Source organism: Nocardioides sp. CCNWLW239, from assembly GCF_037137035.1.
Taxonomy (GTDB): Bacteria; Actinomycetota; Actinomycetes; order Propionibacteriales; family Nocardioidaceae; genus Nocardioides.
On sequence record NZ_JBBBNW010000003.1, the window covers coordinates 223761 to 280331 of the forward strand.

Genomic DNA, 56571 nt, shown 5'->3' on the forward strand with positions numbered 1-56571 from the left:
CTGGTGACCCGACCGGCGTTCGCGCGTCACCTGGGGCGGCGCACCGCCCTGGACGCCGCCGCGGCGGGCCTGGATCACGTCGACATCGAGATGACCCTTCCCCGCGAGATGGCCTCCGTGGTCCGTGAGCTGCTGGCCGCCGACAACCTCGCCGACGAGCTCAGCGAAACCCACCAGCTGCTCACCCTGTGCTCCACCCCGGAGATGGTGTCGCTGCGCACCTGGTTCACGGAGAGCATCGCCGCTCAGGCGGAGAACGACGCCGATCCGGTGCCGTACGACGCCTGGGTGCGGGCGCGTCTCGACGCCGAGTGACATGTGACGCATTCCCGCGTCGGTCATCTCCGAGATCCAGTAGTGTCCTGGTGCCGCCGAGGAACGGAGCCACCATGTCGGCCCACACCGACCAAGTCGATGCCCTCTCACGTGCCGTGCTTCAGAAGGTCTCCCCGGACGAGGTCGCCCATCTCGAGCTGGTCACCAGCTCGTTCCACGCCTCGCGCAGGCGACAGCGGCACAACGACACGGTGGATCCGCTGGCCTTCGGCGTCGAGGCCGCGGTCACGGCGCTGGCGCCGATCGTCGTCATGATCTGCGCCAAGGTGCTCGAAGGTCTGGCCGAGGAATACACCGACCGGACGGCCCGGCGCGCGCTGTCCTGGATCAAACGCCGTCGTCGGCCCGATGACGCAGTCGTCGGGCCGTTCTCGGCCGAGGTGCTCGAGGACGTCGAGGAGGAGGCCCGCCGCAGCGCTCTCGCCTCCGGAGTGGACGAGGAGACCGCTGCCGTCATCGCCAAGAGCCTGGTGGCCGAGCTGCGAGGTGCGAACCAGACAGGCGATGAGCGATAGGACCGCGGCCCTCTCCGTAGGGTCGCGCCCGGAGCGCGACCCGTTCCGTTACCCGTCCGGCACCACGGTCCGGTTCGGCGTCCTGGTGCTGAGCGCCGTCTCGCTCGGCGTACCAGCGATCTCCGAGCGAGTGGCTAGTCTCCCAGGGTTCCTGCGCGGCGAGTTCGCTGGGACTGCGACCCGCAACCATCAGGTCCACGACTGCTACGCGCGGCTGTACCAGAACGGCGAGGAGGATCCGAGCGCCTTCGCCGCGTGCGGCGTGGTGTCGCCTGTGCCGCTGTGGGTCTTCGCCGTCGCGCTGGCCGGGTTCGTGGTCGTCGTGCTGGCGGTCTACTGGCTCATCCCCGTGCTCCGGGTCCGGCGACGAGGCTACGTCGCGATTCCGTACGCCGACCTGCGAGCCGAGCTCGACGGCCTGCGCGAGATGGCCGGTGTCGGGCACGAGATCCGTTGGTTGATCGACCCGGCGAACCCCCGCCCCGAGGCGTTGGCCTTCGGCAGGATCGGCCGTCGCTACATCATGCTCAGCGCGGGCGTCGTCGCCCTGCGCTCCCGGCAGCCGGCAGCCTTTCGCACCATCGTGCTGCACGAGCTGGCGCATCTGCGGAACCGCGACGTCGATCTCGCCTACCTCGCCATCGCCGTCTGGCGGGTGACCATGCCGATCGCTGCTCTCGAGGTCTTCGGATCCGTGTTCGCGCCATTGGTCTACAGCAGCAACCCCGGCCAGCTCATCGCCGGGTCGGTGGGTGCGGTCCAGACGATCCTGCTCATCGTCATGGTCCCCATCCTCCGCAACGGACTCCTGCGCACCCGCGAGCTGTACGCCGACGCGAGAGTGCGCCTCTGGACCAGCAGCGACGAGGTCGACGACTTCTTCTCGACCCACGCCGCGGCAGCCCCGCGCGGTCGCAGGCGCCGTAGGGCACTGTCGACGCATCCGGACCTCGGGGTCCGGCGCGCTGCCCTCCGAGACGACTCCCGGCTGTTTCAGGTGCGGATCGCGGAGGCCTTCGCCACCGGACTCGTCTTCGGGATCTTCTACACGCAGATCATCAGGATCAGCGACTTTCGGCCGAACTCCGAGGAGACCACCTGGTCCTTCGTGGCGGTCCGGGTCGTCGCCGTCCTCCTCGTCGGAGTCTGGAGCATCGCAGCGTTGCGTGCCCTTCAAACTTCCCCTGCCGATCGGCGCGGGAGCGCCATGATTCCCTCAGCGGTCGGCCTGGGGCTCGGCTGGTCCCTGGGTGCCGGCGTACTCAATCTGGACGTCGCCTGGAACCTCTACAACGTCAGGTTCGGCGTCCTCGGTCTGTGCTGCTGGGTCCTGGCGAGCGTGGGGCTCGCCATCGTCGGGTCCCGTTACGTGCACTCCGTGATCCGGACCTGGTTCCATCCGGGCGACGATTCCCGCCCGCGCGGTGCCTGGCTGGGACCGGCTGCGATCGCCCTGGGTCTGGTGCTGGTCGTGAGCGGCGTCCTCGCGCCCCACTCGATCTCGGAGCTGGCCACGATCAGCTTCGCGTACGCCTTCCCCGGGCACGCGGTGATCTACCTCCTGGAAGGGCCGATCTTCGTGCTGTGCAACCTGCTCGTCGTCTGGATCACCTGGCGCTCCGTCGCGCTGGGCGCCGCCGCGTGGGTCGTGCTGCTGATCGTGAATTCCCGCCGCGCCCGCCGGGCGCGGGCGCTACGTTGAGCGCATGCGTGTCCGTATCCCCCTCGGTATCACCCTCGTCTCCCTGCTCGTCGGCCCCGTGCTGACGGCCACCTCGGCCGCCGCCGAGACTGCTCCGAACCCGTGGTTGGAGCAGCGGGTCCTGAACATGGCGCACTCAGGTGGTGAGGACGAGGCGCCGACGAACACGATGTACGCCTTCAAGCGGGCCGCCTCGATCGGCGCCGACATGCTCGAGCTCGACGTCCACTCCACCGCCGACGGCCACCTGGTCGTGATCCATGACGCCGACGTCCAGCGCACCACCGACGGCGCCGGGCTGGTCGAGGACATGACCCTCGAGCAGGTGCAGGCCCTGGATGCGGCCTACTGGTTCGTGCCCGGACGCAACACCGTGCGCGGTCTGCCCGATTCCGCCTACCCGCTGCGCGGCGCCCGCCACGGCGAGAAGGTCCCCGGCTACAAGAACAAGGACTTCCGGGTCCCGACCCTGGCCGAGGTGTTCCGGGAGTTCCCCGACACCCCGATCAACATCGAGATCAAGGGCACCGCCGACACCGACCTGCCGTCCTTCCTGCGTACGGGACGCCTGCTGGCCGACTTCCTGAACAGGTCCGGGCGCACCGATGTCATCGTCGCCTCGTTCAACGACGCCGCTCTCGTCGACTTCCACGCGCGGGCGCCGCAGATCGGCCTCGCGCCCGGCATGGCCGGCATGATGGCGTACTTCATGGCCGGGGTGAAGCCGATCGAGGGGACCGTGGCTTTCCAGGTGCCGGTGCAGTTCCAAGGGATCCCCGTCGCCACCCGCGCGTTCGTGCAGCGGGCCCATGCCGACGGCTACGCCGTGCACGTGTGGTTCAGCGGCTCCGCGCCCGACGACGCCGCGACGTACTCACGGATGGTCGACGCCTGTGTCGACGGCATCATGCCCGCGAAACCGTCCGTCCTCGAGGAGGTCCTCGACGGCCGCGGCATCGAGCGGCCCGGTCGCCCCGGCCTGGACCCCTGCGCCTGACGCCCTATCCGCGGTCGCGGCTCAGCGGCTGCGGTGGTAGGAGCGGGTGCGACTGGAGATCCACGCGGCGTACGCCGCAGGCGGCACAGCGTACGTAGTGGACTCTGCCTTCCGAGGTCTGGTGGCTGGACTCGGTGAGCCAGCCGTGCTCGTGGAAGCCGCCGGTCGCGTGCCGGGTCTGCTCTGCAGCGATGTCGGTCATGTTCACCACCCTGCTGTAATGGTCTTATGCATCTCAACCCTTACGGCGAGTATGCGGTGCTTCTGGCGGCCTCGCTCGCCGATGACTGGCCCGCGGATCGAGCCGGCATCGAGGCTCGGACCCGGATGTTAGGCATGACGATGGACTTCGCGGAGTCGCCCGACGACCATCCGCGCACTCGCGCGGTGATCGACGAATGGCTACGCGTCGTCGACGCCGGGAACCCGGGGGAGCGGGCGGCGCTGCTCAACGACCTGATGGCGCAGGCAGCTGCTTATCCGCGGTTGACCGACCACGGCGGGGAGGGATGGCACATCCATTACCGGGACGAGGCCAACGACTCGCTTCCCGACGTGCTGCGCGCGGTGATCAGCGTCGGCACCGCCTTGCACCTGACGACCCGAGGCATCCATCGTCTGAGCCGCTGCGCCGCGGGACAGATGGCCGGCGACCCCTGCACCGCGGTGGTCGTGGACGTCACCCGCAACGGACGCCAGCGCTACTGCTCGGTCCGCTGCGCCAACCGCGCCGCGGTCCGCCGTCACCGCGCCCGACGCCCGTTGGCCGCCCCGGGAGGATGACGACTCCCCGGTCATCTGCTCGGCCCGTCACTGCGACTGGCGTTGCAGAGCCATCAACAGCGCGCCGCGTCCGGCGTGCTCGAGGTCGAGGCGCAACGCCTCGACGGCCGACTCGTCGTCGATCATCAGCTTGTCCATGAGGTCACGGTGCAGGCCGGCCAGCTTCGCGACGGTGAAGTCGGGGCGCAGGTTGGCGAGCAGGAGGCGAAGCTCGTCCTCGCATGACTGGTGAGCCGCGACGAGCCGCCGGTTGCCGGATGCCTCCACGATCGCGCGGTGGATCTGGCCGTGAACCTCGATGAGCGTCCCCCACGGCGTGTCCTCTGCCAGTGACTCGAGCCGCTGCACCGCGTACTCGACGGGGGAGAGGTCCGCGCGCCGGCTCAAGGCGAGCCGGAGACTGCCGAGCTCGACCACGCTGCGGAACTCGAAGACGGTGTCGATCCGCTCCCGGGTCAGTTCCGGAACGCGTGCCCCTTTGTGGCGCTCGTGGATGACGAGCCCGGTCGCGGCGAGCTGGTTGATCGCCGCGCGAACGGTGTGGCGGCCGACATCGAAACGCGCGGTGAGCTGCTCCTCGCGAAGGTGCTCCCCGGGCGCGAGGTTCCCGTCGAGGAGATCCGCCCGCAGCGCCTCCACGACGCGATCTGGAGCGCTGATCTTCGGCGGCCTCGCTCCGGGACCGTCAGCGGACGTCATGCGTCGATCCTCTCATTGGCGGTGCCAGGTGCAGGCGGCGACCGGTGCGTGGGGATCCCTTGTCGCAGCGTGGCTATTGTGTCACAATCCAACGAATTTGTGACACAACTGTTGCCTCGGTTCGGCTGCTCGGTGTGAGCGGCTTCCCGGCACCGAACGAGAAGGACGGCCACTCATGAGCAGCACCACGTCCCGGCACCGTACGCAGCGCAGGCTGCCGCGCTGGAAGGACCTCGCCCCGTTGGTCCGCGTCCGGCGCTGGGAGCCCGACGGTCGGAAACGCCGGCTGCAGCGAGCCCTCACGGTGGCCGACCTCGCCGACATCGGACGTCGCAGGACGCCACGGTCGGTCTTCGAGTACGTCGACGGTGCGGCCGAGGCCGGGCTCAGCCTCGAGCGTGCTCGCCGCGCCTTTGCCAGAGTGGAGTTCGACGCACGGGTGTTGCGCGACGTGGCATCGGTGGACACCAGCACCACGATCCTGGGTCGCCGGGCCGAGTTCCCGCTCGTCCTGGCTCCGACGGGGTTCACCCGGATGATGCATCACGAGGGCGAGCCCGCGGTGGCCCGCGCGGCAGCGACCGCAGGGATCCCCTACACGCTGTCGACCATGGGCACGACGTCGCCCGCGGACCTCATGGCTGCAGCGCCCACCGGCCAGAACTGGTTCCAGCTCTACCTGTGGCGAGACCGGGCCGCGACGCTCGAGGTGATCGAGTCCGCCCGCGTCGCCGGCTACGACACCCTGGTGCTGACCGTCGACACCCCGGTGGCGGGCAACAGGCTGAGGGACGCGCGCAACGGACTGACCATCCCGCCAACGCTCAATCTCCGGACCCTGCTCGACATGTCCAGGCATCCTGCGTGGTGGGCGAACCTGGTGACGACAGCACCCCTGGAGTTCGCTGCCCTGCGGTCGTTCGACGGCACGGTGGCCGAGCTGGTGGACACCATGTTCGACCCCTCCCTGAGCTTCGCGGATCTCGCCTGGCTCCGTGACCAGTGGCGCGGAAAGCTCGTCGTGAAGGGCCTCCAGTCGGTCGAGGACGTCCGGCTCGTGGTCGAGACCGGTGTCGACGGCATCGTCGTCTCGAACCACGGTGGCCGGCAGCTCGACCGAGCCGCCACACCCCTGGAGCTGCTGCCTGCCGTCGCGGAGGCCGTGGACGGTCGTTGTCAGATCTTCCTGGACACCGGGATCCTCTCGGGCGCAGACATCGCGGCAGCGCTGGGGATGGGCGCCGACGCCTGCATGGTGGGCCGTGCGTACCTCTACGGCTTGATGGCAGGTGGCGAACGCGGCGTGGACCGTGCGCTCGACCTCCTTCGCGCCGAGATGACCCGGACGATGCAGCTCATGGGCGCGGCATCTGTCGCCGATCTGCGGGGGAGGGCCCGGCTCCGACCGTGAGCCGGCCGAGGGACCCTCTCTCGTCCCGCCCGGTCCTGGTCAGTCGTGAGCCGGCGAGGACCCGGCGGTCTCGTCGTCGACCGAGTGGGTGCGGTCCCACGCCGACATGACCATGAGCGTCTTCGTGCCGGCGACGATGCCGGTGCGGCGAATCGCGTTGACGACCTGTTGCAGGTGCTCGACGTTGCGGACCCGGAAGCGCACGAGCGCGTCGGGGTCGCCGGCGATCGTGTAGTACTGCTGCACCTCGGGCACCCGCCGGGCGATCTCCTCGATCTTCTCGGTGGCCGTGTCCCCGGCCAGTCGGATCTCGGTGAAGGCGTCGATCTCGCCGACGGCGGCGTCGTCGATGACGGCGACGTATCCGCGGATGACGCCGGTGCTCTCCAGCTTCTCGATCCGCCGCGCGACCGGAGCGCTCGACAGCCCCACCCGGCGTCCGATCTCGCTGACCGGCATCCGTGCGTTCCGGCGCAGGAGGTCGAGGATCTGTCGGTCGATGGCGTCCATGTCCGGTCTCCTGTCGACATCAGCGATCGTGCGTCGTACGCGTAATTCTAAGTGTCTACGACGGGGCTGGCGCAAAAATAGTTTCACATGCGCACGGATCGAGCGCAATGGTTGCGCCTGGATGTAACCCCCATCACGCTTCTGCCGAACCGCCGAGACAACAGGAGCGTCATGACCGTGGAAACCCACCCGAACGAGCCGTGGTCCGTCCTCGATACGGCCGGGCGCCTGCGGCCGGACGAGCGCGTCCCGAGCGACGAGGCCGCCCTCGACCTGCGCCGTGCCTACCGGGACATGGTGCTCGCTCGACGTGTGGATGCCGAGGCGATCGCCCTGCAGCGGCAGGGCGAGCTCGGCCTGTGGCCGTCCATGCTGGGGCAGGAGGGCGCCCAGGTCGGTGCCGGCTCGGCGCTGCGACCGCAGGACGTCGTGTTCCCCACCTACCGGGAGCACGCGGTCGCCTGGTGCTTCGGTGTCGATCCGGTCCAGCTGCTGGGTCTGTTCCGTGGCACGACCATGGGCGGCTGGGACCCCCGCGAGCGCAACTTCAACCTCTACACCCTGGTCATCGGGGCGCAGACGCTCCACGGCGTCGGATACGCGATGGGCATCATCCGCGACGGCGACGTCGGCACCGGTGACCCCGAGCGTGACCGTGCCGTCCTGATCTTCCTGGGCGACGGCGCGCTGAGCGAGGGCGAGACCAACGAGGCGTTCGTGTGGGCGGCGGCCCAGCAGCTCCCGGTGGTCTTCTTCTGCCAGAACAACCAGTGGGCGATCTCGGCGCCCTTCTCGGTGCAGAGCAGGATCCCCGCTGCCGAGCGGGCCCGCGGCTTCGGGTTCCCGGGCGTGCGCGTCGACGGCAACGACGTCATCGCCTGCCACGCCGCGACCCAGGAGGCACTCGCCACGGCTCGCGCGGGCGGCGGGCCGACCCTCATCGAGGCGGTCACCTACCGGCGCAATCCGCACACGACCTCCGACGACGACCTGCGCTACCGCAGCAACTCCGAGAACGACGAGTGGGAAGGCCGCGACCCCATCGAGCGCCTGCGGCTGCTGCTCACCGGCGAGGACGCCCCCGAGCGCCTCGACGACGACTTCCTGGCCGAGCTGGCGCAGGAGGAGCAGGCACTGGCCGAGCGGTTGCGGACCGGGTGCCGAGCCCTGCCGGTGCCGTCACCTGAGGATCCGTTCGTCCACACCCTCGAGCAGATGCCCGCCGACCTGGTCCGCCAGCGCGACGAGCACCTGGCGTTCGTCGCCGCCGGAGAGGGAGACCACGCATGAGCACCGCACTGGCCCACGCCTTGAACACCGGGCTTCGCGACTCGATGGAGTCCGATGAGAAGGTCCTGCTGATCGGGGAGGACATCGGCGAGCTGGGCGGCGTCTTCCGTGTCACCGACGGTCTCGCGAAGGACTTCGGTGAGGACCGCGTCGTCACCTCGCCGCTCGGCGAGGCCGGCATCGTCGGCAGCGCCATCGGGCTGGCCATGGCCGGCTACCGGCCGGTGTGCGAGATCCAGTTCGACGGCTTCGTCTTCCCTGCCATGAACCAGATCACCACGCAGCTCGCCAAGTATCGGCACCGTTCCGAGGGGGCCGTCACCCTTCCTGTGGTCATCCGCGTCCCGGTCGGCGGCGGCATCGGCGCGATCGAGCACCACAGCGAGTCGCCGGAGGCCTACTTCGCCCACACGCCGGGCCTCCGCGTCCTGTGCCCCTCGAGCGCGCAGGATGCCTACGATCTGCTCGGCCAGGCCATCGCCTGCAACGACCCGGTGATCTTCCTCGAGCCCAAACGCTCCTACTGGGCCAAGGGGGAGCTCGACACGACCGCGACGCCGTTGCCGATGGACCAGGCACGCATCGTGCGTCCGGGCGACGACCTGACCCTGGTGACCTACGGGGCGCTCGTGCCGACCGCGGTCGAGGTGGCCGCCGCGGCCGCCGAGGAGGGACGCTCCATCGAGGTCATCGACCTCCGGTCGCTCTCGCCGATCGACGACGCGACGATCGTCGCCTCGGTCGAGAGGACCGGTCGGCTGGTCGTCGCCCACGAGGCGTCGCAGACCGCGGGGCTCGGCTCGGAGGTCGCCGCGCGCGTCCAGGACCAGGCGTTCTACGCACTGGAGGCGCCGATCATCCGGGTGACCGGATACGACACGCCGTACCCGGCGAGCCGGCTCGAGCACGACTGGCTCCCGAGCCTCGACCGCATCCTCGACGCCGTCGACCGCAGCTTCACCTACTGAGGACTCCCGAAACATGACGAACATCCAGCAGTTCAACCTCCCCGACGTCGGCGAGGGCCTGACCGAGGCCGAGATCGTGACCTGGCTGGTCGCGCCGGGTGACGTCGTCGAGGTCAACCAGACCCTCGTCGAGATCGAGACGGCGAAGTCCCTCGTCGAGCTCCCGTCGCCCTTCGCCGGCGAAGTGATCGAGCTGCACGCCGCTGAGGGCACGACCGTCGACGTCGGCACGCCCATCATCAGCATCGCGACCGCCGCACCCGCGCCCGAGAAGGCGCCGACGAGCCCGTCCGGGCAGGCGGCGGAGCAGGGTGACGCTCACGTCGGCGAGCCGAAGCTGCTCGTCGGGTACGGGGCGAAGGAGACCAGCAGCCGGCGCCGCCGTTCCGCCTCCCGCCAGCTGCCCGTCGAGCGGCCCGTGCCGCCGGCCGCGCCCGCAGCGTCACCGTCTGGACCCGTCCGGACCAAGCCGCCGGTGCGGAAGCTGGCGAAGGTCCTCGGGATCGACCTCGCCGCCCTCACCCCGACCGGGCCCGGCGGCATCGTGACCCGAGCCGACGTGCTCGATGCCGCCTCGACCGACGGTGCGGCTCCGACGGCCCCTGACGTCGACAGGACCATCGCCACCGATGCGGTGCCCGCGGAGATCAGGATCCCGATCAAGGGGGTGCGCAAGCACACCGCGGCGGCCATGGTCAGCTCCGCCTTCACTGCTCCCCACGTCACCGAGTTCGTCACGCTCGACATCACCGCGACGATGGAGCTGCGGGACCGGGTCGCCGCCCGGCGCGACTTCGAGGGGGTGAAGCTGAGTCCGCTGTGCTTCATCGCCAAGGCGTTCCTGCGCGCCATCGAACGCACCCCGTCGGCGAACTCCCGGTGGGACGAGGCGGCACAGGAGATCGTGCAGCTGCGCGAGATCAACCTCGGCATCGCGGCTGCGACGCCCCGGGGCCTCGTGGTGCCGAACATTCGCAGCGCCCAGCGCCTGAGTCTGGCCGAGCTCGCCACGGCCATCGCCGACCTCGCCGCCACCGCCCGGTCGGGCAAGACGCCGCCCGAGGCGATGGCCGACGGCACGGTGACGATCAGCAACTTCGGAGTTTTCGGTGTCGACACCGGCACCCCGATCCTGAATCCCGGCGAGACCGCGATCCTCGGCGTGGGCACGATCTCCCGCCAGCCGTGGGTCGTGGGGGAGGGCGCCGACGAGCGTCTGGAGCCCCGCTGGGTCACGACCCTGGCGCTGTCGTTCGACCACCGGGTCATGGACGGCCAGCAGGGCTCGGAGCTGTTGGCCGACACGGCGGCCTTCCTGCGCGACCCCGCCCTCGCGACGCTCTGACCCGCACAACACGAGAGGTTCACCATGTCTCAGAAGTTCGACGTCGTCGTCCTGGGAGCCGGACCCGGCGGTTACGTCGCCGCGATCCGCGCGGCCCAGCTGGGCAAGAGCGTCGCGGTGGTCGAGGAGAAGTACTGGGGAGGCGTCTGCCTGAACGTCGGGTGCATCCCGTCGAAGGCGCTCCTGAGGAACGCCGAGATCGCGAGCACCTACCGCGATCATGCGGCCGATCTCGGCATCGTGGGTGATGTCTCGTTCGACTTCGGCGTGGCTCATGATCGCAGCCGTCAGGTCGCCGAGGGCCGGGTCAAGGGTGTCCACTTCCTGATGAAGAAGAACGGGATCACCGAGATGGGCGGTCGCGGGAAGCTGACCGGCCCGCGGTCCATGGACGTCTCTCGCCCCGACGGGACGGTCGACCGGATCGAGTTCGAGCACGCCATCATCGCCACAGGCTCCCGCACCAGGATGCTGCCCGGGGTGGAGCGGTCCGACCGCGTCGTGACGTACGAGGAACAGATCCTCGACCGCGAGCTGCCGGGGTCGATGCTGGTGGTGGGCGCCGGCGCGATCGGCATGGAGTTGGGCTACGTGGCCCAGGCCTACGGCGTCGACGTGACGGTCGTGGAGTACCTCGACCGAGCGCTGCCGAACGAGGACCCCGAGATCTCGAAGGAGATCACCCGGGCCTACCAGAAGCTCGGCATCGACATCCTGACCTCGACGAAGGTCGAGTCCGTCACCGACCACGGCGACCGGGTCTCGGTCGTGTACTCCCGTGGTGACGTGCAGGAGAGCGTCGACGTCGACCGTGTGCTGGTCTCGGTCGGGTTCGCGCCCAACGTCGAGGACATCGGCCTGGAAGCGGCGGGCATCGAGCTCGACGACCGGGGCGCGATCGCGATCGACGAGCGGATGAGGACGAACGTCCCCCACATCCACGCGATCGGGGACGTGACGATGAAGCTCCAGCTGGCGCACGTCGCCGAGGCCCAGGGCATCGTGGCAGCCGAGACGATCGCCGGAGCCCAGACCATGGAGCTGGGGGACTACCGCATGATGCCGCGGGCGACCTTCAGCCGACCGCAGGTCGCCAGCTTCGGGCTGACCGAGGCAGAGGCCGTCGCCGAGGGCCACGAGGTGACGGTCGTGAAGTTCCCGTTCTCTGCCAACGGCAAGGCCCACGGCCTCGGTGAGCCGACGGGATTCGTCAAGCTGATCGCCGCCGCGAAGCACGGCGAGCTCCTCGGCGGCCACCTGGTCGGGCCGGAGGTCTCGGAGCTCCTTCCCGAGCTGACCCTCGCCCAGAGATGGGACCTCGGCGCGTTCGAGCTGGCGCGGAACGTGCATACGCACCCCACTCTGAGCGAGGCTCTGCAGGAGACCTTCCACGGTCTCGCCGGCCACATGATCAATCTCTGATCCGCGCCCCTTCCCCAGCACACCCGCCCCTCGAGAACAAGGAATCTCATGCCCGCCCAGCGCCTCATGCCCACCGACGAGTCCGCCGACCTCATCGAGCTGACCCGGACCATCGTCGACAAGGAGCTGCGCCCCGTCATCGCCGGCCTCGACGCGTCCGCGACGTTCCCCCGAGACGTCTTCCGGACCCTTGGCCGGGCCGGCCTGCTGTCGCTGCCCTATCCCGAGGAGCTCGGAGGCGGAGGCCAGCCGTACGAGGTCTACCTCCAGGCGTTGGAGGAGATCGCGTCCGCCTCCGCGTCGGTGGGCGTCGGCGTCAGCGTGCACGCGCTCTCGTGCTTCGGGCTGTTCACCGCCGGGACCGACGACCAGAAGCAGGCGTGGCTGCCCGAGATGCTGTCGGGGGAGCTGCTGGGGGCCTACTGCCTCTCGGAGGCGCACGCCGGCTCGGACCCCGCGGCCATGCGGACACGCGCCGTCCGTGAGGGTGACGACTACGTCATCACCGGCGCCAAGGCGTGGACGACCCACGGTGGCCGAGCAGACTTCTACAAGGTGATGGCCCGCACCTCGGACGAGGGTGGGCGCGGCATCTCCTGCTTCCTGGTGCCGGCCGACACGCCCGGTCTGACCGCCGACAACCCCGAGCAGAAGATGGGCCTGATGAGCTCGACCACCGCGACGATGCTGTTCGACGGCGTCCGCGTCCCGGTCGAGCGGCGCCTCGGCGCGGAGGGTCAGGGCCTGCCCATCGCGCTGGCCGGGCTCGACGCCGGGCGCCTGGGCATCGCCGCCGTCGCCACCGGCCTGGCCCAGGAGGCGCTCGACGTCGCCCTGGCGTACGCCAAGGAGCGCGAGGCCTTCGGCAAGCCGATCATCGACCACCAGGGCCTCGCGTTCGTGCTGGCCGACATGGCCGCCGCGGTCGAGTCGGCCCGAGCCACCTACCTGGCCGCGGCCCGTCTCAAGGACGCGGGCCGCCCGTACTCACGACAGGCGTCGATCGCCAAGATGGTCTGCACCGACAATGCCATGAAGGTCACGACCGACGCGGTGCAGGTCCTGGGCGGCGCGGGCTACACCAAGGACTTCCCCGTCGAGCGGTTCATGCGTGAGGCCAAGGTGATGCAGATCTTCGAGGGCACCAACCAGATCCAGCGGCTCGTCATCAGCCGCAGCCTCGCGCGCTGATCGGCGGTCCGGTCCGGCCGTGGCACGATACGCCGATGAACGCGTCACATGAACCCGAGCACTCCGGGGTTCCTGATTGGCTCCGGATGCTGGGCGACGACGTGTCGGCCGAGGAGATCGAGAAGCATCGCGCCCGGCTGCTGGCCGAGGCTCCGGCTGAGCGCCGCGCCGCGCTGCAGACGGAGGTCGAACTCGTCCGGGTCATCCGGGACCGTCTCGACGAGCGCCGCCGGGTGGCGCGTGAGCTGGCCGCACTGAACGACCTCGCGCGCCGGCTCGCCACCCTGCACGATCCCGCCGACGTGCTGCAGCAGGTCGCCGTGCAGGCGCGCCAGCTGCTCGCCGTCGACGTCGCGTACATCATGCTGCGCCAGCCCGACGGGATCCTGCGCATCGAGTACGCCGACGGGTCGATGGGGTCGGCGCTCACCGGCATCGAGCTGCACGAGGGCGAAGGCCTGGGTGGCGAGGTCGTGCGCACCGGACGGCCGATGTGGACCCGGTCCTATCTGACCGACGAGTCGATCACCCGGGTCCCGGCGGTCGACGCCGCGGCCGTCAGCGAGCAGCTCGGCGGCATCGTCGGTGTGCCGTTGCGCACCGGGGTGGAGACGACCGACACCCTCGGGGTGCTGCTGGCGGCCGACCGCCGGGCCCGCCGGTTCCACGAGCACGAGATCGAGCTGCTGGCCGCACTGGCGGCGCACGCGGCGGTCGCCCTCCGCAACGCCACGCTCTTCGAGTCCTACCAGGCGGCCCTCGACGAGGTGAGCAAGACCAACACGACCCTGAAGCAGACGAGTGAGCTGCGCGAGACTCTCGCCGACCTCGTGGTGCGCGGCGGCGACGTGTCCGACGTCGCCGATGTCATCGCACGCGCCGTGGGTGCGGCGGTCGCCGTCGTCGATCGCACCGGCGAGGTGCTGAACCCCGGACCGTCGGTCGCCGAGGTGCCGGTCCCGGAGGATCTCGCGCTGTTCGACGACGCCCGGACCCACACGTGGCAGACCGCGGCGGGCCGTCACGTCGCGGCCACGGCCATCGCGCTGCGTGACGGCATCGGGGGAGCCCTGGTCGTGGCGACCGGCGCGCCGCTGAGCTCCGACGGTCTCCGCCTGCTCGAGACCGGCGCCGTCGCCGTGGCCCTGGCCGTGGTCTCGGAGCAGGCAGTGGCCGAGGCCGAGCTGCGCTCGCGCGGCGAGCTGCTGGCGGCTGCGCTCACCACCGGCACCGACGAGGCCGGTCTCCGCCGGCGGGCGCGGGCCGCCGGCGTCGACCTGGACGCGGGTGGCACCGTGCTGGTGCTCGGTCACGGCTCCGACGCCGAGCGCGCCCAGCGACGCCTCGGTGATCGGGTCGCGGCGGCCCTCGGGGGCTGGGCGGCGGATCATGCCGGCCACACCGTCGTGCTGCTGTCGGGTGTGGAGCCGGTCGTGGCCCGCGATCGGGTGGTTCGCGTCGAAGGCCCCGAGCTGCCGGGCGCCGTCGGCATCGCCCCGTGGCCGGGTGGTGTGGCGGCGCTGCGCGCGGCGCACGAGTCGGCGCGGCAGACCGCCGCGCTCCTGGTGGCCCTCGACCGCGGCCGCTCGTGCGCACTCGTCGCCGAGACCAGCCCCTACGCCTCGCTGTTCGGGCGGGCCGGTCGCGGAGACGCCACGGCCTTCATCGACGACCAGATCGGCCCGCTGGTCCGCCACGACGCCGAGAAGAACCGACACCTGGTCGAGACGCTCGAGACCTACCTGGGCCACGCACAGCACCACGCGCGCACCTGCGCGGCCCTGCACGTGCACGCGAACACCCTCTACCAGCGGCTGGACCGCATCACCGAGCTGCTCGGTGAGGGGTGGCGCGGGACCGACCGCGCTCTCGAGCTCCAGCTCGCGCTGCGGCTGCGCCGGCTCGCGGAGCGCCTCGATGCCCGTGGCGTGGAACCTCCACCCTGAGCGCATAACGACGGAGACTTTCTCCATGTGACGGTGGCCACAGGGATGGTCTTCTGGTCCTCGTGACCAGTGACTCCATCCCCAGGTGCCGCGCATGACCGCCTCTGTCGCCCGAGACGTCGCAGCCCCCACCATCGCCGAGGAGCTCGTCGGCCTGCTGCCCGCCGGGACCGTGCTGACCGACCCCGACGTGGTCGAGGGCATGAGCCGCGACCAGGCCGCGTGGGCGCCGTACGGACAGCCTGCCGCCGTGGTCCGTGCCACCTCCACCGACGACGTCGTGCAGGTGGTCCGTGCCTGCCTCCGGCACGGCGTCCCTGTCGTCGCCCGCGGCGCCGGCACCGGGCTGTCCGGAGGAGCCAACGCTCTCGACGGCTGCGTCGTCGTCTCGCTCGAGCGCATGAACCGAGTGCTGGAGATCAACCCGCTCGAGCGGCTCGCCGTCGTGCAGCCCGGCGTGGTCAACGACGTGCTTCGCGAGACGGTGGCCGAGCACGGGCTCTGGTACCCGCCGGATCCCGCCAGCTCACCCTGGTCGACGATCGGAGGCAATGTCGCGACCAACGCCGGCGGGCTGTGCTGCGTCAAGTACGGCGTGACCCGGGACTACGTCCTGCAGCTGGAGGTCGTCACCGGACGCGGTGAGGTCGTGCGGCTCGGTCGACGGACGGCCAAGGGCGTCGCGGGCTACGACCTGATGGGGCTCGTCGTCGGTTCGGAAGGGACGCTGGGCATCGTCACCGAGGTCACCGTCCGCCTCCGCCCGCTGCCTGCCCCGGGCGTGACGGTCGCCGGGTTCTTCTCCTCCGTCGTGGACGCCGGTGCTGCGGTGCGAGCTGTCGGTGAGGCCGGTCTGGTGCCGTCCGCGCTGGAGCTGGTCGACCGGCACTGCCTGCGAGCCGTCGACGCCTGGAAGAACATGGGGCTGTCCACCGAGGCCGAGGTCGTCCTGCTGGGTCGCTTCGACGAGCCGGGCGAGACCGGCGAGGCCCTCGCCGAGCAGATGGTCGCGTGCTTCCGCGCCGCCGGCGCCACCTGGGCCGAGCGCTCCACCGACGAGGACGAGGCCGAGGCGCTGTTCGCCGCCCGGCGCCTCGCTTATCCGGCGCTGGAACGTCTCGGGCCGGTCCTGACCGAGGACGTCTGCGTCCCCAAGGAGCAGGTGCCGGAGATGCTCGGGCGCATCGAGCGGATCGCGGTCCGCCACGACATCGTGATCGCGAACATCGCCCACGCCGGCGACGGGAACCTGCACCCGCTGCTGGTGACGCCCCCGGGCGACGAGGCGGCCCGCGTGCGCGCCGAGGCCGCCTTCGACGACATCATCGCCGACGCCATCGCGCTCGGCGGCACGGTCACGGGCGAGCACGGCGTCGGTCTGCTCAAGCGCGACGGCCTCACCGCGGAGCTGTCGGCCGAGGTCGTCGAGATGCACCGCGCCGTGAAGGCCGCCCTCGACCCCTCGCACCTGCTCAACCCCGGCAAGGTCTTCACCTCACCGCCGACCACGACGACCACACCCCCGACAGGAGACATGTCATGACCCGTCCGTCCCTCGCCCGAACGGTCTCCGGTGCCCTCGGCGCCGGGGCGCTCGCCCTCGCTCTGGCCGCCTGTGGTGGCGGCGAGGACAGCGACGCCGCTGCCACCGAAGGGCAGCTGACCTGGAGCTATGCCCTGCCCGACTCCGCACCGGTCCTGCTGGGCATCGAGGAGGGCATCTTCGAGAAGCACGGCATCGACCTGGTGGCCGAGGAGGCCGCCGCCACCGACCTCGTCGGCGCCTTGATCTCCGGAAAGGTCGATCTGAGTGTCAACACCGGCCCAGGCATGGCCGTGGCCGCCGGACAGAAGGTTCCCGTCGTCGCGGTCAGCGGCGTCACCACCTTCGAGGAGGGCGCCACGGGCAGCACGGGCTCGGCGCTCGTCGTGCCTGCGGGCAGCGACATCAAGACGCCGAAGGACCTCGAGGGCCGCAAGGTCGGCGTGAACCTGCTGAAGTCGGCCTCGGAGTTCGGGGTACGCCAGGTGGTCGCCGACGACGGCGGTGACGACGCGTCGGTCGAGATCGTCGAGGTGCCGTTCCCGGCCGTCGCCGACGCCCTCGCGTCGGGTGACATCGACGCGGCCCTCGTCGCCGACCCGTTCATGACACAGCTGATCGAGGGCGGTGCCGAGGTGCCGTTCGGCGACCCGATCGAGACGGTCTTCGCCGACTCTCCGCGTCTGGTGATGACCTCGACCCGCACGTGGGCCGACGCCAACCCTGACACGGTCGACGCCCTGCAGGACGCCGTCGCCGAGTCGCTCGAGCTGGCCGACGAGGACCCGAGCAAGCTCATCCCCATCTACGAGAAGTACTTCAAGATGAAGCCGGAGGTCGCCGAGGCCACGCAGATCAACAAGCTCCAGGCCGGCATCTCGCCCTCGAGCTTCGCCACCATCAACGACGTCCTGGTGCGCTACGACGGCATCGCCGAGCCGATCGACGTCGAGCAGGTCGTGGCGAAGTGACGGTGTCCGAGCGCGTCGTGGAGGGTCAGGACGCGGTGTCCGACGCAGCGCCATCGGCACCGGTCCCGCCCTCCGCGGCAGGGCGGCCACGCCGCGCGGTGCCGGCGCTCGCCAGCCAGGTCCTGGCGGTGGCGGCGGTTCTGGCGGTGTGGTCCTGGCTCGCCGGCACCGACCAGGTCAGCGACTCTGCACTGGCCGGCAGCGTCGAGTCCTTCGCCCGCCTGGCCGAGGTGCTCGGCACCACCGAGTCCTGGGCCGCCATCGGACACACCCTCACCGCGTGGTCGATCAGCCTGGTCGTGGCGCTGGCCGTGGCCGTCCCGCTCGGACTGCTGCTCGGCCGGAGCAAGCTCGCCTACCGCAGCTCGAGGTTCACGGTCGACTTCCTGCGTACGATCCCCGCGCTCGGGCTGATCCCCCTGGCGGCGCTCGTCTATGGCGCGAGCCTGGAAGCGCTGCTGGTCATCGTCATCCCCGCCTGCATCTGGCCGCTGCTGCTGCAGACCGTCTACGGCGTGCGTGACACCGACCCCGTCGCGGTCGAGACGGCGCGCAGCTACGGGCTCGGTCGCTGGTCGATCCTCGGGCGGGTCGTGCTGCCCAGTGCACTGCCCTACATCGCCACGGGCGTCCGGCTCTCGGCCATCATCGCGATGCTGCTGGCGATCTCGGTCGAGCTGCTGGTGCTGGTCCCCGGCGTCGGCTCCTTGATCGCCGTCGCCCAGCGCAACGGCGAGACCGTCGACGTCTATGCCTACACGCTGCTGGCCGGGTTCCTCGGCCTGGCGGTGGTGGTGCTGTTCAGCCGCCTGGAGCGCAGAGTCGTCGCCTGGCACCCGTCAGTTCGGGGACACCGATGAGGCGCCGGGCGACGAGCCTGGCCGTCGAGGCCTGGCTGCCGGTCGTGCTGGTGACGACGTGGTGGTTCGCCTCGGCCACCAGCACATCGATCTACTTCCCGCCGCTACGGACGATCCTCGAGCGGTTCCAGGACCTGTGGCTCTTCGAGCGGGTCCCGACCGACGTGGCGTTCAGCCTCACCAACCTCGGGCTGGGACTCGGTAGCGGGCTGGTCGCGGCACTGGCTGCGGGCGTGATGTTCGGGCTGATGCCGCGGGTCCACACGGCGATGGCCCCGCTCTTCGAGTTCATGCGCGCCACGCCGATCGTCGCGCTGCTCCCGCTCATCGTCGCCATGCTGGGTCTCGGCGTGACGTCGAAGGTCGTCATCATCGCGCTCGGTGCGTTCTGGCCGACCTTCCTCAACACCGTCGACGGGATCCGCGCCGTCGACCCGTTGGTGCGCGATGTCGCCCGGACGTACCGGCTGACCCCGGTCACGTTGGCCACCCGGGTGATGCTGCCCAACGCCGCACCGCAGATCATGGTCGGGGTGCGGACGAGCGTCTCCGTGGCCGTCGTCATCATGGTCGGCAGCGAGCTGTTCGGATCGAGCGAGGGCATCGGCTACTTCATCCTGCAGTCCCAGCGCAGCTACGCGATCGCCGACATGTGGGCCGGACTGATCCTTCTCGGCCTGCTCGGCTATGCCCTCAACCTGCTCAGTGCCGGAGTCGAACGGCTGGTGCTGTCGTGGCACGAGGGTCGTCGCACCGGCTCGACCACCGTCGCCGCCACCGGCGCCTGATCCCATGGAGTCCTCATGAACCAGTCACCACCGGTCTCTGCGGTCCGCATCGCCGGGCTGCAGCAGACCTTCGTCGTCGACGGCGCCTCCCGGCACGTGCTCGACGGAGTCGACCTCGAGATCCGGACGGGCGAGACCGTCTGCGTCGTCGGCCACTCCGGCACCGGCAAGTCGACCCTGCTGCGCTGCGTCGCCGGGCTCCAGCGGCCGAGCGGGGGAGAGGTCGCGGTCGCGGGACAGGCCGTCGCCGGCCCGCCGGAGGGCCTGGCGGTCGTGTTCCAGGACTACGGCCGCTCGCTGATGCCCTGGCTGCGCATCCGCGAGAACGTCACCTTGCCGTTGCGCCGCTCGCTCTCGCGGCGGGATCGCAACGCCCGCGCCACCGAGGCGCTGGCTGCGGTCGGTCTGGACGGGGTCGAGCGGCTCTACCCCTGGCAGGTGTCCGGCGGCATGCAGCAGCGTGTGGCCATCGCGCGAGCCTTGGCCTACCGGCCGCAGGTGCTGCTGATGGACGAGCCATTCGCGTCGGTGGACGCCCAGACCCGCTCCGACCTGGAGGATCTGGTCGTACGCATCGCCGCCGAGTCCGGGCTGACCCTGATGGTCGTCACCCACGACATCGACGAGGCGGTCTATCTCGGGGACCGGGTCGTCGTGCTGGCAGGCAGGCCGGCGCGCATCGCCGCCGACCTCGAGGTCGACCTGCCGACCGGGCGCGACCAGCTGACGACGAAGGCAGATCCTGAGTTCCTCCGTCTGCGCGGCGAGGTCATGAGCCTCATCCGCCGCGAGACGGCCAGCATCGCGGAGAGGATGTCGGCATGAGCACGACGATCGAGATGGTCGAGACCGCGGCCGGGCCGTTCGAGGTGCTGATCAGGCCCGGCACGACCGAGCCGGTGCTGGCGGTGCACGGGGTGTCCAGCAACAACCGGCTGTGGTCGTGGGTTCTCGACGCGGCACCGGAGGTCAGCGTCGTCGCTCCCGACCTCGCCGGGCGTGGCGGGACGCCGCCGCGTCCGGGTCCGTCCTCGGTGGCCGAGCACGCCGAGCAGCTCGTCGCTCTCCTGGACGCGATGGGGCTCGATCGCGTCCATCTCCTCGGCATGTCCTTGGGCGGCTTCGTCGTGACCGAGCTCGCCGCCCGGCATCCTGACCGTGTCCGCACCGTGACCCTGGTCGACGGCGGGCTGCCGATCGACTTCGGCGAGCAGGGACCGCCGCCGACCGCTGTAGCGGCCCCGAAGTTCCGCGCCCAATACGCCACCGACCGGGTCTGGCCCGACGCGGCGGCGTACCTCGACGACTACCGCAGCAGCGTCGCGCCGCTGACCGGCGCCGACGACCCGCGCATGCAGACCCTGGTGGCGCACGACCTCGCCGTCGTCGACGGCGGGCTGTCTGTGCACCGCGACCTCGAGACGGTCGTCGACGACGCGGTCTCGGTCCTAGCCTCCGACGCCCCGGCGGCGACCCTGGCAGCCGTCCGCGCACCGGTGCGCCTGGTCTACGCGCCCTGGAGCATCGGCGCCGACTCGGCGCCGATGTACGCCGCCGCACATGTGGAACGTCTCGTCGCCACGACGCCCGCCCTCGTCTCGGCCGCGCTGGTGGACGGTGTCGATCATGCGGCGATCATCATGACCGACCACGGCGCGTCCGCGTGCGTCACGGCGCTGCGCGCCAACCTCGGGATGTGAGTCGCATGCGCCGGCGACGGACCGCGGCGGCCGGGCTCGTGGTGCTGCTGGGTGCGGGCCTGTGGTCGGTGCCGGCCGCAGCCGTTGCCGGCACGGAGCAACCGGCCGTCGAGCAACCGGCCGGAGAGGTGCGGTACGGGCAGGTCGCGAACGACCAGGGGACCATGACCTACCGCCTCTTCGTGCCACCCCAGGTCGCGCAGTCCGATGACGCGGTGGCCCTCGTGGTCCAGCTGCACGGGTCCAACGAGCTCGTCGACGACGTCGCCGTGCGCTCGCGCCTCGACGAGCTCGCCCTCGAGCGCGGGTTCGTCGCGCTCTACCCGCAGGAGGATCGCGCAGCGACGGTCACCGGCATCTGGAACTGGACCGAGGCCGCCCAGCAGGGCCGGGGCGGACGGGCGCCTTCGCTGATCGCGGCGAGCGTCGAGGACGTACGCGACTCTCTGCCGATCGATCCCGATCGGATCACGGTGGGCGGCTTCTCCGCGGGCGCCGGTATGGCCACCGTCGTGGCTGCGACGCACCCAGACGTCTTCCGCGGTGTGCTGTCGGAGGCGGGTTGCATGTTCAACGGGGCACTCTGCGCCATCGGGTCTCCCGACCGTCTCCTCGGAACCACACTGGACCCGGTCGAGTCCGCTCGCCAGACGGTCGCGGCGATGGGGGAGCACGCCCGCCGGCAACCCTTCGTCATCTCGTACGGCACGCTCGACCCGCTGGCGCTCGTCGTCGGTCAGCAGGCCCTCGTCGAGCAGTGGCTCGCCACCAACGACCTGGTCGACGACGGCCTGCTGAACGGATCCGTGCCCACGACCCCGGCAGCGCTCACCTACGAGACGATCAACGGCCGGGTCCACGAGATCGCCGCCTACGTGGACGCCCGAGGGTGTCTGCTCGGCCAGCGTCATGTCGTCCATGGTCTGGCGCACGCCTACTCCGGCGGCGAGCCGCTCCATCTGCTCGACACCGGGGCCGATCCCGCGGGCCCACAGATGCGCCAGGTCGCCCATGACTTCTTCGAGGCACAGGCGGACGGCGCGTGCCAGACGCCTCCGTCCGGGACGTGAGCGCCAGGACGTCGTGGGGTATGGACGTCATCCCTATGCCCTGTGGCAGATGAGGGAGACGATCTCCATTACCTGGTCGTTCTCGGATCTTTAGCCTCCTAGATCGAGCGGCGACGGTGCCGCCCCCGAGCCAGGAGCACCCGATGGCGCTGACCCAGAACCCCTTCCCCGCACAGCCGCCCACCGCCGACGACGGCGCGGCCCCGCCGCCGCGGCGCGGCATGTCGTTCGGCCTGCTGATGATCTATGTCGCGATCCTCGCGGTGAACTCCGGCGGCAACGGCATCCTGCTGCCGAACATCGTGGCGGGACTCGACGAGGCCGGCAAGGTCGGCAACCTCGCGTTCGTCACGACGGTCGCCTTCATCGCGAACATCTTCGCCCAGCCCATCGCCGGTGCCCTGTCGGACGCCACCCGCTCCCGCTTCGGGCGGCGTACGCCGTGGATGGTCGGCGGTGCGCTCGTGACCAGCGGCTTCCTTCTCGGCCTGCCGATGGCGCAGTCCGTGCTGATGGTGGCTCTGGTGTGGCTCGTCGTCCAGTGCGGCGTCAACGTCGTCCAGGCCGCCGCGACGGCCATCGTCCCTGATCGCTACCCCGTGAGCCGCCGCGGCAACGTCTCGGCGATGATCGGCGTCGGCATCACCATCGGCAACGCCGTCGGCGCGATCGTCGCGGGCAGCACGGCTGAGCAGGGCTTCCTGCCGTACGTCATCCTCTCGCTCCTCGTCCTGGCGATCGTCGGGGTCTTCGTCGTCGCCTACCGCGACGAGTCCGCCACGCGACTGCCTCGGGAGCGCACCACCGCCAAGGACTTCCTGCGCGGCTTCTGGATCAGCCCCCGCCAGCACCCCGACTTCGCGTGGGCGTTCGGCTCGCGATTCTTGATGGTCATCGGCTTCTACGGCGCTCAGACCTACGGTCTCTACATCCTGCGCGACTACATCGGCATGAGCGACGCCGCGTCGAACTCCTTCGCCGCCACCATGGGTGTCGTCCTGCTGGCCGGCGTCCTGCTGTCCGCCCTGGGCAGCGGTTGGCTCTCCGACCGCGTCGGGCGGCGCAAGCCCTTCATCGTGTGGTCCTCGGTCGTCATGTCGATCGCGCTCGCCATCCCGCTCTTCGTGCCGACGACGACCGGCGTGCTGGCCTACGCCTTCCTGCTCGGTCTCGGCTTCGGGGTCTACATCTCCATCGACCTCGCCCTGATGACCGAGGTGCTGCCCGCCCGCGCGCAGGGCGACGGTGCCGGCAACGCCGGCCGCGACCTGGCCATCCTGGGTCTGGCCACCACGCTGCCGCAGGCGATGAGCCCCTCGATCGCTGCCGGCCTGGTCACCCTCACCGGCGGCTACGAGGTCCTCTTCGTCGCCGGCATCGTGTTCGTCATGCTCGGTGCCGTCGCCGTGCGCCCGATCAGGTCGGTGCGATGACCGTTGTTGCACCGGAGGTTTCCTCCACCCGCGTGCCCTGCGCAACGGTGCCGGTCTCCATGGTCGGCCGCGCTCAGGGCGGCTAGCGTCGGGGCGTGCCAAGCTTCCGGACGACTGACGACGTACGCCTCTCCTACTCCGACGAGGGCCATGGGCGGCCGGTCGTGCTCGTCCACGGTTACACCGCGCCCGCCTCCGCGTGGGCGCTGACCGTGGACGCACTGCTGGCCGTCGGGCACCGCGTCGTGACGTTCGACCGGCGCGCCCACGGCGACTCCGAGACGCCCGCCCACGGACAGCGGATGGCGCGCCACGGCCGTGACCTCGGCGAGCTGCTGGAGCACCTCGACCTCCACGACGCGGTCGTCGTGGGGGCCTCGATGGGCGGCAACACGCTCTGGGCCTACGTCGACCAGTTCGGCCCTGCCCGGCTCGCGGCAGCAGTCGTCGTCGACCAGACCCCGCGGATGCTCAACGACGTGACCTGGCCCCACGGCTTCTACGGCTACGACGCCACCAACGCTGCGACGCTCTTCGCGGACGGTGTTCCGCAGACCGGCCGGGGGCGCCCCGCCGAGCAGGGCGGCGAGGCCCTCGCCCGGCTGACCGAGCGCCTGGGTGGCACGCCCGCCTTCCGCGACGGTGCCGCTCCGGAGACCCTGCCGCTGCTGCTCGATCACGCGCTGCAGGACTGGCGCGACGTCGTACGCCGCTTCCCGCTGCCGCTGCTCATGCTGGCCGCGCGCGACAGCCAGGTCTGGCCGTGCGAGCACGCCGAGGCCGCGGTGGCCGACACGGTGCACGGGCAGGCGGTGATCATCGAGGACTGCGGCCACGCGATCAGCATCGATCAGCCCGATCGCTTCAACGAGGTGCTCCTGCGGTTCCTGGCGGAGACCGCTGCCGGTGTCGGCACCGAGGAGGTGACTCGATGAGGCTCGCTACCGCGCGTCACGGTGACGGCCCGAGGCAGGTCGCCCTCGTCCACGGGCTGGGTGCCGACGGATCGATGTGGCGCAGCATCACCGAGCGTCTCGTGGCTGCAGGTGGCGTCACCGTCACCACCGTCGACCTCCGAGGGCACGGAGCCAGCGAGCGGTCCGACGACTACAGCATCAGGGCGTTCGCCGGCGACCTGGTCGAGACGCTGCCCGCCGGCCTCGACCTCGTGGCCGGCCATTCCCTGGGTGGCACGGTGCTCGAGCGAGCCGTCGCTCGACTGGCGCCGTCCCGTGCGCTCTACCTCGACCCCGGTTTCCGGCTGGGGCTCCCGACCGAGGGTCTGGCCGGTCGGCTCTTCTGGGCGACCGCGCCCGTCGGCCTCACGGTCGCGGCGCTCGCGCAGAAGTGGCGCAGCCGCGGTCGCCCTCCGCTCGACCCGCGTGACGACGAGCTCCGCACGAGCGCGACCGCGAGGTTCGACCGCCGGATGGCGATCTCGGTCTTCCGCGACGTGGCCCACACCCCGGCAGCCGTCGCCGCGCCGGTCGTACCGTCGACGATCCTGCTCTCCGACGACTCGCCCGCCGTGCTTCCCGACGCGACGGTCGTCCGCCTGGAGGCGCTCGGCTGGGACGTACGCCGACTGCCCGGCGTCGGCCACGACTTCTGGCTCGAGGACGCCGAACGCACCTACACGGCGGTGCGCGACGTGCTGCTCGGTCAACGCGATCCGCAGCTGTGACCGAGCTGTCGTGGCGTCACTCCAGGGCACTGATCCCGAACGCCACGGCGAAGCCCAACGTGGTCACCAACCCGACTACCCGGCCACCGTGCTCGAACGCCTCCGGCATCATCGTGTCCGCCAGCATGGTCAGGATCGCCCCCGCCGCGAAGGCGAGCACGAAGGCGACCGCCGTGTCGGACGCGTCGGCGAACGCGGTCGCGCCGACCTGCGCGGCGATGCCGCTGACCACCGTGACGAGCACCCAGAGCCCCATCACCTGAGCGCGCGACCAGCCTGCCTGCGACAGGCCGACGGTGGCGGCGATCGCCTCGGGCAGGTTGGACAGGAAGACGGCGGCGAGCAGCGCGAGGCTCACCGTGCCTTCCGACAGCACGGTCAGCCCCAGCGTCATCGACTCCGGGATCCCATCGAGCACGATGCCCAGCACGATCGCGAGGCCGACACCGGTGGCCTGCCTCCCCGAGGTGCTCTTCCGCCCCTCGCCCCCGAGCCGATCGATCAACCAGTCGCCACCGAAGAACGCCAACGAGCCGGCGAGCAGTCCGACGGCGAGCGCACCCGTGCCGTGTGCCGTCTCGAAGGCCTCCTCGACGAGCTCGTAGGCGATGGCGCTCATCAGCACCCCGGCACCGAAGGCCATGATGATCCCGACTGCCCGCCGGGGCAGGGTGACCACGTAGGCGAGCCCGCCGCCCAGGATCAGGGAGGAGCTGGCAAGAAGTCCCCACCACAGCGCAGTCAACGCAACCCACCCTGCTCGGCGACGGTCATGGGGCTCAGTATGGCCGATCTGCCGGTCGCTCGGCGCGAGCGCCGACGCTGTGTCTGAGGGGCGGCTCTACCTCGCCGACAGCTCTGCGACGGCCTTCGTGATCCGTGCGGCCCGCGTCTCGGGCTTCTTCGCCGCCTCGATCACGCGGACATGCTGCCGCTGTTGGCTCAGGGTCAACCGCTCGTAGGCCGCCCGGGCCGCGGGGGTGCCGTCAAGGGCCGTGGCGAAGTCCGCCGGCACGTCGACGGAGACCGGCTCGGCCTCCAGCGCGACCTCCACCTCGACCTGGTCGCCGACAGCGACACCGGCCGCGGCCCGGTTCGCCTTGCTGAGCCCGATCAGGTGGCGGCCGCGCATGATCGCGATCCTGGTCGACCAGCTGTGGCCGTTCAGCGTCACGCGAACCCGTGGGCGTTTGCCGCCTTCCAGAGCCTCCACCACCTCCGGTGGCACCTCCAGCCCGCGCATCGGCTCCGGCGGCTCGACCTCGGAACGGAACCTCATGCTCGCGACCTCCTCAGGAAACACGGATCAGTGGGATCCACACTAAATCCTGGCCGGCGCCCCCGGCCGGTCGCGTGGCCGGAGCTCACATCACGCGTACGCGCGTCTTGACCTTCGTGAACTCCCAGACCTCGGCTGCCATCGTGGCGCTGAGACGTATGCAGCCGTCGGAGGTCTTCTCGTCGGTGCCGAGATACCAGTTCGGGTGGATCTGACGACCTGTCCGCATGCTCACCGGCACCCGGTGGAAGGCGACGCCGCACGGCGCGAACCGGACGAAGTGGTAGAGCCACTGCGTGCCTTTGTAGTTCGTACGCGGGTTGCCGCGGGCCGGCCGGCCGCAGTAGGAGCCGGTGGTGTACCACTGCTTGTCCAGCCACTCCGCGTCGATCATCCCGCCCTGCGCGCGGACGGACCCGTCGGCGCGCACCAGCCAGACCCAGTCCTGACGCTGGCTGATCACGATGCGGCGCCCGCTCCCGGTGCTCGCCGGCACCGGCCGTACGTCACACCGCTTCGCCGTCGACGACATCAGCCGTGTCCGCGTCGTGGTCGTGAAGGTACCGCTCGGGCTCAGGCGGTGGCGGGTCTGGAAGCGTACGACGGCCGTGCGGGTGTGGTCGTCCACGCGACCGTCCACGCGACCGACGTTGCAGCCGAGATCGGCCAGCCGGGTCTCCCACCGCTTGATCGTCGTGGCGGTCGCGGCGTTGCCGGGGCTGACCACCACGACGGCGGCGGCCGCCACCGCAGCAGCGGCGACGAGGGGGAGAACGAGGAGGAGGGAGCGGCGTTTCCGAGTGGCGCCGGCCAGGGTCGCGAAGGTTGGCACCGGGCGAGGCTACGCGACCTTCGCGCTCCGGGCAGGCGCTGTTGCCCGGCTGTTGACCAGATGATTGATGCGTGAAGCGCCCAGGGACTTCGCCCGCCGCCCCCGACGAGGTTCCCTCGCTCGGCCGTCGCGGCGAGGTCCGGGGCATCACACCTGGAGCGCGGCGCGTTGGTCGAGATCGACCTGGGTGGAGAACCGGCGACGATACTGCCCCGGGCTGACCTTGTAGATCCGGGCGAACGCGCGGTGCAGGGAGTCGACCGAGCCGAAGCCGGCTTGGGTCGCGACCGCGGCGATCGGTGCGTCGGTGTTCAGAAGCTGATCGACGGCGGCCTGGGTGCGCATGCGTTCGACGAGGGCTCCCGGAGTGGTTTCGAGCTCCTCGCGGAGAAGGCGAGAGAGGTGGCGAGGGCTGACGTTGACCTGCGCGGCGAGCGCTTCGACGGACAGGTCGTCGCGCAGGTGCGCGGGGATCCAGGTGAGCAGCTGCGCCACACGCTCGGAGGTCGATCGCCGGGGCCCGAGCAGTTCACTGAACTGGCGCTGGCCTCCTGGGCGTCGCAGATGGACCACAAGCCACTGTGCGATACCCCGCGCGACGGCCTCACCGTTGTCGGCCGCGACGAGGGCGAGTGCGAGATCGATACCGGCGGAAACGCCCGCTGACGTCCACACCGGCCCGTCGTGGACGAAGATCGCGTCGGAAGCGACCGTGATGTCGGGATGCTCGGAGGCGAGCAGGTCGGCGGTCGACCAATGAGTGGTGGCTGACCGTCCGGCGAGCAACCCGGCGGCGGCGAGCATGTGCGCGCCGGTGCACACGGAGACGACACGATCGGGGAGTGAGCCGTTGGTCCGCAGCCAGTCAACGAGCTTCTGGTCGACCAGTGGCGTTCGGTCCTCGCGGAGGCCGCCTGGAACAACCAGCGTGTGGGCATCGGCTCCGAGCTGTCCCCAGCCTCGCTCAGCGACGAGCGGTACCCCGCTCGAGGTTCGCACCGGGCCGGGTTCCGCGGCAACGATCACGACGTCGTAATCGACGGCTCCCGCGGTTCGTGACGCAGTGTTGAAGACCTGAACGGGTCCCGCCACGTCGAGGATCTCGACCCCGTCGAAGACGGCGACCGCCACGACGTGCTTTCCAGCGCGGCGTCGGTCACTCACCTGGAGCGGTCCTCTCGTTGCGGGCCCGCGCGAGGACCGGCCGGCATGTCCGTATCTGCGATATGAAGGTCATTGCGGACATCGTACGACTGGGTGACGATCGATTCTCGACCCTGAGGAAGGAACGCGATGTCAACCACCACCCCCGATACCCCGACAGCACGGGCCGCTGCGGCGCTCGCCCAGGAGGCAGCGCCGGCATTTCTGGTGAACCACAGCTACCGGACCTATCTGTTCGGGGCGGCCGTCGTCACGAAGGACGTCGACCACGAAGCGGGATTCGTCGCAGCGATGATTCACGACCTCGGCCTGACCGACGCCCACCGCGGCGACTCGGACTTCGGAGAGGTCGGCGCCGAGGTCGCTGCCAGGTTCCTGGAGGGGCGCGGATGGGATCGGGGGCGCATCAGGCTGGTGGAGAGAGCGATCCTCCGGCACACGAAGCTGATCCCTGAGGGCAGTCCCACTGCGCGCGTCGTACAGCTGGGTGCCCAGATCGACGTGGCCGGCCGCGGCATGAAGAAACTCGATGAGCAAGCGCTCACCGGCATCCTGCGGGCCTACCCACGCCTGGACTTCGCCCGCCAGATGCGTGCCGTCTACCTCGACGAGGTTCAGCGCCAGCCCAAGGGATCATTTGCCAAGCTGGAGCGCACCGTCCACCTCTCCGACCGCTTCGAGAGAAATCCGATCGACCAGGTCGTCTGAGCTGCCTGCGCCCCACGCTGCACCTTGAACGCCAGCGGCGGCTGACACGGCAGAATCTCTCTGCAGTGTCAGCCGTCGCTCGAGCTCGTCGTGGTCACGCTGCATCGACGGGCGGGGTGGTCGGAGGGCACCTCGATGCCGTGCGCGATCCGCGTCCCGGCGTCCATGCCGGCGCCGACAGCGAGTAGGCCGCGCCAGATCCGCATCAGCAGGCTCGGGCACGTGGTCGGCGCAGCGGAGGACAGGGCGCTTCCGGTGGTCGAGAAGTGGTCGCTTCGTACGGAGAGGTGGGTGGTTTCCTGGTGGGCGATCATGCCTCTACGGTCCTTCGACCAGCGACGGCGAGGTAGTGGCAGGAAAGACACTAAATGCTGGATTCTTGCCATGGACTTCGATACGCGCCATCCGCTTCGACCGTTGTCGTCGCAGCGGCGTACGAAATGGCCGAAGGCCCCCGGCGAACCGGGGACCTTCGGAGGCGGACAGCGGAGCCGGAGGCTCAGATGTCGTAGTAGAGCTCGAACTCGTGCGGGTGCGGGCGGAGCTGGATCGGGAGGATCTCGTCGTTGGTCTTGTAGTCGATCCAGGTCTCGATCAGGTCGGGGGTGAAGACGTCGCCCACGGTGAGGAAGTCGTGGTCGTTCTCCAGCGCCGACAGGACGGCCCCGAGGGAGGTCGGGACCTGGTTGATCTCGGCCATCTCGTCCGGCGGAAGCTCGTAGATGTCCTTGTCGATCGGCGCAGGCGGCTCGATCTTGTTCTGGATACCGTCGATGCCGGCGAGCAGCAGGGCCGAGAAGGCGAGGTAGGGGTTCGAGGACGGGTCCGGGAACCGGGTCTCGACGCGCTTGGCCTTCGGGTTGGTGCCGGTGATCGGGATGCGGACCGCGGCGGAGCGGTTGCGCGAGGAGTAGACCAGCGAGATCGGCGCCTCGAAACCCGGCACCAGACGGTGGTAGGAGTTCACCGTCGGGTTGGTGAACGCCAGGACCGACGGGGCGTGCTTCAGGATGCCGCCGATGTACCAGCGGGCCATGTCGGAGAGACCGCCGTAGCCGGTCTCGTCGTAGAACAGCGGCTCGCCGCTGTCCCAGATCGACTGGTGCACGTGCATGCCCGAGCCGTTGTCACCGAAGACGGGCTTCGGCATGAAGGTGACAGTCTTGCCGGCCTCCCAGGCGGTGTTCTTGACGATGTACTTGAACTTCATGACATCGTCGGCAGCCTTGAGCAGCGTGTCGAACTTGTAGTTGATCTCGGCCTGGCCGGCAGTGCCGACCTCGTGGTGGGCACGCTCGACGAGCAGGCCGGCGGCCTCGAGGTTCTTGACCATGACGTCGCGCAGGTCGGCGAAGTGGTCGGTGGGGGAGACCGGGAAGTAGCCGCCCTTGTAGCGGGTCTTGTAGCCCAGGTTGTCCGAGCCGTCCGGGTTCTTGTCGTTGCCCGAGTTCCACCAGGCCTCGACGGAGTCGATCTTGTAGAACGACTCGCCCTCGGAGGTGTTGTAGGCGACCTTGTCGAAGATGAAGAACTCGGCCTCGGGGGCGAAGAAGGCGGTGTCGCCGATGCCGGTCGAGGCGAGGTACGCCAGGGCCTTGCGCGCGATGTTGCGCGGGTCGCGCGAGTAGGCCTCGCCGGTGATCGGGTCGTGCACGAAGTACATCAGCGCGAGGGTCTTCGCGCGGCGGAAGGGATCGATGTACGCAGTCGTGACGTCCGGGTAGAGCGCCATGTCGGACTCGTTGATCGTCTGGAAGCCACGGATCGACGAACCGTCGAAGGCCTGGGGCTCCAGAGTGAACGACGACACCGGCACCGTGAAGTGCTGCTGAACGCCGGGCAGGTCGACGAAGCGGATGTCGACGAACTCGACTCCCTCGTCAGAGATGAACTTCAAGAGCTCGTCGTCAGTGCTGAACATCAATCCTCCTTGGCTCACCCGGTCGGGCAGAGCCAGATAGGTCTCTCGCGATCGAGGCCGGGCCCTCGTGGACTCGACCGTGCCACGCAAATTACGAAGGGACGGTTGCACAGGAGTGTCGCAAATGTTTCGTGCGTGTAACAGGTTGTGTGATTTGATCCGCAACTATCCCGATCTCATCCCTCAAGACGTCGCCGCCTACGCTTAGCCGATGTGACCGGTTCCGCGACCCCTGTGACGCCCACTCTGCCGTATCCGACCGCGAGCTGGGGGCGACGCGTCCTGGCGCTCTTCGTCGACTGGCTTGCGTCGTCGCTCGTCGCGTCCGTCTTCCTCGGCGTACGCGCCTTGCCGTTCGGGTCGCTGCTGGCCGGGGTCGACCCGCGGCCGACGGACAACCTGTGGATCCTGGTCGTCTTCATCGTGCAGACGGCCGTCTTCACCACCCTCGGCGGCGGCTCGTTCGGCAAGCTCGTCACCCGGCTGCGTACGGTGCGGGTCACCCCCGGCGCCCCTGACCTTCGCCCGCCGGACCCGCTGCGGAGCATCGCCCGCCAGATCCTGGTCGTGCTGGTCGTACCTCCGCTGGTCTTCCGCCCCGACCGCCGCGGGCTGCACGACCTGGCCGCCGGCACGGCGACGGTCACGCTTCAGACCTATCGGCACGTGTTTCGCGGAGTGAGCTGAGACCACCCCACGGGTAGGTTGGAGTGGTCCGCCGCAGGTAGCGGCACACACGAAGGGGAAGCTCAATGACGCGCAACCGTACTGTCGGGCCACGTGGCCTCTGGCGCCGCGCCGCTACGGCGGGCGTGCTGGCCGTATCGCTCTCGGGCCTGGTGGCCTGTGGCGGTGGTGGTGGCGCAGGTGGCGCCAGCGAGGGTGAGACGGTCTCGGCCGAGGAGATGACCGAGGTCATGAAGAAGGCCACCGACATCGACACCGCCCACTTCACCACCAAGATGGACGCGAAGGCCTCGGGCCAGACGGTCTCGATGAGCGGTGAGGGCGACATCCAGATGGAGCCGCCCGCCCACCACTCCACGATGAAGATGAGCGGCGGCTCGATGAACATGGACCTCGAGACGATCCTCATCGACGACAAGATCTACATCAAGGGCATGATGGGCGACTCGTGGATGACCGCGAGCGCCGACCAGCTCGCCCAGATGGGTGGCACCAGCCTGGAGTCGATGAGCAACCCGCTCGCGTTCTTCGACGGGATGGAGGAGTCGATCAAGTCCGCCAAGTTCGAGGGCGAGGAGAAGGTCGACGGCACCGACACGGAGCACTACAGCTTCACCGTCGACTCTGCTGGCCTCGCGAAGAGCCTCGGTGCGGAGAGCACCAGCGGTATGCCCAAGACGATCGACCAGGACATCTGGGTCGACGGCGACGGCCTGCTCCGCAAGGCCGAGGTCGCCATGGGGGACATGGGCACCGTCGAGATGGCGCTGTCCAAGCTCGGCGAGAAGGTGACCATCGAGGCGCCGCCCGCCGACCAGGTCACCGACATGCCGAGCATGACCGGCTGACACCCGTTCGGTACGCAGCAGGGCCGGTCCCCGAGACGGGGACCGGCCCTTGCCTGTGGTCGGTGATCGAGCGGGATCAGCGGCCGCGGAGGTTGCCGCGCATGCCCTTCATCGAGGTCGGGACCGGGCCCTTCGGGATCGGCATGGTGCCACGGGTGGCGTCGACGGCCTTGAGGCGGTTGATGATGTCGGTGATCTCCGGGCCGGCGACCTTGCGACCGATCTTGGTGATGTGCTTGGTCAGCTGCGGCAGCGGCACCTCGTCCTCGCCGTTGCCGGCGATCACGGTCGTGATCGGCACCTCGCCGAGGACCCGGGCGTGGTTGCGCTTGGTGCTGGCCAGCAGCGAGCGGACCTTGCTCGGGCTGTTGCCCTCGCCGACGAGGACGACTCCCGGAGGGCCGACCACGCGGTGGACCAGGGTCTGGCTGCGCGGCTCGACACCGACGGCCTGGGTGACCGTCCAGCCGCGACGGAGCATGGTCAGCGCTGCGTACCCGCCGCCGACCTGGCCCTCGAGCCGCGAGTACATCACCTTCTGGGCGCGCCGCGAGAAGACCACCAGGGCGGCGAGCAGGCCGGCCAGGAGGGCACCGACGATCGTGAAGATCCAGGAGAAGATGCCCTCACCGGGCAGGAGCCAGAAGATCACGCCGGCGACCGCGGCGACGACCACGAAGATCGAGCCGAGGATGAGGCCGATCTTGGGGTCTGACTGCTTGGTGAGCTTGTAGGTCTCCACCATCTGCTGGCGGCGACTCATGGTGCTCGGGTCGGTCTGGGACATCTTCCTCTTTCAGTCTTCAGATTTCGTACGCTGCCTCAGGCTGTGGTCTCGACAGGCTCGACCACCGAGGCGGTGCGTGCCTCGATTGCCTGACGGTACAGCCGACCGGCGCGGTAGGACGAACGAACGAGCGGACCGGACATGACGCCGGAGAAGCCGATCTCCTCGGCCTCGGCCTGGAGCTCGATGAACTCCTCGGGCTTGACCCAGCGCTCGACCGGGTGGTGACGCACGCTCGGGCGCAGGTATTGCGTGATCGTGATCAGCTCGCAGCCCGCGGCGTGCAGGTCGCGCAGCGCCTCGGAGACCTCTTCGCGGGTCTCGCCCATGCCCAGGATCAGGTTGGACTTGGTGACCAGGCCGAAGTCGCGGGCCTGGGTGATCACGTCGAGGCTGCGCTCGTAGCGGAACGCCGGCCGGATGCGCTTGAAGATCCGCGGGACGGTCTCGACGTTGTGCGCGAGCACCTCGGGACGGGACTCGAAGACCTCTTGGAGGAGCTCCGGGATGCCGTTGAAGTCGGGGATCAGGTTCTCGACGCCGGTCTCCGGGTTGAGCTCGTGGATCTGCTTGACCGTCTCGGCGTAGAGCCAGGCGCCGCCGTCGGCGAGGTCGTCGCGGGCGACGCCGGTGATCGTGGCGTACTTCAGGCCCATCGTCTGCACGGACTCGGCCACGCGGCGCGGCTCGTCGCGGTCGAGGTCGGTCGGCTTGCCGGTGTCGATCTGGCAGAAGTCACAGCGTCGGGTGCACTGGTCGCCCCCGATGAGGAAGGTGGCCTCGCGGTCCTCCCAGCACTCGAAGATGTTGGGGCAGCCGGCTTCCTGGCACACCGTGTGCAGACCCTCGGACTTCACCAGCGAGGTGAGCTCCTTGTATTCCGGCCCCATCTTCGCTTTGGTCTTGATCCACTCCGGTTTGCGTTCGATCGGAGTCTGCGCGTTGCGGACCTCGAGACGGAGGAGCTTGCGACCTTCTGGGGCAGGAGCTTGAGTCACCCGACAAGGGTACGCCGCGGGGTGATGGAACCTCGAAGCCAGGCGGCTACTGGTCGGTCACACCGTCCCGGCCGGCTCAGCCGAAGCTGGGGGGAGAGCAGCGGAACCCGCGGTGCCCCTGTGCGATCAGCCCGCGCTGGGTCGGGCTTGGGCTCCAGGCTCGGGCCGGGCTCGTAGTCGCGCCAGGAGAGCATCTCGGCGAGCTTCTCGTGGAGCACCGGCATCGCCTCGGCGTTGTCGATCTGCCGCCCGGCCTCCAGCGAGAGGGTGGTGACCCCGGCGTCGGAGATCCCGCACGGCACGAACCGCTCGTACCACCCCAGGTCGACGTCGCAGTTGAGCGCGATCCCGTGCATCGTCACGTGCTGGCTGACCCGCAGCCCGATCGCTCCGACCTTGCGCTCCAGGCGGCGTACGCCGTCCGGGGTCTCGCCCTCGGGCAGCCACACGCCGCTGCGGCCCGGGACCCGGTAGACGGTGACGCCGAACTCGGCGCAGGTGAGGATCATCGCCTGCTCCAGGCGGCGTACGAAGTCGACGACCTTGACCTTCTCCGGCAGTCGCACGATCGGGTAGGCGACGATCTGGCCGGGTCCGTGGAAGGTCACCTCGCCACCGCGGTCGACGTCGATCACCGGCGCGCCGCCGGGATCCGCGGGGCGGTCCTCCGGCTTCGTACGCTTCCCTGCGGTGTAGGTCGGCGGGTGCTCCAGCAGCAGCACGGTGTCGGGCTGCTCGCGGTCGACGACCCGCTGGTGGACCTGCTTCTGCAGTTCCCAAGCGTCCAGGTAGTCGATCGTCCCGACCTCTTCGAAGCGCAGCTCAGTCACGCCCCGATCGTACGCCTGGAGGGTGTGGGACACCCGGCCGACCGGCCTCTACCCATTTCTCAGGCCGGCCGAAAACGGGACATGCCCCGGGCTGCAGGCCCGGGGCATGTCCGTATCGGAGAGGATCAGATCTCGAACTGACCGGCCTCGAGGCGCTTCTTGACGTCCTGGAGGAAGCGACCGGCGTCGGCGCCGTCGACCAGGCGGTGGTCGTAGGTCAGCGCGACGTTGACCATGTAGCGCACCGCGATCGTCTCGCCGAGGTCCGGGTCGTCGATGACGACCGGACGCTTGACGACAGCACCCGGGCCGAGGATGGCGACCTGCGGCTGGTTGATGATCGGGGTGTCGAAGAGCGCACCGAACGAACCCAGGTTGGTGATCGTGAAGGTGCCGCCGGAGAGCTCGTCCGGGGTGATCTTGTTGTTGCGGGTGCGGTCGGCCACGTCGGCGATCTTCTTCGCGATGCCCGCGATCGACAGGTCGCCGGCGTCCTTGACGACCGGGGTCAGCAGACCGCGGTCGGTGTCGACGGCAAAGGCGATGTTCTCGCGGTCGTAGTAGGTGACCGTGCCGGCCTCGACGTCGATCCCGGCGTTGAGCTTCGGGTGCACCTTGAGCGCGTCGATCGCGGCCTTGGCGAAGAACGGCAGGTAGGTCAGCTTGACGCCCTCGCGCTGCAGGAACCCGGCCTTGTTGGCCTCGCGGAGGCGGGCGATGTTGGTGACATCGACCTCCATGACCTGGGTCAGCTGGGCCGCGGTGTGCAGCGACTCGGTCATCCGCTCGGCGATCACCTTGCGCAGGCGCGAGATCTTCTCGGTGGTGCCACGCAGCGGCGACGGGGCGGCGGGAGCAGCCGAGGCCGACGATGCGGCCGGAGCAGCCGGAGCAGCGGCTGCCGGGGCGGCGGGAGCCGACTTGGCAGCGGCCGCCTGGAGGATGTCCTCCTTGCGGATGCGGCCACCGACGCCGGAACCCTGGACGGTGTCGAGGTCGACGTTGTGCTGAGCAGCGAGCTTGCGCACGAGCGGGGTCACGTAGCCGCCCGGCTGGATCGCCGGGGAGCTCTCGGTGGCCGGAGCGGCGTGGGCCGGGGCAGCGGGAGCTGCAGCGGCGGGAGCCGGGGCGGCCGGAGCAGGCTCGGACGCGGCGGGAGCAGGTGCCGGGGCGGGCTCAGGAGCCGGCTCGGGAGTCGGCTCGGGAGCCGGGGTGGCGGGGGCGGGTGCCGCAGCGGGAGCAGCGCCGGCCTCACCGACCAGAGCGAGCACGGCGCCGACCTCGACGGTCTCGTCCTCGGCGACCTTGACCTCGAGCAGGGTGCCGGCGACGGGCGAGGGGATCTCGGTGTCGACCTTGTCGGTGGAGACCTCCAGCAGCGCGTCGTCGACCGCGACGGTGTCGCCGACCTGCTTGAGCCAGCGGGTGACGGTGCCCTCGGTGACCGACTCGCCCAGTGCGGGGAGGGTGACCTCGGTGGCGTTGCCGCCTGCGGCGGGCGCAGGGGCCGCGGGAGTCTCGGGCTCGGCAGGAGTCTCGGGCTCGGCCGGAGCAGCCGGAGCCTCGGGCTCGGCGGCCGGGGCGGACGCCTCAGCGGGCTCCTCGGCAGGCGCGGCAGGCTCCGCGGGAGCCTCGTCAGCACCGGCCTCGTCGGCCGCGCCGATGACGGCGAGCAGGCCACCGACCTCGACGGTGTCGTCCTCGGCAGCCTTGATCTCGAGCAGGGTGCCGGCGACGGGCGAGGGGATCTCGGTGTCGACCTTGTCGGTGGAGACCTCCAGCAGGGCCTCGTCGACCGCAACGGTGTCGCCGACCTGCTTGAGCCAGCGGGTGACGGTGCCCTCGGTGACGGACTCGCCGAGTGCCGGGAGAGTTACTTCGGTGGCCATGGGTTCCTTCGTTCTACGTCTGTTCGTTGCTCTACTTGTATGTCCGGACACGCGCGCCGCCACGACCGAGCTCGACGGCTCGGCGAGGAGAAGGACGCATCGGTCTGGGCCGACACCTGCCCGACGCACTCATGGTGCCGCCAGAAGGGCGGCCAAGGGCGTCGATCACGGCCCCATCTTGTCACTACCCTCACAGCGCTGTGTCAACCGGACCATTACTGATCGGTAGCCATCTCGCGTACGTAGTCGACCAGTGTTGCCACCGCCACACCCGTGCCTCCGGGGGTGAGATGGCCCGACGCGCCACCGCTGTTGAAGGACGGCCCGGCGATGTCGAGATGGGCCCACGGCAGACCGCCGGTGAACTCGCGCAGGAACGCCGCTGCGTACAGCCCGCCGCCCCAGCGGATCCAGTCGTGCTGGTTGAGGTCGGCCACCTTGGAGGAACGGATCCGCTCGTCCATCCATTCCGGGATGGGCATCGGCCACATCTGCTCGCCGGCGACGTCGGCGGCGGCGAGGATGCGCTCGACGACCTCCTCGGAGCCGAGCACGCCGCTGACCCGGTCGCCCAGCGCCATCACCATGTGACCGGTCAGCGTGGCGACGTCGATGATCGCGTCCGGCGAGACCTCGGTCGCCCGCACCAGCGCGTCGGCGAGGATCATCCGACCCTCGGCGTCCATGTTGGAGACCTCCACGGTGGTCCCGCCGTAATGAGTGATGACGTCGCCGGGCCGGAAGGCCGAGCCGGAGACCATGTTCTCCGCCATCGGGAGGTATGCGGAGATCTTCACCGGCAGCCCGAGCCGGGCGATCGCGAAGGTCGCCTGGGCCACGGCAGCGGCACCGGCCATGTCCGACTTCATCGTGGACATCGAGCTGCCCGGCTTGATCGTGAGGCCGCCGGAGTCGAAGGTGATGCCCTTGCCGACGAGCGCGATGTGGCCACGTGCGTCGTCGGGGGAGTAGGTCAGCTCGACCAGTCGCGGCATCGCGGCCGATCCCATCCCGACGGCGAGGATGCCGCCGCAGCCGAGGTCGGCGAGCTGCTTCTCGTCGTAGACGGTCGTCTCCACGCCCTCGACCAGGCCGGCGACATGAACGACGGCGTCGGCGAAGGCCGGGGGCGTCATGTCCGCGGGCGGCACGTTGACCCATTCGCGGGTGCCTGCGATCGCCTGCGCGACGATCTGCGCCTCCTCGAAGGCGGTGATCGCATCGCTGCGCCGTGCGATCGAGCTCAGGAACGCGACGTCGCTCGGCCCCGTGCTGTTTTTTCCGGACGTGGCTGCGGCCGACTTGTAGGAGGTGAACGTGTAGCCGCCGAGGAGGTAGCCCTCGGTGACGGCTCGGACCAGCTCGGGGGTGTCGGCCGGGAGGGCCACGGCGACGGAGGTCGCGTTCGGCACCGCCCGGGCGGCGGCGCCGGCGGCGCGGCGTACGGCATCCGTCGAGTAGGTCCCGTCCTGGTTCGGCTTGCCGAGACCGATCAGCACCAGCAGCTGGGCGCCGATCTCGTCGCCCGCCGGCAGGCGGGTGACCTCGCCGCCCTTGCCGCTGACACCGAGGGTGGCGAGCATCCCGCGCCACCGGCGACCGTAGGCGGTCTTGACGTCCTCCGCACCCGTAACACAGACCACATCTTTGGCTCCATCCTCCGCGCCCTGGCCGATTCCCACGACCACCGCCTCGGCCCGGGTCTTGGCGGGAGAGGCGGTACGCAGCGTGTAGGTGATGTCAGGCAGGGTCACGCCTGGCAGTCTAGGTGTGGCACGCCCGGGGAGGGACGCGGACCGGGCTGTGTCGACCTGGTGCGATAAGTTCGCAGTATGGCTGAAGAGACCTCCACGGGGGGCGGGTCGGAGCTGCTCCAGTCCCCTCTGCACGAAAACCACGCTGCGCTGGGCGCGAAGTTCGCTGAGTTCGGCGGCTGGTCGATGCCGCTGGAGTACGCCGGCGTCGTCAAGGAGCACACCGCGGTTCGTGAGGCAGTCGGCGTCTTCGATGTCAGCCACCTGGGCAAGGTCATGATCAGCGGGCCGGGTGCGGCCGACTTCGTCAACGCGTCGTTCACCAACGACCTCAACCGGATCAAGCCGGGCAAGGCGCAATACACGCTCTGCTGCGACGCGGAGACCGGCGGCATCGTCGATGACCTGATCGCCTACTACCGCGACGACGAGCACGTCCTGATCGTCCCCAACGCCGCCAACACCTCGGAGGTCGTACGCCGGCTCCAGGCCGCCGCGCCCGAGGGGATCAACCTCGCCGACCACCACCGCGACTACGCGGTGCTCGCCGTCCAGGGACCGAAGTCCGACGAGCTGCTCGAGGCGGTCGGGCTGCCGGCCGGCCACGAATACATGTCCTTCGTGGAGGCTGCCGCCCCCGACGTGCTCGGAGACGAGATCGGCGTCGTCGTGTGCCGCTCGGGCTACTCCGGCGAGCGTGGTTACGAGCTGATCGTCGCCAACGAGGCTGCCGGCGCCCTCTGGGACGCGTTGCTCTCGCGTGGTGAGGAGCTCGGCGCGGTGCCGTGCGGCCTGGGCGCCCGCGACACCCTGCGTACGGAGATGGGTTACCCGCTCCACGGCCAGGACATCAGCCTCGATGTGACTCCCAACGAGGCCGGGCTCGGCTGGGCCGTCGGCTGGAAGAAGGAGACCTTCTGGGGCCGCGACAAGCTCGTCGCCGAGAAGGAGGCCGGCCCGAAGCGCGCGCTGCGCGGCATCGTCGCCGTCGGCCGCGGCATCCCGCGGCCGCACATGACCGCGTCGCTGACCGCCGACGTGCCCGTCGGTGAGGTCACCTCCGGCACCTTCTCGCCCACGCTGAAGAAGGGCGTGGGCCTGGTGCTGGTCTCGACCACCGTCGACCCCGAGGCCGAGATCGGCATCGACGTCCGCGGCCGCCGTGAGATCTTCCAGCTCACCAAGCCGCCCTTCGTCCCCTCCCACGTGCGGGAGGGCTCATGAGCGAGCGCCAGCGAGCGACCATTAAGTCCTTCATGCCGCCGCGTCCGTATTCTGGCGCGTGCGCTAGGGAGGTGGCGGCGTGAGCATCCCTGACGTGCCGTCTGTGTTCAAGCAGCCGACCCCCGCCGAGCGGCCGTGGTGGTGGCAGCTCGTGGACGCCGCGGGCGCCGAGGTGTCGGTCGACGGGGAGCTCGCCGGCCAGCGTTTCGCCAACCAGAGCGACGCCGAGTCGTGGGTGGGCGAGGTCTGGCAGGAGCTCCTGGACGCCGGTGTGGCCGCGGTGGTGCTCTTCGAGCACGATCGCCAGGTCTACGGCCCGATGAAGCTGTCCGCCTGAGATAGCGATCCTCTAGGTTGGGGCGCGTGAGCAGCTACGAGTTCCGCCAGGTCGACGTCTTCACCAGCGAGCCGCTGCTGGGCAACCCGGTCGCCGTCGTGCACGGGGCCGACGGTCTCAGCGACGAGCAGATGGCCGCGTTCGCGCGGTGGACCAACCTTTCCGAGACCACGTTCCTGCTCGCGCCCACCGACCCGGCGGCCGACTACCGGCTGCGGATCTTCACGGTCAGCGGTGAGCTGCCGTTCGCGGGGCACCCGACCCTCGGGTCCGCGCACGCGTGGCTGGAGGCGGGCGGCACACCCAAGGGCGCCGGCCTGGTGCAGGAGTGTGGCGTGGGGCTGGTCGAGCTGCGCCGGGACGACCGGATCGCCTTCGCGGCGCCGGACCTGATCCGTGGCGGCGAGGTCGACGAGGAGACCCTGGGATCCATCGCGGCAGGGCTGCAGATCGCGCGGGACGACATCCTGGGCGCGCAGTGGTGCGACAACGGCCCGGGCTGGGTCGGTGTGATGCTCGCCGACGCGGAGTCCGTCCTGGCGGTGACGCCCGACCACGCCGCGCTGGGGAACCACAAGGTCGGGCTGGTCGGACGCTATCCCGAGGGCAGCGAGTGTGCGGTCGAGGTCCGGGCGTTCTACCCGGCCGACGGCGTCGCCTTCGAGGACCCGGTCACCGGTTCGCTCAACGCCGCGCTGGGACAGTGGCTGGCGGGAGAGCAGCTCCCCGAGACGTACGTCGCCTCGCAGGGCACCGTGGTGAGACGACGCGGCCGAGTGCACGTGGTCTCGACAGGCTCGACCACCGATGGACGGGTGGTGTGGGTGGGCGGAGACACACTGACCACCATCCGAGGTACCGTCGACCTCTGACCTAGGCTGGGGCTGTGCAGTCCTACCTCGATCTGTTGACCCGCATCCTCGACGAGGGCGTGGAGAAGTCCGACCGCACCGGGACGGGCACGATCAGCGTCTTCGGTCACCAGACCCGCTACGACCTGGCCGACGGCTTCCCGCTGCTGACCACGAAGAAGGTCCACACCCGGTCGGTCTTCGGTGAGCTGCTGTGGTTCCTGCGCGGCGACACCAACGTGCGCTGGCTCCAGGAGCGCGGCATCTCCATCTGGGACGAGTGGGCCGACGAGAACGGCGACCTGGGTCCGGTCTACGGCTACCAGTGGCGTTCGTGGCCGACCCCGGACGGGCGTCACGTCGACCAGATCGCCAAGATCATCGACCAGATCCGCACCGACCCCGACAGCCGTCGCCACGTCATCAGCGCCTGGAACCCGGCCGACATCGACGACATGGCGCTGCCGCCGTGCCACACGCTGTGCCAGTTCTACGTCGCCGACGGAAAGCTGAGCCTGCAGCTCTACCAGCGCTCCGCGGACGTGTTCCTCGGGGTGCCGTTCAACATCGCCTCCTATGCCCTGCTCACCCACATGGTCGCCCACGTGACCGGCCTCGAGCCGGGCGAGTTCGTCCACACCCTCGGCGACGCCCACCTCTACAGCAACCACCTCGAGCAGGCCCGTCTCCAGCTCACCCGCGAGCCGAGGCCGTTGCCGACGCTGCGGCTGAACCCGGACATCAAGGACATCGACGCCTTCGAGCTCGAGGACATCACGGTGGAGGGTTACGACCCGCACCCGGTCATCAAGGCTCCCATTGCCGTCTGAGGCTGGTTCGGGGTCCGGACCCGCGCGCGTGGTCATGGTCGCTGCGGTGGCCGACAACGGCGTCATCGGCAACGGCCCGGACATCCCCTGGAAGATCCCCGGCGAGCAGGCCGAGTTCAAGGCGATCACGATGGGCCACACGCTCGTCATGGGCCGCACCACCTTCGAGTCCATCGGCCGCCCCCTCCCGGGCCGTACGACGGTGGTCGTCACTCGTGACAAGATCTGGGCGTACGAGGGGGTGCTGGTCGCCCACGACATCGAGTCCGCTCTTTCCCTGGCCGCGGCCGAGCAAGGCGACACGGTGATCGCCGGGGGAGCGCAGATCTACGCCGCGGCCCTGCCATACGCCACCGAGCAGGTCATCACCCGCGTCCACCTGACCCCTGAGGGCGACGTCCTCTACCCACCCTTCGACGAGTCGGAGTGGGTCGAGACCGCGCGGGAGCCGCACGAGGCGTACGACCGGGTGTTCCTCAGTCGCGTCGACCAGCTTCCTGCCGGTCGAGCACTCGCTGGGTGAGATCGGTGGTCGAGATCCCGTGCGCTTGGAGGTCGCTACGGTTTCGTCCGACAGGACCGACGATGAGGTAGTCGCCATGAGCTCGGGCTGAGTGAAGCAGCTGGACATGGCCCCAGGCCGCGGTCGTCGGCTGTCGTGGGTCGAGGGTGCACGACGGTCGCTATGACAGAGGATCCGAGCTTGTGTTTGATTCACAAGCTCGGATCCTCTGTTGTAGCGGGGAGGGATGCGGTTGTCGCGAGGTCCAGCCGACGATCATGAAAGTGTCTCGGCTCTACGGTTCAGATCGTGGCCTTGATCGCGCTCGACCTCGACGGAACCCAGGCAGCCTCCAGCTCGATGTCGGTGGTCGCGCGTACGTTCGACTTCATGTGGATCAGTACGACGGAAGCCGTGCTCCGGCTCGCCGACGTTCACCTGCTGGGCGAAGCCCAGGCGAAGCGAGTGCTGCGTGCGGGATTGGCCGGACCGCGCCACCGGGCCGGGTCGGCATTCTTCTATGAGAACGAGCGGTTCGAGGAGCTGCTCGGGCGACCACGGTGCAGCGACGATGCGCTCGACCGCTGGCGGCCGTTCATTGTGCGCGTCGGGCGGCAGCGGCCCCTCGACCTCGAGGTGACATGGGACGAGCAGGCGGCGGTGATGGCGCGCGCCTGGCATCTGCCGCTGCTGACCGCGTTCCAGATCGGAGCCCGCAAGCCGATGCCGCTGGTGGCGACGCTCGGCGCTTGGGTGGTCTTCGCCGCCGACCTGGTCGGGCTCGACCGGACAGACCTGCGGCTGGAGCCGCCGGGTGACTGGTCGGCCGACTTCGCCGGCACCTGGCTTCCGATCGAGAACGGGCCGACCTGGACCATCTGGGGAGCGCCCGTGACCACGCCGCCGCGCGCCGACCCGGTGAGCGCCCACTACCAGGCCCAGCTCGCGGCGGACTGCGAACGCCGTGCGAGGCGGTCTGTGGCGCGGCTTCGCGCCCTGACGCGCGAGTAGGTGTCGTGCCCCTCTAAGGTAAACCGCATGGAGCTGCGCATCTTCACCGAGCCCCAGCAGGGGGCGTCCTACGCCGATATCCTCGCCGTCGCACAGAAGGCCGAGGAGCTCGGGTTCGGGGCGTTCTTCCGCTCCGACCACTACCTGAAGATGGGCTCGGTCGACGGGCTCCCCGGCCCGAGCGACGCCTGGACGACGCTCGCCGGCCTGGCCCGCGACACGAGCACGATCCGGCTCGGCACCCTGGTGACCTCCGCGACCTTCCGGCTTCCGGGTGTCCTGGCGATCCAGGCCGCCAACGTCGACGACATGTCCGACGGCCGCGTCGAGCTCGGGCTGGGTGCCGGCTGGTTCGAGGAGGAGCACGAGGCCTACGGGATCCCGTTCCCGAGCCTGGGGGAGCGGTTCGACAAGCTCGAGGAGCAGCTCGAGATCATCACCGGGCTGTGGGCGACCGAGCCTGGTGAGACGTTCAGCTTCGAGGGCACGCACTACACGATCAAGGAGAGCCCGGGCCTGCCCAAGCCGATCCAGACCCGCGGCCACGCCGGGTCGATCCCGGTGATCGTGGGCGGCGGCGGGAAGAAGCGCACGCCGACGCTGGCCGCCGCTTACGCCGACGAGTTCAACGCCGCCTTCGTCTCCGTCGAGGACTCCCAGGCGCTCTTCGAGAACGTCGGGCGCTTCGTGGAGGCGGCCGGCCGTGACGACTCGATCATCTACTCGGCCGCCCAGGTGCTCTGCGTCGGTCGCGACGAGGACGAGATCGCCCGTCGGGCACGGGCGATCGGCCGTGAGCCCGCCGAGCTGCGCGAGAACGGTCTGGCCGGGACCCCGGACGAGGTGGTCGCCAAGATCAAGCGTTTCGAGGACGCCGGTGCCAGCCGGATCTACCTCCAGACGCTCGACCTGAGCGATCTCGAGCATCTCGCCATCGTGGCCGACGAGGTCATGCCGCGCGTCTGACGATAGTCTGTATGCCATGACTGATGCTCCGTTCGGCACCGTGCTCTCCGCACTCGTCACCATCTTCGATGAGGACGGATCGGTCGACCTGGAGCAGACCCAGAAAGTGGCCGAGCACCTGGTCGAGCACGGACACGACGGCATCGTCGTGTCCGGCACCACCGGTGAGTCGCCGACCACCACTCCTGCCGAGGACGGCGAGATCCTGGCCGCGGTCAAGGACGCCGTCGGCGACCGTGCGAAGGTCGTGGCGGGCATCGGCACCAACGACACCCGCACCACGGTCGAGCTCGCCAAGCAGGCCGCGAAGGTCGGCGCCGACGGCCTGCTGCTGGTGACCCCCTACTACAACAAGCCCGGCGAGCGCGGCATCCGCGAGCACTTCCGCACGGTCGTCTCCGCCACCGACACCCCCGTCATCCTCTACGACGTCCCTGGCCGCACCGGGTCCCCGATCACCCTCGACACCTACCGCGAGGCGATCAGCTGGGACACGGTCGTCGCGGTCAAGGAGGCCGCGGGCGACTTCCCGCGCGGCACCAGGCTGCTCGACATGGGCTACTCGATCTACTCCGGTGACGACGCGCTCACCCTCGCCTGGCTGGCGCACGGCGCCGTCGGCGTGATCAGCGTCGCCGCCCACGTGCTCGGCGACCAGACGCGGACGATGATCGACGCTTTTGCGGCGAGCGACATCGAGACCGCCCGCAAGACTTATGCGCGGATGCTCCCCGCGATCGACGCCATCATGGGCGTCCCGAACTACGGAGCCACCACTGCCAAGGCCGCTCTCGAGCTGACCGGCGTGATCGACAACCGTCATGTGCGAGGTCCCTTGGTGGCGCTCGACGACGACGAGGTCGAGGCGCTGCGAGCCGGGCTGGAGGCCTCTGGCCTTCTCTAGAAGGAACGCCTTTGTCTCACCCACACCCGGAGCTGACCGAACCCGGCAAGCTCCCCCAGGGCGGCCTGCGGGTCACCCCTCTCGGCGGCCTCGGCGAGGTCGGCCGCAACATGACCGTCTTCGAATACGACGGTCGGCTGCTGATCGTCGACTGCGGCGTGCTCTTCCCCGAGGAGCAGCAGCCCGGTGTCGACCTGATCCTTCCTGACTTCGGCCCCATCCGGAACCGGCTCGGCGACATCGAGGCGCTTGTCCTGACCCACGGTCACGAGGATCACATCGGCGCGACGCCCTATCTGCTCCGCGAGCGCCAGGACATCCCGCTGGTCGGCTCCGAGCTGACCCTGGCGCTGCTCGGCTCCAAGCTGCGCGAGCACCGGCTGCGCGAGACCGTCCAGCACAAGGTACGCGAGGGCGACACGATCTCCTTCGGGCCCTTCGAGCTCGAGTTCGTCGCGGTCAACCACTCGATCCCGGACGCGCTCGCGGTCGCGATCCGCACCGGCGCCGGGCTGGTGCTGCACACCGGCGACTTCAAGATGGACCAGCTGCCGCTGGACGGCCGGATCACCGACCTGCGCGCCTTCGCCCGGCTCGGCGAGGAGGGTGTGGACCTGTTCCTCACCGACTCGACCAACGCCGAGGTCCCCGGCTTCACGACCGCCGAGAAGAAGATCGCCCCGGCGATCGAGCAGGTCTTCCGGGAGTCGGACCAGCGCATCATCGTGGCCTGCTTCGCCTCTCACGTGCACCGCGTCCAGCAGGTGCTGGACAGCGCCGTCGCACACGGCCGCAAGGTGGCGTACGTCGGTCGGTCGATGGTTCGCAACATGCAGATCGCCTCCGACCTCGGCTACCTGCACGTGCCCGAGGACGTCATCGTCGACGCCAAGGAGCTCGCCGAGCTGCCCCCGGAGAAGGTCGTGATGGTCTCGACCGGCTCGCAGGGCGAGCCGATGTCGGCGCTCTCCCGGATCGCCAACGGCACCCACAACTTCGTGCACATCGAGCCGGGCGACACCGTCCTGCTCGCGAGCAGCCTGATCCCGGGCAACGAGAACTCGGTCTACCGGGTGATCAACGGTCTGGCCCGCCTCGGCGCCAACGTGGTCCACAAGGGCAACGCCCTGGTGCACGTCTCCGGTCACGCCAGCGCCGGCGAGCTGCTCTACTGCTACAACATCGTCCGCCCGCGCAACGTGATGCCCGTCCACGGCGAGGTCCGCCACCTGCTCGCCAACGGTGACTTGGCTCGCCAGACCGGTGTCGAGAGCGTCGTCTACGCCGAGGACGGCGTCGTCGTCGACCTCATCGACGGCAAGGCCGAGATCGCCGGCAAGGTCGAGTGCGGCTATGTCTTCGTCGACGGCACCACCGTCGGCGACATCACCGAGTCCGAGCTCAAGGACCGCCGCATCCTGTCCGAGGAGGGCTTCGTCTCGATCATCGTGGTCGTCGACTCGGTCAACGGCACCGTCGCCAGCGGCCCGGAGATCCACGCCCGCGGCCACGTCTGGCCGGACAACGCCTTCGAGCCGATCAAGCAGCCGATCATCAAGGCGGTCAACCGCGCCATCGCCGAGGGCGCGACCGACACCTATCAGCTGCAGCAGGCCATCCGGCGTACGTTCGGGCGCTGGGTCTCCAGCACCCACCGTCGCCGCCCGATGATCGTCCCCGTCGTCATCGAGGCCTAACGAGCGAGGCCCGGATGCTCACCGAGGTAACTCGGTCGGCATTCACAGCGCCAGCAGCACACCAGCCGTGATCAGCGCCTGGCCGACGTGGTAGGTCACCATGATCTGCACGTTGGTCAGGCGCGGCGGCTGGTTGCCGTGCTCGGCGAGGTTGAGCCCGATCAGGGTGTCGCTGACGACGAAGATCGTCGCACCGGCGGCGATCCAGATGCTCCCGGTGAGCCAGCCGAGCACGAGCATGGCGGCGATCACCACAGAGTATGCGGCGAGGGCCGCGACCATCGGGGTGCCGCCCATCCGGCGGGCGCCTCGGAGCACCCGGCCCATCGGGATCGCGAGCGCGACCGCGGCCGCGAGGCCTGCCCAGGACCACAGCGGAGCGTCCAGCCCGAGCGTGAGGAAGGTCACCGCGTATGCGAGATGGCCGACGAAGAACAGCGCCACGCCGCCGAGGAAGCGCCGGGTCGAGGACCCGATCATCGAGATGTCGCCGAGCATCCCGAAGAAGAGCGCGACGAGCAGCCACCACGCTGCAGCCTGCCCGCCGCTGACCAGCCCCAACAGCACCGTCAGCCCCATCAGACCCACCATCACCAGAGGTTTGGTGGCGTAGTGCAGCCGCCGTCGGCCGGACCAGACACAGGTCCAATCCGTCACGGCGTCGGCTGCGGTCAGAAGGGCGACCAGGACGGCGATGCTCTGCATGGCGGCAAACTACACCGCTGCAACACACCCCCACGGGGTCCCGGAGCCAGACCCCCTGGTCAAATACCCTGCTTGTATGGCGACCCGTACGTCTTCCCCGCCGGGTTCGCGGAGCTCGACCACCACCAAGAGCACCCGTCCCCGGAGTACGACCACGACAAAGCGAGCAACGGCCACGAGCCGGGCCCGCTCAAAGGCAGCGCCGAACAAAGGCCAGAGCAAGCGCCGTCCCGCCGCAAAGCCGGCCACCAAGAGGCCGACCAACCGGACGCCACCGCGTGCCGTGCGCAACGGGCCCAGCCCGATCGCGGTCCTCTTCGACGCCGTCTTCTCGACCATCGCGAGCCTGTGGCTGGCGATCGCCGGGGGAGTGGCAGCCCTCTTCCGGGTCGGCGGCCAGGCCGCCAGCGACCTCGAGCCGGAGCACCGGCGTGACGGGGCCGGCCTGTTCCTGATCGGCCTCTCCGTGGTCGTTGCCGCGGGCGTCTGGTTCCAGCTCGGCGGGCAGTTCTTCGACGTCGTACGCATCGCCGTGGCCGGTGTCGTCGGCAAGGTCGGCTGGCTGGTGCCGGTCGGTCTCGTCGTCGCCGGCGTCCGGCTGATGCGTGACCCGGTCGACGCCGCCCCGGTGGGCCGGCTCGTGATCGGCTGGTCCGCGTTCCTGATGGCCACCCTCGGCATCATCCAGATCGCCAACGGCAACCCGCAGCCCACCTCGGGCGACAGCAGCGATCTGCAGTGGGCCGGGGGTGCGATCGGCTATGTCGTGGCCAGCCTGCTCCTCGACGTCCTGCGTTCGACGGCTGTGGTCGTCGTGCTCCTCTCGCTGCTCGTGGTCTTCGGCATCCTGGTCATCACCGGGACGCCGCTCTACCAGGTGCCGAGCAGGCTGGTGGACCTGCGCAACCGTGCGCTGGGTCTGACACCGCCCGAGGAGATGAGCGAGAGCGGCACCAACATCCGGCGGGTGCGCCGTGGCGGCAAGCTCTTCGCCGATGACGACACCTTCGATCCCGAGGGCTTCGAGCCGTACGAGACGCCACTCCTCGAGGACGAGAAGCCGAAGAAGAAGCGAAAGAAGGACGGGCTCGACATCGCGCTCGCCCTCGACGATGACTCCGACGCCGACACCCAGCCCGACGAGGTCGCCCCGAGCGATGCCGCGGGTCTGCTGCCGGCCGTCTCCGACGCTCCGCGGCCGGGCAAGAAGCGCGACCTCGAGCCGCCGCCCCACGCCGAGCTCCCCCCGCGGGTCGAGCAGCTGATGCTCGCCGGCGACGTGACCTACACGCTCCCGGCCAGCGACCTGCTCAAGCCGGGCTCGCCGCACAAGGCACGGTCGAAGGCCTCCGACGAGATCGTCAACCGGCTCCAGGCGGTGCTCGAGGAGTTCAACATCGACGCCGCCGTCACCGGCTACACCCGCGGTCCGACGGTCACGCGCTACATCGTCGAGCTCGGTGCCGGGGTGAAGGTCGAGAAGATCACCGGGATCCAGAAGAACATCGCCTATGCGGTGGCCTCCGCCGACGTACGCATCCTCTCGCCGATCCCGGGCAAGTCCGCCGTCGGTGTGGAGATCCCCAACTCCGACAAGGAGACCGTCACCCTCGGCGACGTGCTCCGCTCCAACGCCGCACGCGGCGACCACCACCCGATGATCACCGGGATCGGCAAGGACGTCGAGGGTGGCTTCGTGGTCGGCAACATGGCGAAGATGCCGCACCTGCTGGTCGCGGGTGCGACCGGTTCGGGTAAGTCGTCCTTCATCAACTCGCTGATCACCTCGATCCTGATGCGGGCCACGCCCGACGAGGTGCGGATGATCATGGTCGACCCCAAGCGGGTCGAGCTCAACGCCTACGAGGGCGTGCCCCATCTGATCACGCCGATCATCACCAACCCGAAGAAGGCCGCCGAGGCGCTGGCCTGGGTCGTACGCGAGATGGACATGCGCTACGACGACCTGGCCAACTTCGGCTTCCGCCACGTCGACGACTTCAACAAGGCCGTACGCGCCGGGAAGGTCCAGCTCCCGCCGGACTCCGAGCGGGTCCTTTCGCCCTACCCCTACCTGCTGGTCATCGTCGACGAGCTCGCCGACCTGATGATGGTCGCGCCTCGTGATGTCGAGGATGCGGTCGTACGCATCACCCAGCTCGCCCGTGCCGCCGGCATCCACCTGGTGCTGGCGACGCAGCGGCCCTCGGTCGACGTCGTCACCGGTCTGATCAAGGCCAACGTGCCCTCGCGCCTCGCCTTCGCGACCTCGTCGCTGGCCGACTCGCGCGTCATCCTCGACCAGCCGGGCGCGGAGAAGCTGGTCGGCCAGGGTGACGGGCTGTTCCTGCCGATGGGTGCCTCCAAGCCGGTCCGTGTGCAGGGCTCGTGGGTGACCGAGAGCGAGATCGCGCACGTCGTCAAGGCCGTCAAGCAGCAGCTCGAGCCGTCCTACCGCGAGGACGTGACCGCCCCGGCGGAGTCCAAGCGGGTGCTGGACGACGACATCGGCGACGACATGGACCTGGTCATCCAGGCGATCGAGCTGATCGTCTCGACCCAGTTCGGCTCGACCTCGATGCTGCAGCGCAAGCTGCGTGTCGGGTTCGCCAAGGCCGGCCGCCTCATGGACATCCTCGAGTCGCGCGGCGTGGTCGGTCCCTCCGAGGGCTCCAAGGCGCGCGACGTACTCGTCAAGCCGGACGAGATCGATGGCGTCATCGCAACGATCCAGGGGGAGATGTGAGCGAGCGTCAGCGAGTGAACCATCGAATCAACACAGCGTCACCCTCGTATGTTGGCGCTTGCGCTACGGGGGTGACGATGTGAGCGAGAATTCACCGGCGGTCGAGACCGTCGACCCTGCAGACCAAGACGAGCCCGTCGTGACTGGCGAGGTTCCTGACGTCGACGTCGTCGAGGTACGCCGCAACGGCCGGCTCGCGCTGGTCGTGGCGCTCGCGTCGCTGCTCGTCGGCGTGGCCTTCGTGCTGCGCGGCGGCATCGAGGGCTACCTGGTCGGCCTGATCCTGCTCGCCGTGGCGGCGGTGCAGGGCTGGACGGCCTGGGACTCCCGGATGCCGCTGCTGCTGGTGGACGAGCAGGGCGTACGTCTCCGCTTCGGTCAGACCTGGCAGGGCATCCCGTGGTCGAAGATCGAGTCCGTCGAGCACACCCCGCGTCCGGACGGGATCGAGCGGTTCTGGAAGGACGGCCGCATCGGCGTGCTGCTGCACGACGAGGACGAGGTGCTCGCGGAGCTTTCGCCGACGGCTCGCCGCCAGGCGATGCTGACCGAGCGCCTCTACGGCTTGCCGTTCTCGCTGCCGCTCGGCCTCTCCACCCGTGTCCTGGGCGCCGGTGACGACCTCACCGAGGCCATCGCGGTCGTGGCTGCCGACGGCGTCGAGGTCGTCGAGATCGACCCCGCCCTCGCGGCGGAGGAGCCGGAGCCGGAAGCCGACGAGACGACCGCCGAGACCACTGACGAGAGCACCGATGAGATCGTCGGCGGTGGCCCCTCCGACGACGGTGACACCGCGATCCGACCGCCCCTCTCCGGTCAGGGTGGAGACACCAACCCCCGGATGCTCCGGGTCTTGGACGAGCCTGATATCAATGCCGCGGACGTGGAGGACGAGGCGGGGCAGGACCAAGTGGACCGGGACACTGAGACGACCGGAGCGACGTCAAGCGAGGGCGTGACCGCGCGAAGCGCGGAGCAGGACGAGACGACCCCGACGACGGAGCCCGCGCCGAAGGCGAAGGCGGAGCCCGTCGCGCCGCTGCGTGAGCCCTCGACCGCCGTCCGGGTCGACGTACGCTACGTACCCCCGGAGCCACAGGAGACGGTCGCCGTCCACGGCGGCGACTCGGTGCTGCTGAACCCGGCGCCGTTCGGCACGGCGGCCGATGCTGTCGAGGCACCGGAGGAGGACGAGGTCGAGGGCGTGACGCTCACCGACCCCGACGAGCCGGTCGACGCGGTCTCGACCGACGACGCCGACGACCAGCCCACCAAGCTGGTCTCCCACGATGCTCCGCAGATCGGTGCCGAGATCTCTGCAGCCCGCCGACGGCTCGCGCTCGACATCGATGGCCTGGCCGAGTGGACGCGGATCCGCCCGCACGTCATCGAGGCGATCGAGGTCGACGACTTCGGCCCCTGCGGCGGCGACTTCTACGCCCGCGGCCACCTGCGCACGTTGGCGCGCGTGCTCGGCATCGAGGTGGCGCCGCTGCTGCGCACCTATGACGAGAAGTACGCCTCCGGCCCGGTCAGCCCGCGCGCCGTGTTCGAGGCCGAGCTCGCCCACAGCGCCGCGGTCCGGCCTGTCCGGCGGATGCGGGGCGGTCCGTCCTGGTCGGTCCTGGTCGCCGCCGTGATGGCGGTCATCCTGGTCTGGTCGGTCGCCCGCCTGGTCATCGACGGCACCCAGCGTGAGCCCGAGGCCGGAGCGATCCAGCTCGACGGCTCGGCCGGCACCGACAACCCCTACGGCAAGTCCGCGCCGGTAGCGGTGACCATCTCCGCCGCCGGTGGCGAGGCCCATGTGGTCGTGCGCGACTCCCGCGGCAAGGTGGTCTTCAGCGGTGACCTCGCCTTCGGCGAGTCCAAGCAGCTCCAGGTCACCCCGCCGTTGCGTGTCCAGACCTCCGACGGGTCGCTCAAGGTCGCCGTCGGCGAGGGCAAGGCCAACGCGCTCGGCAAGACCGGCGAAGCGGCCCAGCGCACCTACACCGCAGGCTGACCCACCATCGCCGAGTCGGCCCGTCTTGACGGGCCGACTCGACCTCGTTTCTGGTCAAGATGAGCCGACTCGGCGAGGTTCTTGGTCAGGGTGTCCGGTAGCGGCGCTCGGGGCGGCCGGCGGTGCCGTAGTTCAGACGTACGCCGATCCGGCCCGTGGTCGCGAAGTGCTCGAGATAGCGTCGGGCGCTGACCCGGGAGACCCCGATCGCGTCGGCGCACTCGGTGGCGCTGAGCTCGCCGGCCGACTGCAGCGCGGCCAGCACGGCGCGAGCGGTCTCGGCGCTGAGCCCCTTCGGCAGGCGTTCCCGCGCCTCCCGGGAGCCCTGATGGCTGAAGACCTCGTCGATCCCGGCCTGCACCTGGTCGCGGTGCTCGGCGCCTTCGGCCTCCTCCGCCTGCTGCTCGATCCTGGCGAGCGCCTCGCGGGAGCGGCGTACGTCGTCGAGCCGGGCCGCCAGGTCCTCGAAGGGGAACGGCTTGACGACGTAGTGCGCGGCTCCGCCGGCTGCGGCGGCCCGCACCGTGTCGGCCTCGCGGGCGGCGGTGATGACGATGACGTCGGCCTCGTCGCCGCGACCGCGTAGCCGGCGCAGCAGCTCGATGCCGCTGAAGTCGGGCAGGTGGACGTCGAGCAGGAGCACGTCGGGGGAGAGCCGGGCCACCTCGTCGAGCGCCTGAGTGCCGGTGGCGGCGACGCCGACGACCCGGAACCCCTCGACGCGCTCGACGAAACGGGTGTGGATCGAGGCCACCATGAAGTCGTCCTCGACCACGAGCACGGTCAGCTCGGCGGACGTCATCGGGCCTCCTCGGGGGTCGTGGCGGTGGGTGGTGCGAGCGGGGCGGCGCCGGGGAGGGTTGCGATGAAGACCGCTCCCGGGCGCTCCGCCGACCCGCTATTCTCCACCTCGACCTCGCCGCCGCGTGCACGGCACACCAGCTGCACCAGCGCGAGACCCACGCCGCGGCCGCTGGCGTCGCGCGGTTTCGTGCTGAACCCGCGCCGGAAGATCTCCGGGAGCCGCTCGGCGGGCACACCGCCACCGGTGTCGGAGACGCGTACGGTGACGGTCTCGCCCTCAGCCGTGAGGCGGACGCCGACCCGACCGTCGAGCGGTGCGACCAGCGCAGCGGCGTCGACGGCGTTGTCGACCAGGTTGCCCAGGACGGTCACGACGTCGGCCGACCCGTCGGGGGTGAGACGGGGCAGCTCGCTCGAAGCCTCCAGGTCGATGCTGACCCGACGCTCGGCGGCCAGGCTGGCCTTGGCGATGAGCAGGGCGGCCACCGCGGGGTCGTTGATCCTCGAGGTGATGCGGTCGCTCAGCGCTGCCCGGCGTGCGGTCAGCCCGGTGACGAAACGGCCCACCTCGGCGTACTCCTCCAGCTCGAGCAGCCCGGTGATGGTGTGCAGCTGGTTGCTGAACTCGTGGGTCTGCGCCCGCAGCGTCTCGGTGACGCTCTCGCGGGCGTTGAGCTCGCTCTGCAGCGCCACCAGCTCGGTGCGGTCGCGCAGCGTGGTGACGGTGCCGGCGGGACGGCCGTCGTGGTGGACGCGGTTGCGGTTGAGCACGAGCACACGCTCGCCGGTGACCAGCGGGGCGTCGTGCACCTCCTCGGTCCCGCTGAGCAGGGCGAGAGTGTCGGCGGGCAGGCCGAGGGTGTCGAGTCGTCGCCCGGTGGGGTCGGAGGTCAGGCCGAGCAGCTCCAGGGCGCTGTCGCTCATCAGGCTGACCCGGCCGTCGGCGCCGACGGCCAGCACCCCCTCGCGGATCGAGCGGAGCAGACCCTCGCGATGGTCGGCGAGAGCGGCGATGTCGCGAGGCTCCAGACCCCGCGTACGTCGCTTGATCAGTCGCGCCAGCAGCCAGGAGCCCAGCACCCCGAGTGCCAGACCGATGAGCAGCACGGTCACCGCGTCGGCCCAGGTCCGGGCGATCCGCTCCGTCAACGGGGGGTAGTCCTCGGTCACCACGACCACACCGACCGGCCGAGGTGCCTCCGCGTCCACGCCGGTCGTACCGCCGCCGTAGACCGGCACCTGCGCCGCGATCGCGCGCCGCCCGGCGTCGTCGATGTCGCCGGACCAGGCCCGGCTCGTCTCGCGCCGGCCGAGGTCGAGAGTCTCGCCGATCCGGGTGGGGTCGGTGGCGACGAGCACCTCGCCGTCGAGGTCGGTGAGATAGGCGGTGTCCGCGCCCGCGTCAGCGGCCCGAGTCTGCAGGTAGAAGGCCAGCGCCTGCCGGTCGGGTGTGCCGGTCAGCCCGTCCTGGACGGCCGCGATCCCGGCCAGGCTCTCCGCGGCCGCGCGCAGCCGGTCCTCACGGGAGTCACGGAAGTCGGCGTCGCTCTGCCGCAGCGACACGATGCTGGTCGCCACGACGACGAGCAGCAGCACCGAGAGCTGCAGCAGCAGCACCTGACCGGCCAGCGTCAGGTGGCCTCGCGAGCCCTGTGACCACAAGTTCCACAACCTCCTTTGGTTGCCCAACGGTGACGGCAGTCACCGCGGGCTGTGACCATCGCCACTGACCGTTTCATCCCCCTGAGTCTGGAGGCCAGCCGTTGTCGACGCCGACATCGCCGTCCCCGCCCCGATCCTCGCTGCCCACGCAGCGGGTCCGGGCAGCGAGCATACGCCGCACCCGTGCCCTCGCCATCGTGCTCGCGACCTGTCTGCTGGCCGCTGCCTCGGCCTGCGGCGTGACCCGCGGCGAGGAGTCGCGAGACCTCGACATGTGGATCCCGAACAGCCCCGGAGGCGGCTACGACCAGACCGGTCGTGCGGCCGTCGGCGTGCTCGACCGTGACAACCTGACCGGCGGTGACATCCAGGTGACCAACATCCTGGGCGCCGGCGGCTCCGTCGCGATGTCCCGGCTGATGAGCGAGGAGGGCAACGGCAACCTGCTCATGACGATCGGTCTGGGTGTGGTCGGCTCGACGTACTCCTTCGGTGTGGACGCCCGCCCCCAGGACGCCACCCCGATCGCACAGCTCATCGAGGAGCAGGAGGGCGTGCTGGTCCCCGCCGACTCGCCGTTCAAGACCATCGACGACCTGGTGAAGGCCTGGGCCGCGGATCCCGAGTCCATCGTCGTGGGCGGCGGCTCCTCGCCCGGCGGCCCGGACCACCTCTTCCCGATGCAGCTCGCCGAGGCGGCCGGCATCGACCCCAAGGACGTCAAGTACGTCCCGTACGACGGCGGTGGCCCGCTGACCAGCGCGCTGCTCGGTCACAAGATCGAGGTCGGCTTCTCCGGTCTCGCCGAGTTCGAGGGGCAGGTGGAGGCCGGCGAGCTTCGAGTCCTGGCCACCTCCGGTGACGAGCGCGCCACCGGTGTCTTCGCGGACGCGCCCACCCTCACCGAGAGCGGTCTCGACCTGGTCTTCCTCAACTGGCGCGGCGTGCTCGCTCCTCCGGGGATCAGCGAGAAGCGTCGCCAGGAGCTGATCGACCTGCTGACCCGGATGCACGACTCGGAGCAGTGGCAGCAGGCGCTGAAGGACAACGGCTGGACCGACGCCTTCGTCACCGGCGACGACTTCGACGACCTGCTGGTCGAGCAGGACCAGCGCGTCGCCTCGACCCTGAAGGAGCTGGATCTGCTGTGAGCGTCCACGAAACCGCACCCGCCGAGCACGCGGGCACCCGCCGCCGGATCGATGTCGGCCAGTTCGGCCTGGCTGCGTTCCTGGTCGTCGTCGGGATCTACACGATCGTCGACGCCGCGGGGCTCGAGGTCGGCTTCGCCGACCCGGTCGGCCCCCGCGTCTTCCCCTACGTCATCGGCTCCGGTCTCGTCGTCGTCGGCGTGCTCCTCGCCGTCGCCACGGCCCGCGGCTCCCAGCCGGAGCCCGAGGAGGGCGAAGACGTCGACCTGAGCCAGTCGGCCGACTGGCTGACCGTCACCAAGCTCGTCGCCGTCC

At 70.0% G+C, this 56571-nt stretch carries 55 protein-coding genes (2 of these 55 running past the window's edge); 38 read left to right on the forward strand and 17 right to left on the reverse strand.

Annotation, left to right across the window (positions count from 1 at the left end; genetic code table 11):
* From WBG06_RS12875 to WBG06_RS12890, 4 genes are all read left to right on the forward strand, one after another.
* Positions 1–315, forward strand: the end of a protein-coding gene (locus WBG06_RS12875; RefSeq protein ID WP_336737176.1) for an ATP-binding protein. It extends 636 nt beyond the left edge of the window; the window shows 315 of its 951 coding nt (coding positions 637–951); its start codon lies off the left edge, out of view; its stop codon occupies positions 313–315.
* 74 nt (positions 316–389) lie between these two features.
* Positions 390–851: a hypothetical protein gene (locus WBG06_RS12880; RefSeq protein ID WP_336737177.1), complete on the forward strand. Its 462-nt coding sequence runs from the start codon at positions 390–392 to the stop codon at positions 849–851.
* Positions 841–2553, forward strand: a complete 1713-nt coding sequence (locus WBG06_RS12885; protein ID WP_336737178.1) for a M48 family metalloprotease — start codon at positions 841–843, stop codon at positions 2551–2553. The genes WBG06_RS12880 and WBG06_RS12885 overlap by 11 nt, the downstream gene beginning before the upstream one ends.
* Positions 2554–2557: 4 nt before the next feature.
* Entirely contained in the window at positions 2558–3550 is a 993-nt protein-coding gene (locus WBG06_RS12890) for a glycerophosphodiester phosphodiesterase (protein WP_336737179.1), read from the forward strand.
* Positions 3551–3554: 4 nt separating this feature from the next.
* Here the strand turns inward: WBG06_RS12890 and WBG06_RS12895 are convergent, their stop codons facing one another.
* Positions 3555–3752 (reverse strand): hypothetical protein, encoded by a 198-nt coding sequence (locus WBG06_RS12895; RefSeq protein WP_336737180.1) that lies wholly within the window; start codon positions 3750–3752, stop codon positions 3555–3557.
* A gap of 26 nt (positions 3753–3778) precedes the next feature.
* Between WBG06_RS12895 and WBG06_RS12900 the strand changes: the two genes are divergently transcribed.
* Complete coding sequence (locus tag WBG06_RS12900) at positions 3779–4333, forward strand: CGNR zinc finger domain-containing protein (protein WP_336737181.1); 555 nt, start codon at positions 3779–3781, stop codon at positions 4331–4333.
* Positions 4334–4360: 27 nt separating this feature from the next.
* Here the strand turns inward: WBG06_RS12900 and WBG06_RS12905 are convergent, their stop codons facing one another.
* Positions 4361–5032 carry a GntR family transcriptional regulator gene (locus WBG06_RS12905; RefSeq protein ID WP_336737182.1) on the reverse strand — a complete coding sequence of 224 codons (672 nt, stop codon included), beginning with the start codon at positions 5030–5032 and terminating at the stop codon, positions 4361–4363.
* A gap of 175 nt (positions 5033–5207) precedes the next feature.
* On the opposite strand from WBG06_RS12905, the gene WBG06_RS12910 reads away from it, so the two are divergent.
* Complete coding sequence (locus WBG06_RS12910; protein ID WP_336737183.1) at positions 5208–6443, forward strand: alpha-hydroxy acid oxidase; 1236 nt, start codon at positions 5208–5210, stop codon at positions 6441–6443.
* Positions 6444–6482: 39 nt separating this feature from the next.
* Here the strand turns inward: WBG06_RS12910 and WBG06_RS12915 are convergent, their stop codons facing one another.
* On the reverse strand, positions 6483–6953 hold the full coding sequence (locus WBG06_RS12915; protein WP_336737184.1) for an Lrp/AsnC family transcriptional regulator: 471 nt from the start codon (positions 6951–6953) through the stop codon (positions 6483–6485).
* 171 nt (positions 6954–7124) lie between these two features.
* On the opposite strand from WBG06_RS12915, the gene WBG06_RS12920 reads away from it, so the two are divergent.
* From WBG06_RS12920 to WBG06_RS12995, 16 genes are all read left to right on the forward strand, one after another.
* The gene (locus WBG06_RS12920) at positions 7125–8243 is read left to right on the forward strand and encodes a thiamine pyrophosphate-dependent enzyme (RefSeq protein ID WP_336737185.1); all 1119 of its coding nucleotides are present in this window, start codon (positions 7125–7127) and stop codon (positions 8241–8243) included.
* Entirely contained in the window at positions 8240–9211 is a 972-nt protein-coding gene (locus WBG06_RS12925) for an alpha-ketoacid dehydrogenase subunit beta (RefSeq protein ID WP_336737186.1), read from the forward strand. Before WBG06_RS12920 ends, WBG06_RS12925 begins: the two co-directional genes overlap by 4 nt.
* Positions 9212–9224: 13 nt before the next feature.
* Complete coding sequence (locus tag WBG06_RS12930; protein WP_336737188.1) at positions 9225–10556, forward strand: dihydrolipoamide acetyltransferase family protein; 1332 nt, start codon at positions 9225–9227, stop codon at positions 10554–10556.
* 24 nt (positions 10557–10580) lie between these two features.
* A complete protein-coding gene (lpdA, locus tag WBG06_RS12935) occupies positions 10581–11978 on the forward strand; it encodes a dihydrolipoyl dehydrogenase (RefSeq protein ID WP_336737189.1) in 1398 nt (465 codons plus the stop codon).
* A gap of 48 nt (positions 11979–12026) precedes the next feature.
* Positions 12027–13169, forward strand: coding sequence for an acyl-CoA dehydrogenase family protein (locus WBG06_RS12940; protein ID WP_336737190.1), 1143 nt, complete (start codon positions 12027–12029; stop codon positions 13167–13169).
* Positions 13170–13204: 35 nt separating this feature from the next.
* Positions 13205–15115 carry a helix-turn-helix domain-containing protein gene (locus WBG06_RS12945; protein ID WP_336737191.1) on the forward strand — a complete coding sequence of 637 codons (1911 nt, stop codon included), beginning with the start codon at positions 13205–13207 and terminating at the stop codon, positions 15113–15115.
* Between the two features lie 94 nt (positions 15116–15209).
* The gene (locus WBG06_RS12950) at positions 15210–16658 is read left to right on the forward strand and encodes an FAD-binding oxidoreductase (protein ID WP_336737192.1); all 1449 of its coding nucleotides are present in this window, start codon (positions 15210–15212) and stop codon (positions 16656–16658) included.
* Positions 16655–17629 (forward strand): ABC transporter substrate-binding protein, encoded by a 975-nt coding sequence (locus tag WBG06_RS12955; protein WP_336737193.1) that lies wholly within the window; start codon positions 16655–16657, stop codon positions 17627–17629. The genes WBG06_RS12950 and WBG06_RS12955 overlap by 4 nt, the downstream gene beginning before the upstream one ends.
* A 2-nt stretch (positions 17630–17631) precedes the next feature.
* Positions 17632–18489, forward strand: coding sequence for an ABC transporter permease (locus WBG06_RS12960; RefSeq protein WP_336737195.1), 858 nt, complete (start codon positions 17632–17634; stop codon positions 18487–18489).
* Positions 18486–19277 (forward strand): ABC transporter permease, encoded by a 792-nt coding sequence (locus WBG06_RS12965; protein ID WP_336737196.1) that lies wholly within the window; start codon positions 18486–18488, stop codon positions 19275–19277. Before WBG06_RS12960 ends, WBG06_RS12965 begins: the two co-directional genes overlap by 4 nt.
* Before the next feature lie 15 nt (positions 19278–19292).
* Entirely contained in the window at positions 19293–20102 is an 810-nt protein-coding gene (locus tag WBG06_RS12970) for an ABC transporter ATP-binding protein (protein ID WP_336737197.1), read from the forward strand.
* Positions 20099–20977 (forward strand): alpha/beta fold hydrolase, encoded by an 879-nt coding sequence (locus tag WBG06_RS12975; RefSeq protein ID WP_336737199.1) that lies wholly within the window; start codon positions 20099–20101, stop codon positions 20975–20977. The genes WBG06_RS12970 and WBG06_RS12975 overlap by 4 nt, the downstream gene beginning before the upstream one ends.
* Positions 20978–20982: 5 nt before the next feature.
* Positions 20983–22047 (forward strand): extracellular catalytic domain type 1 short-chain-length polyhydroxyalkanoate depolymerase, encoded by a 1065-nt coding sequence (locus tag WBG06_RS12980; RefSeq protein ID WP_336738053.1) that lies wholly within the window; start codon positions 20983–20985, stop codon positions 22045–22047.
* A 143-nt stretch (positions 22048–22190) separates the two neighbouring features.
* On the forward strand, positions 22191–23480 hold the full coding sequence (locus WBG06_RS12985; protein WP_336737200.1) for an MFS transporter: 1290 nt from the start codon (positions 22191–22193) through the stop codon (positions 23478–23480).
* 95 nt (positions 23481–23575) lie between these two features.
* The gene (locus WBG06_RS12990; RefSeq protein WP_336737201.1) at positions 23576–24415 is read left to right on the forward strand and encodes an alpha/beta fold hydrolase; all 840 of its coding nucleotides are present in this window, start codon (positions 23576–23578) and stop codon (positions 24413–24415) included.
* A complete protein-coding gene (locus tag WBG06_RS12995) occupies positions 24412–25164 on the forward strand; it encodes an alpha/beta fold hydrolase (RefSeq protein WP_336737202.1) in 753 nt (250 codons plus the stop codon). The genes WBG06_RS12990 and WBG06_RS12995 overlap by 4 nt, the downstream gene beginning before the upstream one ends.
* A 16-nt stretch (positions 25165–25180) precedes the next feature.
* Here WBG06_RS12995 and WBG06_RS13000 read toward each other — a convergent pair whose 3' ends face one another.
* The 4 genes from WBG06_RS13000 to WBG06_RS13015 form a co-directional block, all read right to left on the reverse strand.
* Positions 25181–25909: a ZIP family metal transporter gene (locus WBG06_RS13000; protein WP_336737203.1), complete on the reverse strand. Its 729-nt coding sequence runs from the start codon at positions 25907–25909 to the stop codon at positions 25181–25183.
* 96 nt (positions 25910–26005) lie between these two features.
* Positions 26006–26443 (reverse strand): YdeI/OmpD-associated family protein, encoded by a 438-nt coding sequence (locus WBG06_RS13005; RefSeq protein WP_336737204.1) that lies wholly within the window; start codon positions 26441–26443, stop codon positions 26006–26008.
* A gap of 85 nt (positions 26444–26528) precedes the next feature.
* Positions 26529–27275, reverse strand: a complete 747-nt coding sequence (locus tag WBG06_RS13010; protein ID WP_336737205.1) for a L,D-transpeptidase family protein — start codon at positions 27273–27275, stop codon at positions 26529–26531.
* A 147-nt stretch (positions 27276–27422) separates the two neighbouring features.
* Positions 27423–28439: a GlxA family transcriptional regulator gene (locus tag WBG06_RS13015; RefSeq protein ID WP_336737206.1), complete on the reverse strand. Its 1017-nt coding sequence runs from the start codon at positions 28437–28439 to the stop codon at positions 27423–27425.
* Between the two features lie 129 nt (positions 28440–28568).
* On the opposite strand from WBG06_RS13015, the gene WBG06_RS13020 reads away from it, so the two are divergent.
* Positions 28569–29147 (forward strand): HD domain-containing protein, encoded by a 579-nt coding sequence (locus WBG06_RS13020; RefSeq protein ID WP_336737207.1) that lies wholly within the window; start codon positions 28569–28571, stop codon positions 29145–29147.
* A gap of 68 nt (positions 29148–29215) precedes the next feature.
* Here WBG06_RS13020 and WBG06_RS13025 read toward each other — a convergent pair whose 3' ends face one another.
* Together WBG06_RS13025 and glnA are read right to left on the reverse strand one after the other, a co-directional pair.
* Positions 29216–29461 carry a hypothetical protein gene (locus WBG06_RS13025; protein WP_336737208.1) on the reverse strand — a complete coding sequence of 82 codons (246 nt, stop codon included), beginning with the start codon at positions 29459–29461 and terminating at the stop codon, positions 29216–29218.
* A 185-nt stretch (positions 29462–29646) separates the two neighbouring features.
* Entirely contained in the window at positions 29647–31068 is a 1422-nt protein-coding gene (gene glnA, locus WBG06_RS13030) for a type I glutamate--ammonia ligase (RefSeq protein ID WP_336737210.1), read from the reverse strand.
* Between the two features lie 213 nt (positions 31069–31281).
* Here glnA and WBG06_RS13035 point away from each other — a divergent pair, with 213 nt between their 5' ends.
* Both WBG06_RS13035 and WBG06_RS13040 read left to right on the forward strand, forming a co-directional pair.
* On the forward strand, positions 31282–31755 hold the full coding sequence (locus tag WBG06_RS13035; RefSeq protein WP_336737211.1) for an RDD family protein: 474 nt from the start codon (positions 31282–31284) through the stop codon (positions 31753–31755).
* A 65-nt stretch (positions 31756–31820) separates the two neighbouring features.
* Positions 31821–32603 carry a DUF6612 family protein gene (locus tag WBG06_RS13040; protein ID WP_336737213.1) on the forward strand — a complete coding sequence of 261 codons (783 nt, stop codon included), beginning with the start codon at positions 31821–31823 and terminating at the stop codon, positions 32601–32603.
* Between the two features lie 76 nt (positions 32604–32679).
* On the opposite strand, the gene WBG06_RS13045 is transcribed toward WBG06_RS13040, so the two are convergent.
* The 5 genes from WBG06_RS13045 to WBG06_RS13065 all read right to left on the reverse strand — a co-directional run bounded on the left by WBG06_RS13045 (position 32680) and on the right by WBG06_RS13065 (position 38861).
* A complete protein-coding gene (locus tag WBG06_RS13045; protein WP_336737214.1) occupies positions 32680–33390 on the reverse strand; it encodes a DUF4191 family protein in 711 nt (236 codons plus the stop codon).
* Positions 33391–33425: 35 nt separating this feature from the next.
* Positions 33426–34388, reverse strand: a complete 963-nt coding sequence (lipA, locus tag WBG06_RS13050) for a lipoyl synthase (protein ID WP_336737215.1) — start codon at positions 34386–34388, stop codon at positions 33426–33428.
* Positions 34385–35218: a lipoyl(octanoyl) transferase LipB gene (gene lipB / locus WBG06_RS13055; RefSeq protein ID WP_336737217.1), complete on the reverse strand. Its 834-nt coding sequence runs from the start codon at positions 35216–35218 to the stop codon at positions 34385–34387. Before lipB ends, lipA begins: the two co-directional genes overlap by 4 nt.
* Before the next feature lie 125 nt (positions 35219–35343).
* On the reverse strand, positions 35344–37107 hold the full coding sequence (sucB, locus tag WBG06_RS13060; protein ID WP_336737218.1) for a 2-oxoglutarate dehydrogenase, E2 component, dihydrolipoamide succinyltransferase: 1764 nt from the start codon (positions 37105–37107) through the stop codon (positions 35344–35346).
* Positions 37108–37322: 215 nt separating this feature from the next.
* Entirely contained in the window at positions 37323–38861 is a 1539-nt protein-coding gene (locus tag WBG06_RS13065; protein ID WP_336737219.1) for a leucyl aminopeptidase, read from the reverse strand.
* 78 nt (positions 38862–38939) lie between these two features.
* Between WBG06_RS13065 and gcvT the strand changes: the two genes are divergently transcribed.
* The 9 genes from gcvT to WBG06_RS13110 all read left to right on the forward strand — a co-directional run bounded on the left by gcvT (position 38940) and on the right by WBG06_RS13110 (position 47183).
* Positions 38940–40085: a glycine cleavage system aminomethyltransferase GcvT gene (gcvT, locus tag WBG06_RS13070; RefSeq protein ID WP_336737220.1), complete on the forward strand. Its 1146-nt coding sequence runs from the start codon at positions 38940–38942 to the stop codon at positions 40083–40085.
* A 79-nt stretch (positions 40086–40164) separates the two neighbouring features.
* Positions 40165–40422, forward strand: a complete 258-nt coding sequence (locus WBG06_RS13075; protein WP_442945458.1) for a hypothetical protein — start codon at positions 40165–40167, stop codon at positions 40420–40422.
* Positions 40423–40448: 26 nt separating this feature from the next.
* Positions 40449–41294: a PhzF family phenazine biosynthesis protein gene (locus WBG06_RS13080; RefSeq protein ID WP_336737222.1), complete on the forward strand. Its 846-nt coding sequence runs from the start codon at positions 40449–40451 to the stop codon at positions 41292–41294.
* Positions 41295–41308: 14 nt separating this feature from the next.
* Entirely contained in the window at positions 41309–42103 is a 795-nt protein-coding gene (locus WBG06_RS13085; protein WP_336737223.1) for a thymidylate synthase, read from the forward strand.
* A gap of 34 nt (positions 42104–42137) precedes the next feature.
* The gene (locus WBG06_RS13090; RefSeq protein ID WP_336738055.1) at positions 42138–42626 is read left to right on the forward strand and encodes a dihydrofolate reductase; all 489 of its coding nucleotides are present in this window, start codon (positions 42138–42140) and stop codon (positions 42624–42626) included.
* 288 nt (positions 42627–42914) lie between these two features.
* The gene (locus WBG06_RS13095; RefSeq protein WP_336737225.1) at positions 42915–43616 is read left to right on the forward strand and encodes a hypothetical protein; all 702 of its coding nucleotides are present in this window, start codon (positions 42915–42917) and stop codon (positions 43614–43616) included.
* Positions 43617–43643: 27 nt separating this feature from the next.
* Positions 43644–44582 (forward strand): LLM class F420-dependent oxidoreductase, encoded by a 939-nt coding sequence (locus WBG06_RS13100; protein ID WP_336737226.1) that lies wholly within the window; start codon positions 43644–43646, stop codon positions 44580–44582.
* Positions 44583–44598: 16 nt separating this feature from the next.
* Positions 44599–45486 carry a 4-hydroxy-tetrahydrodipicolinate synthase gene (gene dapA / locus WBG06_RS13105; RefSeq protein ID WP_336737227.1) on the forward strand — a complete coding sequence of 296 codons (888 nt, stop codon included), beginning with the start codon at positions 44599–44601 and terminating at the stop codon, positions 45484–45486.
* 11 nt (positions 45487–45497) lie between these two features.
* Entirely contained in the window at positions 45498–47183 is a 1686-nt protein-coding gene (locus WBG06_RS13110; protein WP_336737228.1) for a ribonuclease J, read from the forward strand.
* A gap of 42 nt (positions 47184–47225) precedes the next feature.
* On the opposite strand, the gene WBG06_RS13115 is transcribed toward WBG06_RS13110, so the two are convergent.
* Positions 47226–47888, reverse strand: coding sequence for a lysoplasmalogenase (locus tag WBG06_RS13115; protein WP_336737230.1), 663 nt, complete (start codon positions 47886–47888; stop codon positions 47226–47228).
* Between the two features lie 76 nt (positions 47889–47964).
* Here WBG06_RS13115 and WBG06_RS13120 point away from each other — a divergent pair, with 76 nt between their 5' ends.
* Both WBG06_RS13120 and WBG06_RS13125 read left to right on the forward strand, forming a co-directional pair.
* Positions 47965–50634 (forward strand): FtsK/SpoIIIE family DNA translocase, encoded by a 2670-nt coding sequence (locus WBG06_RS13120; RefSeq protein ID WP_336737231.1) that lies wholly within the window; start codon positions 47965–47967, stop codon positions 50632–50634.
* 79 nt (positions 50635–50713) lie between these two features.
* The gene (locus WBG06_RS13125) at positions 50714–52639 is read left to right on the forward strand and encodes a helix-turn-helix domain-containing protein (RefSeq protein ID WP_336737232.1); all 1926 of its coding nucleotides are present in this window, start codon (positions 50714–50716) and stop codon (positions 52637–52639) included.
* Between the two features lie 85 nt (positions 52640–52724).
* Here the strand turns inward: WBG06_RS13125 and WBG06_RS13130 are convergent, their stop codons facing one another.
* Positions 52725–53441 (reverse strand): response regulator, encoded by a 717-nt coding sequence (locus tag WBG06_RS13130; protein ID WP_336737233.1) that lies wholly within the window; start codon positions 53439–53441, stop codon positions 52725–52727.
* Positions 53438–55105 (reverse strand): sensor histidine kinase, encoded by a 1668-nt coding sequence (locus WBG06_RS13135; protein ID WP_336737235.1) that lies wholly within the window; start codon positions 55103–55105, stop codon positions 53438–53440. The genes WBG06_RS13130 and WBG06_RS13135 overlap by 4 nt, the downstream gene beginning before the upstream one ends.
* A 101-nt stretch (positions 55106–55206) precedes the next feature.
* Here WBG06_RS13135 and WBG06_RS13140 point away from each other — a divergent pair, with 101 nt between their 5' ends.
* A complete protein-coding gene (locus WBG06_RS13140) occupies positions 55207–56256 on the forward strand; it encodes a Bug family tripartite tricarboxylate transporter substrate binding protein (RefSeq protein ID WP_336737236.1) in 1050 nt (349 codons plus the stop codon).
* Positions 56253–56571 carry the 5' portion of a tripartite tricarboxylate transporter TctB family protein gene (locus WBG06_RS13145; protein WP_336737237.1) on the forward strand. It continues 206 nt past the right edge of the window, so the window shows 319 of its 525 coding nt (coding positions 1–319); its start codon is at positions 56253–56255; its stop codon lies beyond the right edge, outside the window. The genes WBG06_RS13140 and WBG06_RS13145 overlap by 4 nt, the downstream gene beginning before the upstream one ends.

Bases quoted from the DNA above. Each gene is read 5' to 3' on its own strand.
- WBG06_RS12880 (WP_336737177.1), top strand. From the start codon at position 390: ATGTCGGCCCACACCGACCAAGTCGATGCCCTCTCACGTGCCGTGCTT.
- WBG06_RS12885 (WP_336737178.1), top strand. From the start codon at position 841: ATGAGCGATAGGACCGCGGCCCTCTCCGTAGGGTCGCGCCCGGAGCGC.
- WBG06_RS12890 (WP_336737179.1), top strand. From the start codon at position 2,558: ATGCGTGTCCGTATCCCCCTCGGTATCACCCTCGTCTCCCTGCTCGTC.
- WBG06_RS12895 (WP_336737180.1), bottom strand. From the start codon at position 3,752: ATGACCGACATCGCTGCAGAGCAGACCCGGCACGCGACCGGCGGCTTC.
- WBG06_RS12900 (WP_336737181.1), top strand. From the start codon at position 3,779: ATGCATCTCAACCCTTACGGCGAGTATGCGGTGCTTCTGGCGGCCTCG.
- WBG06_RS12905 (WP_336737182.1), bottom strand. From the start codon at position 5,032: ATGACGTCCGCTGACGGTCCCGGAGCGAGGCCGCCGAAGATCAGCGCT.
- WBG06_RS12910 (WP_336737183.1), top strand. From the start codon at position 5,208: ATGAGCAGCACCACGTCCCGGCACCGTACGCAGCGCAGGCTGCCGCGC.
- WBG06_RS12915 (WP_336737184.1), bottom strand. From the start codon at position 6,953: ATGGACGCCATCGACCGACAGATCCTCGACCTCCTGCGCCGGAACGCA.
- WBG06_RS12920 (WP_336737185.1), top strand. From the start codon at position 7,125: ATGACCGTGGAAACCCACCCGAACGAGCCGTGGTCCGTCCTCGATACG.
- WBG06_RS12925 (WP_336737186.1), top strand. From the start codon at position 8,240: ATGAGCACCGCACTGGCCCACGCCTTGAACACCGGGCTTCGCGACTCG.
- WBG06_RS12930 (WP_336737188.1), top strand. From the start codon at position 9,225: ATGACGAACATCCAGCAGTTCAACCTCCCCGACGTCGGCGAGGGCCTG.
- lpdA (WP_336737189.1), top strand. From the start codon at position 10,581: ATGTCTCAGAAGTTCGACGTCGTCGTCCTGGGAGCCGGACCCGGCGGT.
- WBG06_RS12940 (WP_336737190.1), top strand. From the start codon at position 12,027: ATGCCCGCCCAGCGCCTCATGCCCACCGACGAGTCCGCCGACCTCATC.
- WBG06_RS12945 (WP_336737191.1), top strand. From the start codon at position 13,205: ATGAACGCGTCACATGAACCCGAGCACTCCGGGGTTCCTGATTGGCTC.
- WBG06_RS12950 (WP_336737192.1), top strand. From the start codon at position 15,210: ATGACCGCCTCTGTCGCCCGAGACGTCGCAGCCCCCACCATCGCCGAG.
- WBG06_RS12955 (WP_336737193.1), top strand. From the start codon at position 16,655: ATGACCCGTCCGTCCCTCGCCCGAACGGTCTCCGGTGCCCTCGGCGCC.
- WBG06_RS12965 (WP_336737196.1), top strand. From the start codon at position 18,486: ATGAGGCGCCGGGCGACGAGCCTGGCCGTCGAGGCCTGGCTGCCGGTC.
- WBG06_RS12970 (WP_336737197.1), top strand. From the start codon at position 19,293: ATGAACCAGTCACCACCGGTCTCTGCGGTCCGCATCGCCGGGCTGCAG.
- WBG06_RS12975 (WP_336737199.1), top strand. From the start codon at position 20,099: ATGAGCACGACGATCGAGATGGTCGAGACCGCGGCCGGGCCGTTCGAG.
- WBG06_RS12980 (WP_336738053.1), top strand. From the start codon at position 20,983: ATGCGCCGGCGACGGACCGCGGCGGCCGGGCTCGTGGTGCTGCTGGGT.
- WBG06_RS12985 (WP_336737200.1), top strand. From the start codon at position 22,191: ATGGCGCTGACCCAGAACCCCTTCCCCGCACAGCCGCCCACCGCCGAC.
- WBG06_RS12995 (WP_336737202.1), top strand. From the start codon at position 24,412: ATGAGGCTCGCTACCGCGCGTCACGGTGACGGCCCGAGGCAGGTCGCC.
- WBG06_RS13005 (WP_336737204.1), bottom strand. From the start codon at position 26,443: ATGAGGTTCCGTTCCGAGGTCGAGCCGCCGGAGCCGATGCGCGGGCTG.
- WBG06_RS13020 (WP_336737207.1), top strand. From the start codon at position 28,569: ATGTCAACCACCACCCCCGATACCCCGACAGCACGGGCCGCTGCGGCG.
- WBG06_RS13025 (WP_336737208.1), bottom strand. From the start codon at position 29,461: ATGATCGCCCACCAGGAAACCACCCACCTCTCCGTACGAAGCGACCAC.
- glnA (WP_336737210.1), bottom strand. From the start codon at position 31,068: ATGTTCAGCACTGACGACGAGCTCTTGAAGTTCATCTCTGACGAGGGA.
- WBG06_RS13040 (WP_336737213.1), top strand. From the start codon at position 31,821: ATGACGCGCAACCGTACTGTCGGGCCACGTGGCCTCTGGCGCCGCGCC.
- WBG06_RS13045 (WP_336737214.1), bottom strand. From the start codon at position 33,390: ATGTCCCAGACCGACCCGAGCACCATGAGTCGCCGCCAGCAGATGGTG.
- sucB (WP_336737218.1), bottom strand. From the start codon at position 37,107: ATGGCCACCGAAGTAACTCTCCCGGCACTCGGCGAGTCCGTCACCGAG.
- gcvT (WP_336737220.1), top strand. From the start codon at position 38,940: ATGGCTGAAGAGACCTCCACGGGGGGCGGGTCGGAGCTGCTCCAGTCC.
- WBG06_RS13090 (WP_336738055.1), top strand. From the start codon at position 42,138: ATGGTCGCTGCGGTGGCCGACAACGGCGTCATCGGCAACGGCCCGGAC.
- WBG06_RS13100 (WP_336737226.1), top strand. From the start codon at position 43,644: ATGGAGCTGCGCATCTTCACCGAGCCCCAGCAGGGGGCGTCCTACGCC.
- dapA (WP_336737227.1), top strand. From the start codon at position 44,599: ATGACTGATGCTCCGTTCGGCACCGTGCTCTCCGCACTCGTCACCATC.
- WBG06_RS13115 (WP_336737230.1), bottom strand. From the start codon at position 47,888: ATGCAGAGCATCGCCGTCCTGGTCGCCCTTCTGACCGCAGCCGACGCC.
- WBG06_RS13120 (WP_336737231.1), top strand. From the start codon at position 47,965: ATGGCGACCCGTACGTCTTCCCCGCCGGGTTCGCGGAGCTCGACCACC.
- WBG06_RS13130 (WP_336737233.1), bottom strand. From the start codon at position 53,441: ATGACGTCCGCCGAGCTGACCGTGCTCGTGGTCGAGGACGACTTCATG.